Origin of the sequence: Bacillus sp. AFS023182, from assembly GCF_002560575.1 — a bacterium.
Taxonomy (GTDB): Bacteria; Bacillota; Bacilli; order Bacillales; family Bacillaceae_G; genus Bacillus_A; species Bacillus_A arachidis.
This window is the reverse complement of record NZ_NTRO01000026.1, coordinates 57,672-102,794: the sequence shown is the minus strand read 5'-3', so window position 1 is coordinate 102,794 and position 45,123 is coordinate 57,672. Positions and strand designations below refer to the sequence as shown.

Here is a 45,123-nt window from a genome sequence, read left to right as displayed (position 1 = left end):
GACTTTTATAATGGAACAATCCCTTCTATGTAAGAATACTTCTTCCTGCATCAGTTCTCTTCTATAGGAACGAACGAATCCCGATACCTCATCCTAACTCTTCCACAAGGAGAAATATTAGGATTTTACCTAACCGCCATTCATCTCCCACCTACTCATTGAACCATGTCCTACCCATTCCTTGAGGTGGGAGTTTTCTGTCGGCAAATGATAAAAACTGACGAAGATTCCCCATTAAAGTCCTTGTCCTATCTTAAAAGAGAAAGAAATATTCCCTTTCACTCATATAAGTTTTCTCAATAATCAAAATTTATAAATTATCCCTCTATCATTTGTGTGATTCCAATTGCTGAAATTGCTGTACCAATTGCTTGTATCCAAATACCAATTAGTCCAACTAATCTCTCATCTTCTTTTTCTCGATCATTTTTCTCAACCATTTGTTTTTCTTTCGATAGATTGTGTATACCTTGATATGCTTGTAATCCAGCCCCTAGCGTCTGTAATGAATTCCCCACTACAATCAACCATGGAATTTTGGGTTCTTCATTTAGTGCCACTTCCACCCCTACAAATGCACCAATAGACTGCAGACTATTTCCTGTAATAATGAGATAATCATTCTCTTTTGTTTTCTTGTGTATATTAAAAAAGGTTCCTATTACATTTGAAATATTCCCTAAAATCAGTAATTCAATCCCTGTTTTCTCCAAAGTTTTATTTTTTTCGTGCAATTGGTCCTCTTTACTGAGTTTATCCTCTTCTATGTGTAATCCTTGTTGTTCAGAGGCATCTTTTAACGCTACCAATTGTAGTATATATCCAAGAGCTTGTAATGATCCACCTACAATTACAAGTGGTTCCTCAACATTTTTCTCTCCTATAAACCCCCTCGTAGTTCCAATAGCAGCTATCGTATTTCCTCCTACTTGAAACCATGCTCCTGTAACCGTTAAATTTCTTGAACTCATATTGTTCATCCACCTATATTAGACTCATTTTATTTATCACGGATTCACAAATCATAATATCTTTCAGTAAATCGAAAATATTTCCCTCAATCGTTTGAAGCTCCCAAATCTATATTTTCTCACAAGAAAAATGTCTTCCCTACATTTCCCCATTATATTTTAATACATTTCATTTTGTGCATGAAATGACTTACCTAAACTTCTCTCTTATGTATTTCAAATTAAAAAGAGCACTCAAAAGTGCTCTTTTCGTGATAAGGAGTTTTCAATGAGTATGAAAAAAGCGATTTACGCTTGTCCCATACTTCTATATATGCTTATCCTACTCAAAAGGTGTACGATTTATAGAATTAATAATATACTCTACGTAGGAACTAGATTTTGAACCACCTAATATTAACAGACTTTTCAAATCCTCTATCTTTTCAAAAAAGTATAGTAGCAACAGATCCGTCGAGTGTATCTCAACTTTCGTTAATCCTACCACCAATCTTCCATGACTGAGAGAATCCTTACATTTTATTTACCCATAACATATACTTGTTTCCTTAAAATGGATATTACATTAATACAGTAACCCATTAAGTTACTTTCTTCATCCCCCTGAACCAAGCCGTTAGCGTTTGCTAGCTGCCCTTTTATTGGTAACAATTACCGTTGTATCTAATTAGGTTACAGTTTATCATGTAATAGCTCGATAAAAACGAGTAGTTATACCCATCGTCCTAGGAAACTAGGGCCTTGTTTTTTTCTACAAAATGGAATTGATGTTTAGGATTCTTTTTCTCCATTACCATCTAGTCATTCGCGATTCTCACGTAAATTCACCTCTCATTTGCTCCTTCCATTCAAATAACTATTTTGTTTCAATTTATACATAGTTTATATATAATTCAGACACATTTAACATGATAAGCTTTTGAAAATTAATGGTATGATTAATTCGTTGAAAACGACACGTTTCGACAAATACAAAATAACCTTCCTTACCTCTGAATCCCTGCCCCCTGTTCCGCAGGGATTCTTATAATTTACGGTTTCTTCTCAGGTTACATTTTGTTAAGTCTTTACTATTTTTATAAATTCGTTTTTTACCTCTTACTTTTACTTAGAAGCATTTGTTTAGTTTGCAGTTTTGTTTGCAAACTTGTTAGCACTTTTTTATATTTCTTCTGCTAAAAACCTCCATTGTATTTCTTCTATTACTCATCACTCCCACTGCCATTATGACGCAAATCATCAATTAAATTATGGGATTTTTAAAATTTAATATCCTTTTAAAACAAAAAACAGTTATATATTGGAATTCCCATCATATATCTGTCTTATGTTCTATATAGAAGGGACTGTTAAAAATGGGGAATAATCACTTTCATAATGTGTTTGCTGTGAAACAAGAACATTTGGGACAAGTACTTAAATTAAAGAAATTCTTTGAAGAATTAGATATGGATTTTAATGATTTCGCTGATCCTCGCACTCTAGTCAACGTGCTAGAATCAAATCGTAATATAAACTTTTTGGATTCGTCACAGGAAGCAATCATCGGCGGAGAAGCACTTCAAATTTCAGAATTGATTGAGAAAATTAGCAATCTGATTATTAAAGATATATTAGCATTTCCTACTTATCGTTGGGGAGAAAATATAAACCAAGATATTGTGAGTCAGGTGAACGATGCTATTACTAACATGTTTATTAATTTAAATAAACATGATGCTGAACCATGGATCTTCTGGTATAACAATGGGAGTGTTTTTCCAAGATATACTTATAATATTTTAATCGCTATAGATACTCAGGAAAAAGACTATCTTACAGACGTTTTAGCCTGTAGTTTTGATGTTTTGGTTGTAAAAAAAACGAAACAGGAAGTTTGTTCTTTCACAGTTAATGATAGTGCACAATGCCTTATAATGATGAAACATATGCTTGTTGGGATAAAATTTGAAGATGTTTATCCCTCATAACCCCCGCCCCTTTACCTATAAGTAAAGGGGCGGTTATTTTTTTGCTACACTCTTATATACTTTGAATCACATAAACCTTTGTGAAGATTGATGTTCGTTCCTGTAATCCAAACAACACCTGATGCTTTGTAAACTTTATCGATTTTACATACATCATCTCGTAGTCAATTGTTCTCAGCAATCTTATACCAAAAAGTAAGAGCCATCATGATGCCAAATTAGGTAAACATGGTTACTTCCCTTTAAGACTTGTCTCATAATAGCTGCAGCTAACGATGAATTTTCGCGAACATCAACAACTTCTATTGTTATACTACCTAAATTGTTATTTTCCCAATCACAGGTACATGTCCTCTCTCAGTGTACTTTCAAATATTACAAGGGTAATTCGGTTTACGTGAAGTGTGCTTTTTTCTTTATTTCAGCATAGGGGAATATTCGTTCTAAAGATAATAAAAAACATAGAATACTTTGATTTGCTTTCATAATAAAAGAAATTCTCTCCATGTTAAAATAGGAAAATATTACATTTTAAATTAATTTAATATTGTCTTTCCGATTTTTAAAATGTAAAATATTTAATATAAATACATAATTTAGGCAAAGGGAGATATACATGAAAAAGCTATTAGTTTCAGCAACAGCATTCACACTTTTAACTGTAGGGTATAACTCATCTGTATTTGCAGCTCAGAACCCAAATGACAAAGATTGCGGTCAATTCAAAAATAATCAAGAAGTAATGGAGTTTTGGCACAGTAATGGGTATAACGCGAATAACGATCCCCATGATTTAGATCGTGATAATGATGGATTACCTTGTGAAGTAAACAAAGGGGAATATGATCGATTTGTGGCTAGCAAACAAACTCCAATAAAAAAAGAAACAAACAATAACGAAGTTACAAAAAAACAAGCTGAGAAATTACCAAATACAGCTTCTAATAATATGACAATGATGCTTGTAAGTGCTGGTCTAATATTATTAGGTTCAATTTTTGTATTCCGTCGTAAAAAGACGGATGCATAGAATAATACCTAAAAAAGACAGGGATATTCCTGTCTTTTTTAATATGGAGTGATACATTTGAAAAAGCTTGAATGGTTCGGTATATTATTGATTACTATTGGCTCTTTTTCTTTCGTTTATTACTTTATTACTTGGTATGATTCAGCAAAAACTGTTGAAACTTTAACAGGTACTGAGATTAAGAAGTATCAAAGTATAAACAACCTAACTGATCATAAGCAAACATTACTAGAACCCGAGAAACACTTTCCCTCTTCTCAAGTGCAACACCAACAAGGAGAACAAATCGCATATATGGTAATCCCGAAAATCAAACGGAAATATCAAGTTTACTGGGGTGCTGATGACAAAACATTGAAAAAAGGCGTTGGAATGTTCGTTAGTGACATTACATCACCCCCTTCTGGAAATGGACATACTGTACTAAGTGGTCATCGGGATACAGTATTTACCGATTTAGGAGATTTACAAGAAAATGATTATATTTTACTTGAATACGATAACAAGATATACGCTTATCAAATTCGGAAACACTGGATTACCGACGCCAATGATATGAGTGTAATCGTTGCAAAAGATAAACCAACACTTACATTAACCACATGTTATCCATTCAACTATATTGGGGATGCTCCTAATCGATACATAATTGAATCATCTTTGGTTGCTGTTCAATAATTCGGAAAAACATAAAAATGGTAACCCCTGCAATTTCAGAAGTTTGACACAGCTCTGGAAAAAGATTATAAAGAAAAGTGAGGTTCCTTATATTCGGTTCCATGATCTAGGGCATACTCATGCAACTATCATGTTGAAACAAGGGATTCATCCGAAATTTGTAAGTGAACGATTAGGACACAAAATAGTAGGCATCACATTGGACACCTACTCGCATGTTGTACCGGGACTTCAAGAAACTGCGGTGGATCAATTTGCAAACGAATTATTCGGAAAGAAAAACGTTTGTTAAAAGTTTTCGTTTTTTTAGCAAAAACACCACCTGAATTATTCCAAATACAAAAAATGAAAAAGGAGCAACAAAACATGAAAGAAATCAAGAGTGAAAAGGAATTCAAAGACATTATCGCAAGCGAGGAGCCAGTAGTTGTTAAGTTCTTTACTACATGGTGCCCAGATTGTGTACGTATGGACAACTTTATCGGGGATGTAATGGAAGAGTTCAATAAATTTGAATGGTATTCTATAAATAAAGATGAATTCCCAAGTATTGCAGAAGAGTATCAAGTAATGGGAATTCCTAGCTTATTAGTGTATCAAAATGGTGAAAAACTTGGTCATTTACATAGTGCAAATGCAAAAACAGAAGAGCAAGTTACTGAGTTTTTAGAAGCATACTAATTCAAATAAACTATTTAGGTAACAAAATGAAACTTTAATCAGTGGGGCATCACCTCCCACTGATTATTAGTTGAACGAATCATGCTTTTACTGGCCGTTTTATTCCCTACCTTACTACTTTGCTTTCGTTGCATTTTAAGGCAGGGTCTTATAATGCGGGATAAACAACATTTCCTTAGATAGGCAGAAAACAACAACAATCTAATCGAAAAAATCGGGATTATGTCGGTTGTCTTTACCCTTATGGTAACCTTTCAAAAGATTATAATGTTTTTTTCGATCATATACAAATTGAAGAAGTTTTATTTACTGGATATGAAAATGAAGAAGAACTCATATAAATTTTTAAAGAGGACGCAAAGGTGCGTCCTCTTTAATTTATCTTTCTACCGAAAAATGTAAAAACAAAAACATCTTTTGTCCATTTTCCCTTCCCATACATATATAATACAAACCCACTAATACTGGTTAATACAACAAGGACAGAAAAATATATCCAATTTTTGTTGTTTTCACTCTTTAATCTATCTATGATTTGTTCCTTAGTATTTCCAATATAAACAGATTTCCCATATCTATTAGGTAATTCTTTTATTATTTTTCCATCTACTGACCCAAGCACAACTACATTTTCTTTATTTTCTACTGCTCTAAATGAATAAAAACGTTTTTTTCCATCTGCTAACTTTGTAGCATTCGCCTGAATATCATTTATTCTTGTTGAAATTACATTCTGACTATTTAATTCTATAAAGGGTGTTTCAAGAGACACATTTTCTTTATTTATTAATTTTAATTCTTTATTTCCAATATGTATTGGTTCATTATAAAAAGCTGTCACTTGACCGTTACTCCATAAAGAACGATTTGGTGCAGAAGTCTGTGTATAGTATGTCGTTTTTTTCTTTTGAATACGATTCACTACCGCATACCCATCAGCAAGTAATGTTTCATCTCCTGTTACATGTTCAGAATATATCTTCCCTCTTACAAAGTAAATACCATCTGCAACTTCTTTATCACTTGAAATCATCTTGAAATCACCGAGTTCGTCCCAGAGTAAAAAACTATTTAAACTCTTATACCCATAAAAAACACATACAATTAATAAAATTGTAAACAATACCCCTATTTTAACTGTTGCCTTTTTATTCACTAATTGCTATTCCCCCATATATTACTAATATTCTCATCTTAATTATAATCAGAAATATTTTTGATGTATATATATTAATCTTTTTGCCCTAAGCTAACTTTGTTATCCCCTACTTAAAAAGCTATAAAGCGTCAACAATGTTTGTATAGACCCACACGAGTTCCGTTTGATACTCTATTACTAGAAAGAAATTCCTAACAGAAAGGTGAGTGATCGTTATGAATTCACTTTCTAATAAAGAAGCTGATAAAGGAGCCATTGTCAGCATTATTGCCTACATATTTTTAGCGTCACTAAAAATCGCAATTAGCTATATTGCTCTTTCCAGTGCATTACGTGCAGACGGTTTAAATAATTTAACAGATATCGGTGCTTCTATAGCTGTATTAATCGGTTTAAAAATTTCTCGAAAACCTCGTGATCCGGATCATCCATATGGTCATTCTCGTGCAGAACAAATTGCTTCACTTGTCGCCTCCTTTATTATGGCAACGGTCGGACTTGAAGTTATCGTAAGTGCAATTCAATCGTTTTTCACTCCACAGAAAACGGCGCCTAATGTACTTGCAGCTTGGGTTGCCTTATTTTGTGCTGTCGTCATGTACAGTGTGTATAAATATAATAATAAAATTGCGCAGCGCACAAAAAGTAAAGCACTAGAAGCCGCAGCAAAAGATAATTTATCCGATGCTCTCGTTAGTATAGGTACAGTTGTCGGTATTGTAGCATCACAGTTCGACATGCCTATCCTCGATCCAATTGCAGCCTTAATTGTCGGCTTTATTATTTGTAAAACTGCGTGGGATATTTTTACAGAAGCCTCTCATATGTTAACCGATGGCATCGATCCGGATAAAATGGAAGAATATTCACATGCTGTCAAGCTCGTTTCTGGTGTTGAAAATATTGTTGATATTCGTGCACGTATGTATGGGAACCAAACGTATGTGGATATTACGATTGAAGTAGATGCTCATATGGACGTGAGTAAAAGCCATCATATTACCGATGAAATTGAAGAAATGTTAGAAGAAAGATTTGGAATTTTATACACTCATATTCATGTAGAACCTACGCAAAAAGAACCTATGATGACATAGGTTCTTTTTTGATGAATGTTTGGTGAAACATAATACATAAAATGAGCCAACTTCCCCCCGCTGCCCAACCCGCTAATATATCGGATGGATAATGAACACCAAGATATACGCGGCTAACAGAAATAGAAAATATAACGAAACATGTAATTAAAATAATCAACAACTTTCTATGCAATGTAATACGATGTTCCGTAATTGTTACATAAGCGATAAATCCTAGAAATGCTGTAGCATTCATCGAGTGGCCGCTTGGAAAGCTATATCCTGTAGCTGTAACAAGCTGCGATACATCTGGTCTTGGTCGTTCGTACCATAATTTTAAAAGGTTGTTAAGGTAACGAGATCCGTAATAATTTACGATTAAAAATAACGCACCTAACAACTTTTTTCGAATAAGAAAGTACATTACAACTATGATTAATAATGGGAAATATATTTTCTTTGAACCAATATAAGACATCCAGGTGAAATAAGCTGTCAAATACTCGTTCCGAAAACTTTGAATAAATTTGGAAATAACATCATCAAATTTTTCAATGCAAGCGGTATGATACGAAAGTGATAATCCGACAAAACAAATGAGAAACACAATTAACAAGTATACATGTCGATATCGTTTCACATACATAACCTCACTATATAAAAATAAGAAATGGAGCGGTTGTTTTAGTTTTCCTCTCCATTTCTTTTTTATGCATCTTTTATTAAGAAATATAACTGTTAATTTTTTGCTGCATAGCTGGGATATCTTCACGCGTTACAGTAAAACGAACGACTCTTTCATCTAAGTCTAATGCTTCTGAAAATAGTCCTGCTAGCCCACGGGCTTTTCTGTCTACTTCCATAACAATATCTAATCGATCATAGGCACGTGGTAGAATTAATAATTCCAATTCATCCAACTTTCCATAATACTGTCCTGAAACTGGAATGAACTCAAATTCTTGTGCAAATGGAATATTGGTACGTAATCGGTGTGGTAATTCTTCACATTCTGCTTGACGAAGCCTGAATCCTAATTGTTTTGCGCTATCTAACACACTGTTAAATAATGCATTCGGTAACACCTGAATGTAATCACGATCACTCGGATCAATACTCCGCTTAATATCAAGACCTGTATGAACCCAAACATTTTTCATTCCAAATGTAAGCGGCGCTTCAATTGGCATTGGGAATGAAAATGGAATTTCCACTTTTTCATTTGGAGATATCGTAATCGGATCGGTTAAACGTACTCGTTCTAAATCGAATGTAGCGCTTACTTTTTTATCATCTACTTCTCGTATATACGACGTCGTTAATGTTAAGTAAATGCTTTCAATTTGTTGACTAACTGCTCCACCTGTAATGTGAACTACACCTACAATTTCTTCTCCTACTAAATATTCTTCTTTTTCAAGAACTGTATCTACTTTCGCGCTTCCTACTCCAATGCTCGCTAAAAACTTTTGAAACATGTATCTCCCATCCTTTCTAATACATGGCGTACATCTTCTCTAACTTCTTGTATATTTTCATAATAAGGAGACTTCATCCGCAACATTCGCATAATAATTTCACAGTTTTCTTTCATTATCTGCAACTCTTCATACCATGGCCTTTCTTCTTCTACAGTAGATTCATAGCCAGAGTATAATAAAAATAATGTAAAGTGACCTAGTGCATAAAAATCACTACGATAATGAACCTCTCGCATATAGACTTGTTCCCCTTCATAGGTAGATGCCCGTTCATCGATTTCTTCTATAAATTTAGCTAATCCAAAATCGATAATGCTGATTTGTCCCTCTTTCATTAAAATGTTTGGAATTCGTAAGTCTCGATGAATAATACCTTTACTATGAAAATAAGAAACAATCTCAAGTACCTTATATAAAATATGAAAAGCTTCTTGCTCTTCATATACATGTCCATCTCTAAAAATGAAGTCTTCGAAATTCTTACCCGACATGTACTCCATTACAAAAAACGGCTGTTTTTTCCATATAAAACTATCATATAAGCTCGGTATTGCTGGATGATTTAACTGCTTTAAAATTGTTTGCTCTTGCGCAAACGACCTTCTACCTGACTTATACCTTTGCTTACTTTGTCTTAATTGTTTTAAAACTTTTTTCTCTTTCGTTTCTAAATCATAAACGATATATGTAAAACCATAGCTACCCATTCCAATTACTGATTCAATTTTATAGCGTTGCGAGACAATTGTATCATTGTGCAGCGGCCTATCAAACCAAGCAAGTATATCACGCCACTTCATCAACTACTTGAAAAAAAGCTACGACTTTTGTGTTTTCTTTTATAATGCTGATGTCCATAGCCATGGGGATTTCTCCTCTTATTATAATCGCTACTTGAATACGAGCGACCTCTATGACGATAATCACTACTTGAATACGAGCGACCTCTATGACGATAATCACTACTTGAGTAGGAACGATGTCTATTCTTCTTTCCTAGTAAAGAATCAATAATTTTTTTGAACATCCCTTCACCTCTTGTTTAAAATTTTCTTTTTATTATACCAATAATAATCTTTTATGTTTGTGACAAGTTTGTAAAGAAATGATTTTGAAGTGTAAAAAACGACGAGTTTTTCCCGTCGTTACTTTCACCCTTCATCCTCATCAAACACTTCATCAATCATACATTTTTCTAGTAAATACTCAAATGTAATATCAGCGAGATCTTCAATCTCTTCTCGCTTTGGTACATACCCTCTCTCTATTAGTTGCTCATAAAAAAACTCCGCAATTTCTTCCGTATCAATTACGACCTCAATTTCCTTCATGAGCATCACTCCTTTATTTCTGTTTTATGAAGGAATTTCAAAATTATGTATACGAGATTAGAAAAATAGATTTTCTTTTCCATATCATATTTGTCAGTCATATTGACTCGTCTTACAGCATACGATGTAGTACAAGCTATTTGAAGGGGGAAATAAAATGGAACAAAGAAAAGAAGAGTTCATGCATGAAGATAAATGGGCAGACTCTGTCATCAAAGGGCTTATTATTTTTTTAACAATTGTAGGTATACCTTACACAGCTTATATTTTTGTTCAGTTCCTTCTTGCTTTCTAGTTATTTTTTCTCTGTTAGTTTAACTAAATAATTATGAACGACATCCATTACAATTTTATATTCTTCATCTTGAAATGTTTCATATAATAATTGATAGTCATTATAAATATCTAATAATCCATCAATAATTTCTTGTCTGCTCGTTTTAATACTTACCTTTTTGGAATTATTGATTGACTTCAATTTTCCAAGATCTAATTTATTCATCCCTGCTTTATCTTGTTTCATTTTTTTCAAGATGGCATTAGCCGTTTGTGCATTCGCAAGCAATGTTAAATCTGATTCATCAGCCTCTAACCACTCACCATCTGTGATTCTCGATAATTCATATATTGTATCTTCCCATGCATCATTTTTATATCGCCATACTTCTGTACGAAATCCAACGATACGAAAGACATCTTTATCATAACCCGTAACTTGCACAAGATCACCGAACGTAAAATGATATCGTAATTCAATCCATTCTGTTTCACCTTTTTTCATTTCTTGTTCCGTGACATGTTGAAGTGTTTGTTCCACATAATATCCATCATGATTATTAACTTCATATACATAAACGCCATCTAACATTTTCATATTTGTGATTTTACCAACAGTTCCATATAGTGTAATCACGACTATATCTCCTACATTATATTTAGGTTGTTTTTTTCTTGCCATTTATATCTCTCCTTTTTAAAGTCGTGATTTTTGATAACAGTATATGCAAACGATTAAAAAACGCTTATCACATGAGCTTATATTCAAAAATTTTTCCAATAAAAAATACATCACTTTTTATAGAGTGATGTACTAGTGCAGATATATTTGTAGTATATGTTTGCTCGTTATCTTTCTTGTATGTATAGCTCCCATGCTTCATCAAAAATAGACATACTATCCAGTAATCCACTTAATTCTAAATACGAACTAATTTCATCGTAATCTTCTGATTGCTTCGGAAAACTTAAATCGTCATACATAGCTTCAGCAAAATCCGATATTTCATTTTTGATTAAAGACGCACGATGCTTCATCATATAGTGATAAAATGACTTTTTCAAAAATATTCCCTGCCTTTCTAACTTGGATACATTATACAAGGGGAAAAAGAAAAAAACCAGCATAATCGCTGGTTAAAAGTCAAAATAATTTCTTTTTAGTAAACGTGGGCGCTCCATTAACTCTTCATATGTTAATTGTTTTGGTAAATCTTTTGTATAAATTAAAAACAACTGATCTTCTATTTCTTTTACAACATGATCAGGCTGATAGTCCATTCCACATGATGAGCAAGAAATACATGGTGTCTTTTGAATTTCAATGGCTTTTGTACCATCTGGCAATTCCCAATATACAGTATTCAGACTTTCTTTCGCCTCTGTACTGTCACACCACATACAATTCATACTGCGTCACCCTCAGCTTCTGTATTTTCTTCTAATTTCGCCATTTGAGCTTGGTATTTTTTATCTTTTAACTGATCACGCTTATCACGTTTATCCTTTAAGGAAGAATGTGTTTCATTTGTTTCATAGTCTTTGCGGCGATTCATACGTTGCAAATCATCCGGAACAAGATTGAATTTCTTATCACTCATCAACCCTGCTACACCGATATCAGAGCGTTTTTCTTCATAAGTTGGATAAATCTCTTTAAAATAACCTTCAGCTCTTCCTGGCACATAATTTTCTGGTTCTGGATACGTTGTAATAACACCTTCAAAGTTACGAAGAACAACCTTATCCGCACTTTGTGAAATTAAATAATTTGGCTGAAGCGCAATTTTTCCGCCTCCACCTGGGGCATCGACAACGAATGTTGGCACTGCATAACCAGATGTATGTCCACGTAGTCCCTCAATAATTTCTAATCCTTTGGAAACCGGTGCACGGAAGTGACCAATACCTTCTGATAAATCACATTGATAAATATAATACGGACGAACACGAATTTTAACTAAATCATGCATCAGCTTTTTCATAATTGGTACACTGTCGTTAATTCCTGCTAAAATTACCGCTTGGTTTCCAATTGGCACACCAGCATTTGCAAGCATTTCACATGCTAGTTTTGATTCTTCCGTAATTTCAATAGAAGTATTAAAATGTGTATTTAACCATACTGGGTGATATTTTTTAATAATGTTACATAGATTTTCTGTAATACGTTGTGGGAATACAACTGGTGCTCTCGTTCCAATACGGATAATTTCCACATGCGGAATTGCTCGTAAGTTCTTTAATACGTATTCTAAAATTTTATCATTAATAAGAAGACCGTCACCACCAGAGATTAAAACATCACGCACTTGTGGTGTTTCACGAATATAAGCAATAGCATCATCTAATTGTTTTTTCGGAACACCCATTCCAATTTGTCCACTAAAACGACGACGTGTACAATAACGACAATACATAGAACATTGATTTGTAACTAGAAATAACACGCGGTCTGGATAACGATGTGTTAAGCCTGGAACTGGTGAATCTTCATCTTCATGAAGCGGATCTTCTAAATCATACTTTGTTTTATATAATTCTTCCGAAATCGGTACAGATTGCATCCGAATCGGACAGCGTGGATCATCAGGATTCATAAGAGAAGCATAGTACGGTGTAATATTTAACGGAATTGTTTTCGTTGAAATTTTAACACCTTCTTCTTCTTCTGGTGTCAAATTAATCACTTTCTTTAAATCATCTAACGTTTTGATCGTATTCGTTAATTGCCAAACCCAATCATTCCATTGCTCTTCTGTAACATCTTTCCATAATTCGATCTCTTTCCAGTGACGATTTGGTTTGTATACATCATGTAACATTGCTATTCCCCCTTTTTTTACGCTCGCCATTTATATAAGCAATAATTATGCCAACTATACATTTTCAAGAAGTGGTGACGAAAGATACCCTATTATATAAGAAAAAAATATTTTTTTATTTTAAATGGCGCTCGATTCAATACAATATTCGTTACTTTCTGTATATGTAAGCGCTCTTTTTTTGGTGCAAACACTCAAAAACCGCCGATTATTCGGCGGTTTTGTCATACTTGTTTAATTTATACTGCAATGTTTGCCTTGGAATACCTAATAGCTTAGCAGCTTGCAAAATATTCCCATCCGTTTCCACTAACGCTCGATCGATTAATTCTTTTTCTGTTTGATGCAGTGCCTCACGTAATGGCAGAATAGACTTCTTCTTTTTCCTTAACTCTACTTCTTTTCGAAATGTTCGGGGTAAACAACTAACTGTTAATGAACCTCCTTCTGCAATAATTACAGCATGTTCAATCGTGTGCTTTAACTCCCTTACATTTCCAGGCCAATGATAGGCTAGTAATCTTTCCTTCGTCTCATTGTCAATATGCAGTACCTCTTTTTTATATTCTTTATTATAGTCTCTTAAAAAGTAAGACGCTAACAATAATACATCTTCTTTTCGCTCACGAAGCGGTGGAATATATAACGAAAATACATTTAAACGATAATATAAATCGGTACGAATTTTATTTTCGCGCAAACATATCTCTGGCGGCTGATTCATCGCAGTAATGACACGTACATCCACTTTTCTCGTTTTACTATCACCGATGCGACGAATTACTCCATCCTCTAATGCGCGTAGCATTTTCGCCTGCAGATCAAGAGGCATTGAATTTAATTCATCTAAAAATAATGTCCCTCCATCTGCAAGTTCAAATAACCCCGCACGTTCAATAGCTCCAGTATAACTTCCTTTAGTTGTCCCAAATAATAGACTTTCTAGTAATGACTCTGGAAGAGCTGCACAGTTTTGGGCAATAAACGGTTTGTTTTTACGGTTTGAAGCCTCATGAATCGCTTGTACAAATAGTTCTTTTCCTGTTCCTGTTTCTCCGTATATTAAAACATTTGCATTTGTTGGAGCTACCTTTTGCGCTAAATCTTTTGTTTGTTTAAAGCGAAAATCATTCGTCACAATTGTATTAAAAGCAACATGTTTTTTTGTTACCTTCTTCCTAGAAGATCGTTTCATTTTCGATTGTAAATCAACAATTGTATCCGTTAATTTTTGAATCGTTGAGTAATCTTTTGCAATTTCAACAGCACCCGCAATTTTATCTTCTATAAAAATAGGTAATGTGGTATTTACAGTACAGACATCTTCACCATTTAAATTTTGATAACGCTGTACTTGATGTAAAATCGGCTTTTGTGTATCTAGAACTTTCATAAGTGTACTCGTTTCCCTTGATAAAGACGGGAATGCTTCTAATAAATGCTTCCCTAATACATTCTCAATCTTGGACCCATCGTGTTTTGCAGCAACAGTATTATAAAAAATTGTAATACCATTTTCATCCACCGCATGAATCGCTTCATCAATACTGCCCAAAATCGCTTCAATGACTTCTTGTGTCGAAACTGCCAGCAATGTCATCCCTCCTCCTGCTAAAAATTCAGCAAATTATATGCCGAATTTCCGGCACCCCTGTGCGCGATTATAAGCATGACGATTCCGTTCTATTTTTCTATTTATTTCATATTACTACTTTCCCGCCAACGAGGGATAAAGTACGACTTGAATCAGTGGGTTAATCATCCCCCACTGATGATTAACCCGCTCCAATTAGACACTCTGAACTTTCAAGTAAAGAACTTACTACCCATTCATGCGAGATAAATCTTTTACCCATACATTCATATCTTCTAATTTATCAAAAATATAACAATTATTTGCTAGCCTTCCTGTGTATGTATATCCTAGCTGATGAAAAGCTGCATTCATGCCAAATGAAAGTGAACGTGCAATTGTGTAAGAACAAAAGATTGCTCTCTCTTGTAATTCTTCTTCTAACTTAATGAGTAAACTTTTCATAAGTCCATGTTTTCGATATTCCGGTAAAGTTGCACAATTCGTTAATTCTGCATTACCTTCTTTCACATTCATTTCTGCTGAAGCAGTGCTAATAATACGCCCTTCTGATTCATACACATAATAAATTGTATCTTCTTTCATCGTCTGAACAATATAGTCTGCTTCATTTAACGGTGTCGGATAAATTTCAAATACTTTTCCAAACACACTTGCCAATTCTTCTGCGTCTGCCTCTGTCGCTTTTCTTAGGATAAATTTCTCTGGAACTTGCTTCTCCTTTACTTCCTTTTCTCTCACACCATTTATAATATGATCCTCTTCAGCCCACTGAATACTATTTCGTCTTTCATCATCACGATATTTCACGAAAAAGTATGCATCATGTCCTTGAAAATAATGTGGAATTGTCGCTTCTAATAAAAAGCCAAAAGAGAGCCAAGTCGAAACATGATCTCCCTTTCCTTTTATAATGCATTTAGTGAAAGAATGCTTCTCTGCTAATTCTTCTATTTTTTGCATAAGACTTTCTACATTTCCTGTATAATGCTCTACCCGAATACGTTTATTAAAATAATCTAGCGCTCCTTCTACAGTATAGTAGTTTGTCTGTTCTCTAAATGATTCATAATATTTCATTTTTTCACCTCGCACCAGTCTAGTAATGTGCATGCAATAATTTTTGCTGCGGCAATCATTTTATCCACTTCAATGTACTCATTTGGATAGTGGGCTACCTTTGTCTCTCCTGGTCCAAATATAATAGTTGGGATTTCTGCGATTTGTGTAAACAAACCACCATCTGTCCCCCATGGTGCAGCTTCTACAATTGGATTTCTTCCTTCAATTTGAGCAAAATTATCTTGAAGTGTTGTAATGAGTACATGCTCCTCATCTAATTCACCTGGAACCCATCTTGCCCCAAACCATTCTACCTCTACTGGATATTCTTCGAACCATGGATCTACATTCTTTAATTGTCCTATCCAATTTTCAAATTCTTCTTTTACAGCCTCTATCGTCTCATTCGGTGCAACTCCACATCTTCCTTCTAAAATCAACGAATCTGGTACGGAGCTTGGCCAGCTACCACCTTCAATTTTCCCAACATTGATTGGAACAGGGATTGGAATTTCTTTATATAACGGGTCTGTAATTCGTTCATTTCTTTTCTGTTCTAATTGTCTCAAATGCTCAACAACAAACATGCTTTTTTCAATCGCACTAACTCCTTCATAACGAGTCCCACCATGCGCTGCTTTCCCTTTCACATGCAGGCGAAACCACATTGACCCTTGTTGCTTCGGGAAAAACTTCATATTTGTTGGTTCTGGAATGATAACCCCATCCGCCTTATACCCTCGCAAAATTGTTGCTAAAGTACCTGCTCCACCGCTCTCTTCTTCTATTACACTTTGAAAATAAATATCTCCTTTTAATTCAATACCCAGTTCTATAATTGCCTCCATTGCCAACATAAGAGCTACATTTCCGCCCTTCATATCCGTTGTTCCACGACCGTATATGCGATTCCCTACTTTCTCACCACTATATGGATGGTGTTCCCACTGATTCACATCACCTTCTGGTACAACATCAATGTGTCCATTTAAAATCATTGATTTTCCATCGCCGCTTCCTTTTAGTGTCGCAACGATATTTGGGCTATCTGAAAAATTCGTTCTTGGAGATACAAAATACGGATGATCTTTCATTTTTGTAAAAGAAGGCTCCCAAATATCAAGATCTAAACCTAATTCACGTAGCTTTTCAATGACAATTGCTTGCGCGCCGCTTTCATCTCCAGATACACTTTTTTCTTGAATTAATCGTCTTAAGAACTTTACACTTTCTCCTTCATGACTTTCAATATAATCACACACTTGTTTTTTTAATTGCTCCATATTTGTTAGCTCCCCTCATTCAATCACAAGTAAATTAGAACTCACATGAAAAGATGCCTCCGTATTTTGTTTTACATCCTCAACTGTATAAGGACTCATTAGCTCTTGTAGTATTAATCCTTCAGATGTAACTTCTATTACAGCCATATCTGTAATAATTAAATCCACGCACTTTTTCGACGTTAATGGAAGCGTACATTCTGAAACAACTTTTGCATTTCCATACTTATCAACGTGATTCATCACAACAACAACCCGTTTTGCTTTTTGCGCTAAATCCATCGCTCCGCCAATACCAGGAACCCGTTTCCCCGGAACAATCCAATTTGCTAAATCTCCTTTTTCACTTACTTGCAGTGAACCAAGTATTGTCACATCAAGCAAGCCTTTTCTAATCATTCCAAATGCTGTGCAGCTATCAAAATAACTTGCTCCTGTAATGAGTGACGTCGGCAATCCAGCCGCATTACACAAATTTTCATCTTCATTTCCTTTACTTGGCGTTGGCCCCATTCCAACGATGCCGTTTTCCGCATGGAACATAACATGTATATCTTCTGGTAAATGGTTAGGTACAAGAGAAGGAATACCAATCCCTAAATTAACAATCATTCCATTTTGAATCTCTTTCGCAGCACGCCTTGCAATCTTATCTCTTACTTCTACTCCCATACCCATTTCCAATTCACTCCTTCCGACGGTACAATATAATCTACAAAAACACCTGGAACAACAATTTCCTCAGGATCTAAACTCCCAAGTGGTACGATTTCTTCTGCCTCAACAATTGTAATATCTCCAGCCATCGCAACATGCGGATTCATGTTACGAGCACTTTTATCAAACACAAGATTCCCAAACGGATCCGCCTTCTTCGCATATACAATCGATACCTCTGCAGTTAAAGCTGTTTCCGCTAAATATGTTTTTCCGTTCATCTCAATTGTTCGCTTTCCTTCCTCCACAATCGTATCTACGCCGACATCGACAAGAATCCCGCCAAGTCCAACACCACCAGCGCGAATCCTTTCTGCTAGCGTTCCCTGAGGTGAAAACTCAATATGTAATCGCCCCTCATTTAACTGTCTTCCTGCATTTGGATTTGAACCAATATGTGAAGTAATTAATGATTTTACTCGCTCTTTTGTTACAAGGCGGCCAATCCCTACATCTGGAAACCCTGTATCATTTCCGATTAAATGTAAATTTGAAATTTCTTTATCTACAATAGCCTGTATTAATGATGGAGGAGAGCCAATTCCGCCAAATCCCCCAAACATTAACGTCATATCATCATGAAATAGCGAGATAACGTCTTCAATTTCTTTTAATTTTCCAAATGTATTTGTAATGGTTATCATACGACACTGTGACCTCCTTTTTGCATCATCTCTTCCACACTTTTCGCAAAAATCTCAAGTAATTCATCTAACTCGGAATATGTAGTTGTCATCGGCGGTGCAACAAGCAACGCACTATCCTCTTTTCCTGCTTGCCCTGATACAGCTTGATATAAAAGAAGTCCATTTTTCGCCGCGACTGAAATGAGTTCAGACGCTTTTGTAAACGGTTGCAATTCTACTCCAATCAAGAATCCTTTTCCGCGCACATCTGCAATAATTGTCGATTGCTGCTGAACTTTTTGCAAACCTTTTATTAAATATTCTCCTTTTTCTGCTGTTTTCTCAGGCAGGTTATGTTTCTCCATGTATTCAATAACCGCTAAAGCTGTCGCGGCTGACAATGGATTGGCACTAAGCGTATGCCCGCTCATCACAGAGCGTGACCCTCTTAAAATCGGTTCCATCACACGGTCACTCACAACCGTCGCGGCCATCGGTGTATAACCAGCACCTAGTCCCTTTCCTAGCGTCATGATGTCCGGCTCCACACCCCAGTGCTCCATCGCAAACCAAGATCCAGTACGTCCAAGACCTGTCATAACTTCATCAGCAATCAATAAAATATCATAATGACTGCAAATATCTTTAATGACCTTATAATATTCTTTCGGTGGTACAATTGCACCGCCTGCTGCGCCAATAATCGGTTCCGCTATAAAAGCCGCAATATGTTCTGCACCAATTCGCTCAATTGCTCGTTCTAGCTCAGTCGCGCAAGAAAGCTGACACGTCGGATATACTTTCTGCACCGGACAACGGAAACAATATGGTGCTGGTACAGTTGGGTAATCTTCTAAAATAGATACAAATCGCTGACGACGAAGTGGATGCCCCGACATTGATAAAGCTCCCATTGTAATACCATGATAACTCATCCAGCGTGACAAAATTTTATGTTTTCCTTGAATACCGCGCTCTTGAAAATGTTGAATCGCAATTTTCATAGCCGTTTCATTTGCTTCCGTACCACTATTCACAAAGAAACTCCAGTTTAAATCTCCTACACTTAAATCGCTTAACTTCTTTGCTAACTTCTCAGCTGGTTCGCTCGTAAACTGTGAGCGATACACAAAAGCAATCTCCTCTGCCTGCTTTCTAATCACTTCCGCAATCTCTGTTACGCCATGTCCGATACCTGCCGTAATCGCTCCTGACGAACCATCAAAATATTTGTTACCATTTTGATCATACAAGTACACACCTTTTCCATGTGAAATCATTGGATACGGCTGACCAACAAGTGGCTTAATTAAGTAATCGCGCATAGCGCTCCCCCATTTCTCCAATTTGTATATATATATGAAGAAAATTGACGTTTCTTTCATAAAAAAGAATCCTCTGCAAGCGCAGTGAATTTATCAAAAAACTATTATAAAATATACAAATGATTGCTAAAAATTAAAATAAAAAAATGAAAATTCAGAAACACAACAAAAGACTAACCTTTTATCCTTCTTAAAAAATCCTCCCCCCTATAAAAAACATGCCTAAAAAATATACTACCTAATTATTTTTTCACCATACCATCAGCTTCGCTCAATTGCTGACATTGTGTAAACTTCGACGAAACTCCCGTCAATTTCCTTCCTATTTATTTAGTTTAGCCGTCATATTTTTCAACAAAATTAGACAAATTTTTCAAAAAGAAACCTCCTATGATTACTCAATCATAGGAGGTTTCTTTCATATATTTATTTTTTAAATTTTCGTCATCTATTTATTTCTATTAAAAAACATGCTTTTATTGCATTTTACAAAATATTTTTTACTGAGAAAAAACAAATTTGCTAATCCTCTGTATGAGGTTTCTCCTCTTACAGAGCACCTCCATCTATAGCACTCTCCCAACATGATTGTGTAACGCTGCTAGAACAATATTTATCTTTTTTGATAGATGTTCATCACCGCGTGTTACAACCTTTCTTCAAGTTGTTTCAAAAATAATTCACCTTGTTCAGTGATCACGACCTCAATAATAATGAATTTGGGAGTGAACTACACACCACTTAACACCCTTTCTCACCGCAACTACATTCTTCTCCATGATATATTGTTATATAAATAACACATTAAAACATGATATCATGTTGTCATTACCATTTGTTATGGAGTATTCCATTACAATTTTTTCTTCTGCGATCAATTTTCTGATTCTTTTCAAAATTTACAGGCGTTTTTATTCATAGCTGAATAATATAATTCTATTTATCTCATAAAAAGAAAAGGAGTGTTCCTATGATTCAACAATTAAAAACATATTACGGTAAAGATATAAAGATTAATGAAGCCGTATTGTCTGAAGAGTATAGGTGGTTTTTATTTGAAGGAAACAAAGTAGGGATTCGTAAATCCCGCTTACACCAAAAGGAATGTCAATTACTTTCATCAATCTTAACACCCATTCATACTGATACAATGTATAAAACAGAAAAAGAAAAGTCTTGGTATGAAGCGTTATATCAAAATAAGGATATTCCTATCGTGTCTGTTCGTTTCTTACATTTTTTCACAAATCAATCTATAGTAGAAAGAGAAGAATTTCAAGATGCTTTAGAATCCATGTTTTCTTTCTCCACTACAACGATATGGGAAACTTCTCAAGCAGGCGTTCTCGTCTTAGAAGAAGATATATCGGAATCTATATTACAAATAGCCCTTGATACATTAGAAGCAGATTTTTTTATATCTCTATCCTTCTTTATTGGAAGACACTATACGCAAACAAATGAAATTGCTCGTCTGTATCAATGGGAGCGAAATTTATTTTCTTTTCTTTCTCCCTATTTATCCAATAAAATTACACACATTGAACAACTACTCCCCTATCAATTACTAATCTCATTACCAAAAGAAGAAAGAGAAAAGTACACGTATCAATTATTAGCACACATTTTAAATGACAAAGAGCTAATCGATAGTGTTAAAGTATTCTTCCAATGTAATTTAAATGTATCACTTGCAGCGAAACAATTATATTTGCATCGCAATACCTTGCAGTATCGAATTGATAAATTCATTGAGAAAACGGGAATTAATATCAAAACATTTGAAGGCGCTGTAGCAGTTTATATGGCATTTCTTTCTTTAGGCATCTCATAAACTTGCATAAAAACCTATCATTTTTTTGTGCAACCTGCCAATTTACCTACACTCTTAAAAAAACTTATAATTCAATTAATTCAAAAAAGGAGTGAGTAATCTTGGCAGAACTTGTATTGGATCATATTTTTAAAGTTTATGATAATAAAACAACTGCTGTTTCTGACTTTAATTTACATATTGAAGATAAAGAGTTTATCGTATTTGTCGGTCCTTCTGGATGCGGAAAATCAACAACTCTACGTATGATTGCGGGTCTAGAAGACATTTCTGATGGTTCATTTTATATTGATGGAGAACGTATGAATGATGTTGCGCCAAAAGATCGCGACATTGCGATGGTATTTCAAAATTACGCACTATACCCACATATGTCTGTTTATGATAATATGGCGTTTGGCTTGAAACTACGCAAACTTCCAAAAGATGAAATTAATCGCCGCGTAACAGAGGCTGCGAAAGTCTTAGGACTTGAAGATTACTTAAAACGAAAACCAAAGGCATTATCAGGTGGACAACGCCAACGTGTTGCATTGGGAAGAGCTATCGTTCGTGACGCAAAAGTGTTTTTAATGGATGAACCTCTATCCAATTTAGACGCAAAATTGCGCGTAAGTATGCGTTCTGAAATCTCTAAACTTCATCGCCGGTTAAACACGACTACTATCTATGTAACACATGATCAAACAGAAGCAATGACAATGGCATCACGCCTTGTTGTTATGAAAGATGGTGTCATCCAGCAAGTTGGTACGCCAAAAGAAGTATATGATGCTCCTGAAAACATTTTTGTTGGTGGATTCATTGGTTCTCCAGCTATGAATTTCTTTACTGGAACATTAAAAGATAACTATTTTCATATCGAAAACATTCGTTTTAGAATACCAGATGGCCAACTAAAATCATTAAAGAAAAAAGGATATAATGGAAAAGAAATCATACTCGGTATTCGTCCCGAAGACATTCATGATGAACCAATTGTTCTTCAATCTTCTCCTGAATCAACTGTCGAAATTACAGTTGAAGTCGCTGAATTATTAGGTGCTGAGACGATGATTCATGGAAAACTTGCAAGTCAAAACTTTGTTGCACGAATCAACGCTCGTTCAGAAATTAAAGCTACCGATAAGCTTCCATTAGCTTTTAGTTTAACGAAAGCACACTTTTTCGATGTTGATACAGAACAACGTATACAAAATCAATAGATATATTTGATTATAGTATAAACCATTTTTCTTCCTGTCCTTTCTGTACGATTTACCTAAGAAAGGGCAGGAAGATTCTTTTTGATATTTTATTTTTTTACAAGTATTATATTTAATCCTTTTCATTTTTTATTGCAAACACCTAACGCTCCTCTTATGTTTCATTTCCATTAACTTTTTTAGCTATCCCTTCTTTATCTCGTTATTCGCGAGCAGTAAGGCTCTACCCTAATGTGCAACATAGATACAACCTTATGTAATCTTACACATACTTCCATTCAATGTAATTTCAAATTTTTAAGTACATATTTAACAATTAATTTCACAGCTTCTGGTAACCTTTACCATCGTTAGTTTATCCCACTGCAACTTCTACATTTATTCTTTTGTGTTAAAATGTTGCAAGACCTCGTGTTCCAACTGATATTTGAACTACGAGTTTATATGAAAATAAAAAAGAAGGAACCGATTAACGATCATTAACCAGTTCAGCATGACGCCCTTTATCGGTGATTATCGAACCCAACATGCCCCAATAATGATTAGTAAAATAAATAATACAACAACCAACGCAAATCCAGAACCTGTACCGCAACCTCCGCCGCCATAACCGTATCCACAGTAACTACCAGGATATCCATATCCCCACATAATTTGTTTCACTCCCTCCGCCACTTAAAAATTAATTTTCCTTAATAAATTATGTAGGCCAACTATCACTTTGTATGTGCGTTTGCCTATAAATCAAAAAATCCCTAGCTCAGCTAGAGATTTTTATATGCGTAAAATGTATGACATCACATACAACATCCGGTCCCGTTTTCATTTTCCGAATCATTTTTGTTGCATAAGCTCGTTTCCGAAATGCATATAGTGATAGTGATAAAAAAGGAGGAATTTACATGGCTCAACCTGAAATTGAAAAATATGGACAAGAAGCAGTCCTGTATGAACAACTTGCTCGTTACTATCAATATACCAATCCCAAAAAATACATGGAATTATATATGAAATATCATAGTGCGATTACCAAACTCGTATATGCGTATGAAAAACGTGATTCTCAAGAGGCAACATTGCCATCCTATATGAGAATATTTCACGCTTCTCCTCATACACCAGCTATTGATTTTTTAGTAAACGGACAGAAGGTAATTAAAAACATTTCTTTCAAACAATACAGCCCTTATTTGTCTTTAGCTCAAGGGCAGTACCGAGTTGATCTTGTTCCTGTTGGTAGCGAAACACCTATTTTCTCAGCACTTGTTCCTATGATGGGCAACCACTCCTATACGCTTGCAGCAATTAGTACTGATACACATATACAATTGCAACCAATGCTTGATAATACACCTTTACAATCTGGTCAAGCAAAAATAAGGTTTTCACATTTTTCACCTGATACTCCTGCTGTTCACATATCTATAAAAGGTGGGGATCATTTATTTGAAAATGTCTTATTTAAACAAATAACAGATTATTTACAGGTGAGCCCTGGAACAGCTGATATTGAGATCTCTCTTGCTGATACTAAAGAGGTTCTTATAACCATTCCAGATGTCAAAGTAGAGCCAAACACAATTTATACATTCTCATTAGTAGGCTATTCGAATCAATCTCCAAAGTTAGAAGCAGTGATTCTTACAAATTAGAAATTCTACACCATCCCCGTTGGTGTAGAATTTTTTCTCTTTACTTTTGAAATGAAATTTGAAATTCTGTCCATTCTGTATTAGAGTGACATGTAATTAATCCATTATGCTTCTCAACAATTTGTTTACATACAAATAAACCGATACCCGTTCCTAATTTCTTTGTCGTGACAAATGGTTCAAAAATCGTTTCAATACTTTCTGCTGGGATCATTGGGCCATTATTTTTAATAACGATATGAATCCTTTCTTCCTCTTCACATACATCGATAATAATTTTACGATTTTCTTTAATCACTTCGAGAGCATCGATTGAGTTCATTAAAATATTTAGAAAAACTTGTCTCACTTCACTACGGTATCCCATAAATGAAATAGGATACGGTAAGTTTTTTTCAATTGAAACATTCGTATTAACTAAACTTGGATATAAGAAATGAATAATTTCATGAAACAAATCATTTAGCCAAAATCGCTCAGACTCATTCCACATTTCTTTTTTTGAAACGAGTAAAAATTGCGAAATACGAAAATTTAATTGATCCAATTCATGTGAAATAATATCCAAATATGATAAATTCGGATGATCTAATTTCAATAATTTCACAAACCCCATAATTGAGGTTAATGGATTTCGAAACTCATGAACAAAACTAGCTGACATTTGTCCTAAAATCGTCAACCTTTCTTTATGTGTTTCATTTATATATTGCTGTTTTTCTTCTAAATTTCTCGATATAATTTCCGAATATTTTAAAACCGTATAATAAATCAATCTGTCAAAACAAGTATGTATTTTTGTTATAATTGGTTTTAGCTCACGAGCCTTTACATCTAATTCGCACATTGCTTCAAATAGTTCATTTCTTCCTACATTCGCGTTATAAACAAAATCTCCAATATTTGCGTCTGCCCCCGCCCGCTCAATTGCCATTTTTTCACATAACGGTTGTAGAAGAGTTATATCCCTTTCTTCCATAATAAGTTCGACAATTAACTCTAATACATTCTCACCGTTTCGTGTTACTTCTTGTTTAAATGGATCTTCTTCGGAGATTATCATTTTGTTTTTCCAGTTCTCTACGAATTGATGCCTATTGTTTTTCAAGTGCGAACAAAATACTTCTTTAATATCCTTATCGATTGGAAAAACCCCCATTTCCTCCATTTCCATGCGACGAATACCCTATATATTTTGAATATTAACACAAAAAACAGATTTCGTTAAGAGATTGTTGTCACATTTTGTTAATTTCTGTTGATAAAGTTAATTTGAATATGGTATTTGAAATGACTTTTTTTGCATACTTTTCATTTCTTGCGTACAATAAGATATGAAAGGTGTGAAAAATATGGTAAATAAAAATGTGGATGATTATCTCCAAGAAGGCATTCATGGCCAAAAGCAAAACAAACCAGAAGAACGCAATATGTACTTAAACACATTGCGTGAGCGTGTAGAAATCGCTTTAACGATCGGTCAAGTGATGCAAAGCAACGTTTATACTGAAGTAGCTAACAGTATGCGCACTTCTCAATCATTACAGCTATTTGTAAACGGCAGCATCTCTTACCCACATTTATCAAAATACATTAAATTAGCAAACGAAAAAAATGTACCTTTTACAATCATTCAAAATAAAGGTACACATACACCAATTGGTTTAGTTCTTGCACACAGTACAGCGGTAGATAAAGAACAAATTTATGTTGAAGATACTATTTTTAAACAAGAGATGGAATAATACACTATAACCAAAAGGTACACTTGCTTAAACAGCAAGTGTACCTTTTGGTATTTTTTAAGAACTTACCTGTTCCTGTAATGATATTGGCTGCTCGGTTTCTGAAATTAGAATGGGAACTACTCGCTTTGTCACTTCTATTTGCTTAATGTAGTGACCATCCAATTCCTTAACACAAAAATTATAATCTTCAATTTCAACAATGTCATCTTCTGAGATTTCTAAGTGCTTTGTTAAAATCCATCCACCTATTGTATCAACGTCATCATCATCAATTGATAAACCTAATAATGTATTTACTTCGCTAACAAGTACTTTTCCTTCAAGAATTGTTTTCGTTTCACTAATATGTTGAATTTCTGGTTTTTCATCTATATCAAATTCATCTTGAATATCACCAACAATTTCCTCTAATATATCTTCAACCGTTACAAGACCTGATGTCCCACCATATTCATCAATTAATATAGCAATATGTGTACGCTCTCGTTGCATTTTTAGAAATAAATCATGAACTGCTATCGATTCAATGACAAGTATAATGGGGCGAATATACTGCTGCACTGTTTCTTTACTAAAAGCACCATGTTTCACAAAATCTGTGAAAATATCTTTAAAGTTTACAAAACCAATAACATGATCCTTATCCCCATCAACAACTGGGTATCTTGTATATTTTTCATTGGACATTTTTTGCAATGCTTCTTTAACAGACATATCTTTATCTAAAATGTGCATTTCTGTCCGCGGGACCATAATTTCTTTTGCAATACGATCATCAAATTCAAAAATTTTATTTACATATTTAAATTCAGATTGATTAATTTCTCCATTCTTATAGCTTTCTGACACTAATAACCGTAATTCTTCTTCTGAATGGACTCCCTCGTGCTCTTTTGCAGTCTGTAAACCGAATATTTTTGTTACATATCGAGCTGAACCATTTAAAAGCCATATGAACGGAAAAGCAATTCGATAAAAGAAAATAAGCGGTTTCACAACAAGTAAGCTCACTTGTTCTGCTTTTTGAATTGCCAATGTTTTGGGTGCTAATTCTCCCACAACAACATGGAAAAAAGTAATGAACATAAACACTAGAGTCACAGCTAAAACATCAGCAACCTGGGGAGGCACTTCCCATCTTGCAAAAAGCGAGTCAAACATGTGCTTTATCGCCGGTTTTCCTAACCATCCAAGTCCAAGAGCTGTAACTGTAATCCCTAATTGACAAGCTGATAAATACTCGTCTAAGTTTGTAATGACTGTTTTCACAGAAGCTGCACGTTTATTCCCTTCTGCAATTAAAAAATCGATGCGTGAACTTCTTACTTTCACAATTGCAAATTCAGCCGCAACGAAAAATGCAGTTAAGGCAATCAAAACAATCACCATACTTATACTATATATGTCCAAATACGTTTCCTTACTTACCCTGTAAGCAAGGAAGCCACCTCCTACTAAATTTATTCAAACAAAAAAGCTCTTCTTATCATCTTACAAGTTTCTACATTCGCTATCACCTTTTTATACATTATATGCATACATAAAGAGGATATTTATATTTATGATAATCTAATTATCTTCTTTCCGTCAAACAGGAGTAATTTCTAAAAAGAGACATTTTTTTCTCTTTTTAGAAATATTTATATGTTAAAAAACTAATTTTCGTGAAAAAACACTTTCTTTGCCGATTCCTCACTTCTTTTGTCATCCATGCAGGGAAGAGGCTTAGTACCTCGAAATCATTCAACAGGATATATATAGGAGGGATTTACCTTGGAATATAAAACACCCATTATTGCGAAAAAGTTAGGTGTTAGCCCAAAGGCAGTGGTTCGGATTGCACAACAATTGAATCTCAACATAGAAAAAAACAAATACGGTCATTTTATTTTTACTCAAGACGACTTAGATACAATGTTAGAGTTTCATCGTTCTCAAATAGAACAACCTTCATCCCCAGCTACCATTTCACAAGTAGAACCATCAATTGATTTTGATCAACTTGTTACACAATTAAATACAATTACACACCGTTTAAATCGTATAGAAGAACAACTGCATGATAAAGCAGATGATGTCGTCAATTACCAATTGCTACAACATCGCAGAGAAATGGAAGAAATGATGGATAGAATTCAAAAATTAGAAGCTGCCCTTGAGAAAAAAGAACAAATATACATTACACCTGATATCACGCCAACATATGAACGAGAAGAAAAGCCGAAACGTCGTAAAATGATTTTAAGTATATTCGGATTTTAGTTCTTTCCCAATCGTGTGTTCGCGCATGAAAATTGACTCCCCCCGGTCAATTTTCATGCGCTTTTTTACTTATTCTTATCGGTGCGAAGAATAAAGCGCTCCACTGATGGAAAGTTCACTTTATACAAAAAGGATGTCTCATTACAAGACATCCTTTTTGTTACGATAACATCATATTCATATCTTCTGCTGCAGTTGTAATAAGTTTTAAACCAAACGTTTCTTGTAATACATCAAGCACACCAGGTGAAATAAATTCAGGTGCCTTTGGTCCAATACGAATATCTTGAATCCCGAGACTAAATAACCCAAGTAAAATCGCAACCGCTTTTTGTTCAAACCACGATAAAACAATACTAACTGGCAATTCATTCACTTCACATTGAAAAGCATCAGCTAAAGCAGCTGCTATTTTTATTGTAGATATAGAATTATTACATTGCCCTAAGTCAATGTAACGTGGAATTTCCGTACCTGGCACAACACCATAATTCACATCATTAAAGCGGAATTTCCCGCACGATGTCGTTAATATAACTGTTTCTTGCGGAAGTGACATTGCTAATTCACGATAGTACTCTCCACCTTTACCTGGTGCATCACAACCTGCGATAACAAAGAAACGCTTAATTTTCCCTTCTCTTACCGCCTGAATGATTTCTGGTGCTAATGATAATACTGTATTATGATGAAAACCTGTTACCAGCTGTTCATCCGACTCCATATGTACTTCTGGAAGTTCTAGCGCTTTATGAATCAATGGTGCAAAATCATCATTTTCAATTTTCTGTACACCCTCAAGGCCTGCAATATCATATGAAAAGAAGCGATCAGAATACGATCCTTTAATTGGCATAACACAGTTCGTTGTAGCCAATATTGCACCAGTAAACTTTTCAAAGAGGCGTCGCTGATCATACCATGCCTTACCAATATTTCCTTTTAAATGTTTATATTTTTTTAGCTGTGGATACCCATGCGCTGGTAGCATTTCCGAATGAGTATAAATATTAATTCCTTTTCCTTCTGTTTGCCTTAATAATTCCTCTAATGCAAATAGATTATGGCCAGTAACAACAATTGCCTTACCTTCTACACGGTTTTGTGTAATTTGAACAGGCTCTGGAACACCAAAATAATTCGTATGTGCCTCATCTAACAGTTCCATTATCCGTAAAGCTGATTTCCCAACTTTCATAGCCATATCAATATGTTCTTGTTCATTAAAGTTAGAATTTGTTAATGTCATATATAACGCTTCATGAGTCGTAGCGTCCACAAACTGATCTGTATACCCAAGCTGTGCAGCATGGGTACGATAAGCCGCAATTCCTTTTAATCCAAACACAATTGTATCTTGTAAACTCGCAATTGTTTCATTCTTCCCGCAAACACCCATTACTTTACATCCGCCTGTTGGCGTTTGTTCACATTGATAGCAAAACATATCATCCCACCCTCTCCTAATCAATCATTACAACTAAAGCGTAATATACATGAAGAAAAAAGGATGTGATATCAATCACAATAATTTGTAAAAATTTGTGACACTTCACCTTGTTAACATAATGTTTTTACTGTTTTCTTTGATTAATGCCTGTGCATGAGCATTCCCTTGAATAATATCCCGAAATTCTTTTAAAGAATACAAATGCGTTACTCCTTTTCGAGCATGAATTCGAACAGGCACCCCCTGTAATGCATCATGAAAAGGAAATGGGTCATCAATTGGTTCAATTGGAAACCCTAGTGTAAGTAAATACATATACATTCTTTTTGTAACAACAGCAATATACCACTCAGCTTTCATTTCCAAAGCATGTATAAATAAAATAGCTGTTAACCTTTTGAAATGCCCTCTTCCACGCGACGTTTTCGCAATGCTTAACTTTCCAATTTCATAAACATTTTTTAATCCTTTCACCAACTCATTTTTAGAAAATGGATAAAAAAACTCAGAATTAGATTGTTCAGGTGTCGTATATCGAATACATTCTACTGTACCGATATATTGCCCGCCTTCTATTAATAAAAATCGTGATGGATTTAAATTACGCTCTACAAACATTAAATCTCTCTCTTCACAAAAATCTCCCCACAGTTGCTCGAACCAAAAATGTTCTTCCTTTGTTTGAACACGCTGGAACATATTTCCCCGCCTTTCCCATCGCCGTTCTAGTTTTTGATAACGCTTTCACTATCTATCATATAAGAACAAACCTTCGTATGCAACCTAAAACTATTCACTACTTCATTACATATTCTATAAAATAAAATCTTCTCCTATTCAAGTTTTAGACTTATAAAAAATTTTTACAAGAATAAAAGATGCTTTATATTTATGCTAGACTCTCTTTACTTATAAAGTGTATGTTTAACATTTCATATAAAATACACAAATTCACTTCACCTACATAAAAAGCCCACTTTATAAGAAATAGGGGCCCATTACCCACTATTACAGGCGACGAACCCCTTTATTTTTTCAACATACCGAGACAATGCACGTTATTTTTTCAAAATAATCCCTTTTTCAGTGCCGTCTTTTTATGTTACTACCGTTTTTAGCCATTTCTCAAAAATTTGCACAAGACCATGCTTTCCAGCTAATTTTTCTTCTCCTTGCTTTGTTTTATATGGATATAATTGCAGAAAGATTCCGCAACCTGCTTCTATTTTCTTCCCATGCATATGACTGCCTGGGTATACACAAATCACTTCATGGATCGCCCTTCGGTGAAAAATATGTTTTCCATCCTGTTCTTCTACATATTTAATAGACCAATATTTATACATCTGTTCTGTTGCTTTTGTATTGCCTACGGGCTGAAAAATATTAAACATGGGGCTATATTTCACTTCAATAATAATAGAAGACTGGTACTCATAGCGCTCTCCTTGTTTCACATAACAATCTAAACGAATGTCTGGTTTTTTCGTGTCCTCTCCATTATAAAAATGGCTACCTTTACTAAGTGCAATGAGTGGATGTGTTTCAATAAGGTCATTAAACGCTACATGTATTTGGATATTTTCACGATTTAAAACAATTGTCGTACCGTCTTGTAAACCATCTAAGTAAAAATAAGTTTGAATTTGTTCGAGAAGTGGAATATCATCTTTAAATTTTAATTGTTGCAATATAGAAATGATGATGAAAAATGCATAATACTCATACACTAAAAATGTTGGTTTATAAACAAATAATAATGCTGGAGATTGTTGATTATAACGTGGTAGAAATTCTAAATGATATAATAATTGCCGATGTGTAACAGGTAAAGCATGCATAGTTATATTTGTTTTTTCAGAAATCCCTCTCCAAAATGAAGAATTCAACAAATTTTGAAAGTACAGTATAGCTTGGTGTACAATATGATTTAAAATTTTATACTCTTGTATTTTCACAGATGCTTTCCGCAAGTCTGCCTCTTTTAACAAATGAATATTTCGATATTTTTGCTTCTCCCTGTCCGTTACAGATCCATTTCTTTCAATAGTATGCATAATTATTTTCACAGATTGGAATTCCTCTTTTTTGGTCTGTATTGTTCCTTCTAGTATTTCAATTGTTTTGTGTAAGAAAGCCTGAGCTTCAAGCAAATATTGATAAAATTGTTTCGTTGTAAATTTTAGAAAGGCATTCTCTAAACTATTTGTTTGTTCGATAAATCTACGATTATAATACTTAGCAGTAAGCTTTTTCTCCCTCATTATTACACTTTTCATCGTTGCTTTTCGTTCTCGTACCTCCCAATCATATCTATCTATATACTTCGTGTTCTCTTCAACTTTTTTATATAGCTGTTTTATTTTTTTCATTTTTTGTGGTAGCATGCGAAGTAACATTAAATAAGAAGAATCTTCAATATCAATTAGTGTTGAAAATGTCTTTTTATAATAACCACGGTCTAACATAATTTCACTTAAAATTGATTTTACATAATTTTGAATCATTTCAAATTGATCATCCAAAAAATTTTTGGGGACAATTTGAAACGCTCCATAATATACATCTTCTTCCACTTGCACCTCGAAATGATACAAGCCGCAGCGCCATGGATAAAAAAAGTCTGTTTTTCCATGTTCATATAATAATACTTTTTGTTTTTTTTCATGCAATTCATATTGCCATTCTTTCTTACCCTTTTGCCCTTCATACACTTTATTCCATACAAAAGTGACACGGACTGGTTTTTGATAATGTAACATCAAACGTAATGCTTTTAATTCTTGTACTTTATAAACACAATGTGTCATTGTTGTCGTGTATTTACAAAGGCGATTCAGAAATACAAAGTCTCCCTTTCCCTCTGTTCCAATAATTAATTTTAATACAAACGGGAGCTTATCATTTGTGTCTACAATTTCCGTCTCGTGCTGCTCCTCATTTTGCATACCCATACAACTCCAATTCACGCCGTTTTTGCCTTATATAAGCTAGAGAATGTTCGAATGCGGAGACACAATTTGCAAGTGGAGATTGTAATAACGCTACTAACGATCGTCCTTTTTTCTCATCATCACGAAGAAGTGAACCAATTGTCACCTCCGTACCTCGTAATTTTGTTAAAATACGTTGTTTCACTTGTAAATCAAAACCTTCTTCTCGGCTAATCATATATGATTGAGTATCTTTTTGGGGAATGTTTTGCAAATAAGTTGCAATCGCAGCAGCACATCGAAAAGAAACGCCTTTCGATGCGTCATGTGATGATATTAAATCATGTAATTTATCTAATAACTCTAATTCTTCTTCCGAAAACACATCCATCATCTCTTTATTTCGTAACCAATTTAGACGAAATTCTCCGGTTGTCACTTGTAAGGGCGGAATTTGTGTCCCTTTATTTTGCTGCAGATTTATTTCACAAAATGGAATTTTTTGAAGCGTAATGAGATTTGCCCGATCTAATAAGCGATCCGATAACTCTTTCGTTGTTTCATCAAAATTCACAGTCCCGATAAAAATAATATTTTCACCAATTTCAATTTTGGATGGAACTTCATTCTCTATCCCAGTCCGTTCCTCATATAAAGAAAGAATACGATTTTTCTTTTCTAATTGAAGAATAGATAAAAATGGTGTAAACCAATGCTCAATATGTGACATATTCATTTCATCAAATACAATCATATAAAGTTGATTCGGATTCTCATTCGCTTTTAATAATGTTCGAATTAATTTCGTTTCACTCTCGATATATGTTCCATTTGGATGAAGATAGCCTAGTATATCGTGTGGTTCTTGATAAGATGGAGAAATCGGAATCCATAACAATTCTTCCCCATATGTTAATCCTAATGCTTCTGCATATGCCTGCACCAAACGTGATTTTCCGATTCCTGGGATTCCAGCAAGAATTGTTAATAGATTTGTTTTTACACTAATATGAAAATTAAAAATATCCGTTGCATCTAAATACAAGTCTTTATTATTGATGACATCCTGTACATATTGTATAAATGTAGATTCACGCTCATTCCATTCTGTTTCTTCTTTTTGCACTTTTATGTCCACTACTTCCACCTTTTTTCCCTCTTCTAGAATTTTCTTTAGAAGCTGATCATACATATTTTCTCGAACAAAATACAAATGATCATCCGCTTTCACTTCTATATATTTGGTCCAATCATCCATTTCGATATATTTACATTCTTTTTTTTGTTCGCAATACGCGATTGAACTAATGGATGATTTTAAAGATAAATTCCCATATAATCTTCCTTCACACCATAACAACTGTGGTACTTCAAAGTCGTGTGGAAATTTAGGAATAAGAAAAGATAAAAATCCATTCCCTAGTTTTCGCTCTAACGACTCTCTCTTTTTATACCCGGCTAATCTTGGCGATGGGATGATTTTATATGCATTCGCAATTTCCCGCTGCTCTGTACATATTAATTCAACGTACAAATGCCCTCTTTCATAATAAAGTCGAAACAATACTATTTGTCTTTCTAACCCTTTTTTCTTTAAATCCGCAAATATTCTCTCATTTTTTTTGTTGGCATATAGCCCTTCAAACAAATACGTTTCATTTTCAAATTGTGATTTCAAAACAGATGGGATTTGTGAAAGACATTGTACAGAAAAAGTATCTTTATTCTCCTCCTGACTTTCAACAAATTTCCCAAGAAACCTCATATGATACATCCGTTTTATAAAACTTGGGTGGAGAGCTTTATGTAGCTTCACTATACTCACCTTCTTTTTTTCATACTATTTTTATTGTATGAACTGCAAAAGAAAACTAGAAACAAAAAAACCCGACGTACTCCGTCAGGTTATAAAAAATAAAATTTATATTTGAGAAGGAAAAGCTTTTTTCTCCTGCATAATCGCATTGTAAGAAATTTTCATTTTAGCAAGTACGTATCGTAATTTATCCTCCGCATTTTCATCTTTATTCTGCTGCAGGCTTGCTAAGGTCTCAACAGAACTAGCTAAATTCTCAATTACTCCACGTAGTTCGGGATGATGATTAAAAAATGATTCTTGCACTAATACTTTTCGTAAATCACTTGCTAATTCCACAATTCTTAACAGCTGCTCTTTTTCTTCCATTCTCATCCCTCCTAAATATCTTATATATTAGATATTCTGTAAATAAACTAAAATTCCTTGTATACAAAGAAAAAAGTCCTTCAGAAGGACTTTTTTACATTTCTATATTACCTGTTACAAGCATATAAAGCGATACTGCCGCTGCAATCACGATTACAACCATGACATATCTCTCCATGCCAGAAAAACAGCGATTTCCTTTTTCCTTTCGAGCAAACACATAAACAACAAGTCCAATACCATATACGATTGAGACAAGTAATAAGTTTTTTAAACCTGCTGCATAAATCAGCCATACAGAGTATAATGCGGCAATTAAAGCCAGTACTCCATTTTTCAGTCTTGCCCTTTTCAATTCCTTCGTTACAACTAATTTCAACTGATAAAGTGCTGATAATAAGTACGGAAGTAAAATAGATGTAGATGCGATAAAATACATCATTTGATACGTTGATTCCGAAAACAATACAATAATAAACAAAGTCTGTGCCACACCATTTGAAATCCATAATGCAACATGTGGTGTCTGCTTTTTATTTGTCTTCGTAAATACTTTTGGAAATACGCCATCTTTCCCTGCTACGTGTGAAATTTCAGAAACGAGTAAGAACCAACCAATTAATGTCCCAATAAGTGAAGCAACCAATCCGATATTAATTGCAATTGCACCCCATGGTCCAACAACATGCTCTAATACATGGCCCATTGACGGCGTTTCTAGCACGGAAAGCTCTTGTCTTGTCATAGCTCCCATGGAAAGAACTGAAATTAAAATATAGATGGACATAACTAAAATCAATCCAACAACCGTTGCTTTTCCAACATCCCTGCTGTTTTTTGCCCTTCCAGATAATACGACTGCCCCTTCTACACCAATAAATACCCAAAGTGTAACAAGCATCGTATTTTTCACTTGACCAAGGACAGAAGAAATAGAAATACTTCCCTCTCCCCAAAAATCATGTGTAAATGTATCCCAGCGAAACGCTGTAATCATAACGACAATAAATAATAAAATCGGAACAAGTTTTCCAATTGTTGCAATAAAGTTCATAATAGACGCTTCACGAATTCCAATTAAAATAAGGAAGTGAAGTGTCCATAATAATAGAGATGCACCAACGATGGATGCAACGTTGTTTCCTCCTTTAAAAATAGGGAAAAAATATCCAAGTGTACTAAACAATAACATAATCGTAGCTACGTTTCCTAAAATCCCTGCAAGCCAGTAGCCCCATGCACTATTAAAACCGATATATTCACCAAACCCTGCACGTGCATAACTATAAATCCCACCTTCAAGTTCTGGTTTTTGTCTTGCTAACGTTTGGTATACAAGTGCAAGCGGAATCATTCCCATTGCCGTAATACACCATCCAATTATCGTTGCGCCACTATTTGCGCCTACTGCTAAATCATGCGGTAAACTAAAAACACCCCCGCCAACCATTGTTCCTACTACTAATGCAATTAATGGAAAAAATCCTAATTTCTTTTCTATTGGTACCACCCCATCTGTCATTCTAGGTGTTATGTTTATCCATTCAACTATTAAAGTCACCTTTTTCTCTAATAGACGTTTCTATTATATTTTTTCAGGAAAACATTACTTATTCTAAAAGAAAATCAGCAAAAAGGGAATACTTTTTTGAAAAAATGTATAAGTATGCACAAAAAAACCGTTCATTTTATTACGAACGGTCGATTTTCAATCATTAAATTGTATATTTCTTGTAAATATTAATGAATTAACTCCTCTTTTTCTAAAAATTGCCTCGCTACTTTTTCTGCACTTTTACCATTTACATTTACTTCATAATTCATTTTTCTCATATCTTCATCTGAGATTTTCCCAGCAAGTTTATTTAATGTCTTCTCAAGTTCAGGATACTTTTCAAGTGTCTCTTTTCTTAACAATGGAGCTCCTTGATACGGTGGAAACAATCCTTTATCATCTTCTAGTACTTGCAGTTCATATTGCTCAAGTTCACTATCCGTAGAATAAGCATCAATGACAGTAACATCACCAGATTCTATTGCGCTATAACGTAACTTCGGTTCCATCGTTTTAACATTTGGAAACTGGAAGTTATATACCTTTTGCATCCCTTTATATCCATCTTCCCGATCTGCAAATTCTAATGTAAATCCAGCCTTAACATTTGCTGCAACATTTCGTAAATCTGAAATTGTTTTTACATTATATTGCTCTGCAATATCTCTTGGCATTGCAAGCGCATATGTATTGTTATATTCCATCGGCTTTAGCATCACCATTTGATATTTCTTTTCCATCCCCTGGCGGGCTTGTTCATATACCTCTTTGCGATTTGTACTCTTTGGTTCTTCTTTTACAAAAGTAGATAATGCAGTCCCTGAGAATTCAGGGTACATATCAATTTCTCCCGATTTTAAAGCTTCAAAAACAAATGCTGTTTTCCCAAGCCCAGGTTTAAGCTCTACAGATAAATCAGTATCTTGTTCGATCAGTTGTTTATACATTTGCATTAAAATTTCCGGTTCAGACCCAAGCTTCCCAGCAATTACGATATCCTTCTTTTGCGTATTCACTAAAAATGGTGCAGCTATAACAACCACAATGATACATATTGCCATTATAAATCGCTTAGGAGATCGTCTAGTGCTTTCAAACATCCGAAGTACACCGTCAAAGAATAAAGCTAACAATGCGGCTGGTACAGCCCCTAATACGATAAGAGCATGATCATTTCGATCTATACCGAGTAAAATAAGTTTTCCAAGCCCCCCAGCCCCTATTAAAGCAGCTAACGTAGCTGTTCCGACAATTAGTACCATCGCTGTACGAATTCCAGCCATTATAATCGGTAATGCGAGTGGAAGTTCTATTCTCCATAATCTTCGAAAACTGTTCATTCCCATCGCTCTTGCTGCTTCAATAAGCGATGGATCTAACTTACGGATTCCCGTATATGTATTTCGTAAAATTGGCAATAACGCGTATACAACTAACGCGATAATTGCTGGCACCTTTCCAATACCAACTAGGGGAATTAAAAGCCCTAGTAAAGCCAATGAAGGAATTGTTTGCATAACTGCAGATGTTCCTATAATGAATTCAGCAATTCTCTCTCGACGCGTTAACAAAATGCCTAGCGGAACGGCAATCATTACTGCAAAAAATAAAGAAATAAGTGAAATTTGAAGGTGTTCAATAAGAGCGCGAAGTAATTCTAACTTTCGTTCTTGAAACGTTTGTAATAATGCAGACACGATTTACCCCATCTCCTTCATTTGTCCAGTCAAATATGCCACAATATGACGGCTTGTTAATGTCCCAATGCATTGTCCATCTCTTTCAATTGGAACAGCTTCTTCTGCTTCCAAACGAATCAAAGCTTCTTGCAGTGAAGCATTTGTCGATAGAGGTATAACATCATTTTCTACTTGTTTATCACTCACAAATGGCAACACATCTTCAATGCTCTTTCCTTCATACCAAGGGCGCACACGATTTCCAATAAATTCTTCTACAAAATCATTTACGGGACTATGTATGATTCCTTCTGGTGTATCTAATTGAACGATCTTCCCTTTTTTCATCACACAAATTCGGTCACCAAGTGTTAACGCTTCTTGCATATCATGTGTCACGAACACAATGGTTTTTTGGATTTTTTTCTGCAATTTTACAATATCCTTTTGCAACTGTTCTCGGCTTAATGGATCTAGCGCACTAAATGGTTCATCCATCAGAACAATTTTCGGGTTGGCAGCTAGTGCTCTTACAACTCCTACACGCTGCTTTTGTCCACCAGATAATTCATCAGGCATACGATTTCTGTACACATCTGGATCTAATCCAACCATATCAAGTAACTCATCCACACGCTCCCGAACTTTTTCTTTACTCCATTTTCTCATTTCAGGTACAATCGCAATATTTTCGGCAATTGTCATATGAGGAAACAAGGCAATCTGTTGCAGAACGTACCCAATGTTCCAACGTAATTCATGAATATTGTATTCTTGAATATCTTTTCCGTCGATAGAAATTGAGCCTTCTGTCGTTTCAATTAAACGATTAATCATTTTCATCGTGGTCGTCTTTCCGCAACCACTCGGACCTATGAGGACAAAAAACTCCCCTTTTTTAATTTCTAAATGCAACGAGTCTACCACTTTCGTTCCATTGTACACCTTTGAAACGTGTTCAAATCGAATCACAAATACAACTCCCTTATTATCATTTCTTTCATTCTGATAGAATCTTATCTTCTTTTCAAATGATACGCTTTTTATTCATGAAAAAAGAGCCCTTACTTGAGCTCTAATGATCGAATAATGTTGTTTTAATAATTGCTGCATACTCACGTATATAAGCTTTCTTCTTTGAGCGCTTTGGCGTTGGTGCTGCAAGTGATTCCATTTGCATACCTAAACGTTTAGCAATAATTTTTGTTCGATATAGATGATATGTATTACTTACAACCACCGCGTGCGTTACATGATATAATTCCATGCTAAACTTTAGATTTTCATAAGTACTTGTCGAGCGATCTTCAATGAAAATACGTCCATCTTCAATTCCATGTTGTATTAAATAATTTCGCATGCTGTGAGCCTCAGGAATATCCTCATCTTCACCTTGTCCTCCAGATACAATTACTTTTGTTTCCGGATGAGAATTTAAATACATTAAAGCTACATCTAACCGATTTTGAAGAGATAAAGAAGGTTTATCCCCAAATAATTTTGCACCTAAAATTAATACATATGGAGCGTTATCACTTACTTTTTCATAAGCAACTTTTTTCATTCGATATGTCATATACACAATGCATAAGGGTGGAAATAATAAGATAATAAATAGTATCCATTTGTTCATATATAAGCTTACACTCCCTTTCTTTATATTATATAGAAAAAGAAAGGGAGACAGAAGTATTTTTTAGTGACTGCGTTGTCCTGCGTTTTGAGCATTACGCCCTTTTTTAGAAGATGTATGGCACTGAGTTTGATTCCCTTTATGTTTCGCTGATCCTAACGCTTTTGTTTTTCCCATTTTGTTTCACATCCTCTTTTTATATGGTTCCTTTATAGATTTTGTATTTTCTCTCTCGTCATACAATGGTTTTATTGGAAGTTTCTCCTTATTTCAAGAATATTTTTGGGGTATCAAAATAAAGTGAAACTTCCAACAGTAGGGAGGTCTTCATCCCCAACTGTTGGTTAGTTGAACCAATCGGGCTTTTACGTGTAGTCGATCTTCCACCCAACTTCCTTGTTTCTCTCTGCATCTTGAGGTGAGGATATTCCTTCTCGTTTATTCGGGATAAAAGGTTACATTTAATGCATTCATTACCTGTTTATAATTTGATATATATTAAATACAACAAGAATATTGTAATATAGTGAAAAGGAGATGGTTTTATGTTGAAAATAGGACAAAACAAAATACGTTTCATTTCAGGAATTAGCTTATTAATATTGGTTATGACTAATTCTTTTATAAAAAGTGATTCTTGGGTCATTTGTATAGATGTCATTTTAGTCTTGGTTAACTCATTTTTATTTATTATTTCTAGAGATATAACAAAAACCGATTTACTTAGAAAAAAAGAGAAGTTAGATGAAATGAAATAATTTTGTGTTATTTTTTGATGAAAATAGAAATTAAATTTTTATTCAAAAGTTTTTATTTCTTTTAAGAATACAAGAGATTCTGTAACTTTGATTCAAACTATGTATTATAATGAAATATGCGATAAAACCTATATCTAAAAAGGGGGGATTCTTTTATGTACAAACTCAAAACAACAGAAACCAACAATAGTGTAATCGAGTTTATTGAAAATGTTGACAGCCTAAAAAAACGAGAAGACGCATATCAGTTATTAGATATATTTACTGAAACAACTGGTTATCCAGCAAAAATGTGGGGTCCAAGTATAATTGGATTTGGTACATATCATTATAAATATGCATCTGGTCATGAAGGGGATGCGCCATTAGTAGGCTTTTCACCCCGAAAAGCCAAGATTAGTTTATACTTCGCAACTGGTGATCCTGAGCGAGAAAACCTATTAAAGGACTTTGGAAAACATACATCTGGGAAATCGTGTGTATACATTAATAAAGTAGCAGACATTGATATTAATGTGCTAAAAGTGCTAATGAAACAATCTATAAATTTTTTGAAAAAGACGTATCCGAATCATTAATGTAATAATTAAGCATTAGGTATTTTGAACTCACATCAAAATACCTGTTTTTAGGTTAGTCCCTTATAAAATCTCATCAATAATAACAACTCAAAAAATACCACTTAAATAGAAAGTGGTAAATTCAACTTTTTAGGAATATCAGCTTTAAGATGAGGCGTATATTGTATAGAAAAAGAATATCCTTCTTGAACAAACGATATTTCATTATTATGAAAATGAAATGGTACATCGCTTCCTCTTAGATGTTTCTGGACCATTTGAATGAACTCAAGACTCGGCGTCCCAAATGAAATATGCATTTTCGGCGGCAAAGCTTTCATTGCAATTGGAATCCAAGGTCTTCCTTTCCAGCTTGCAACAACATGAGCCGTACCACCAACTACAAAGTTAAATATTTCACCATCTTCAAATGTTTTCATAAATAAATTGGATTTTAGCCACTCTCTATATACTGGCACACTTTTTACTGGGCATCCTACTTCTCTTAAGTACAAAATGTTCAAAGGTGTGTATGGAATTAAAACATCTTCTTCAATATATTTATGTGCAATAATTTCAAGAAGATTTCCATCTCCATCACGAAAATATAAATTTAATCGACCATCCTCTTCGTCAATTTCATGACCGTCTTCCCACCTTACAATAAGCAAACCTGATTCTTGAATCCACTTTACTGTTTCATAGAACTTTGAAAATGGTACTTGAAAAGCAAAATGAGCAGGAGAAAGTGGTTCATATGATTCTTCAAAAACTAATGAAACATATGGAGTTAATTTAAAACTTATTTGTTTATTTGTTTTTGATAAAATTGGAATTCCAAGACATTTTGCATATACTTGTTCTACCCCCTGAATAGATACTGTCTGTAATTTCAACTCTGAAAAATGTGTAATCATCCTCATTCCCCCACCGTGTTTTCAATCAATACGATAAATTTAGCAAACTACTCATTCGTTTATATTATGAATCTGCAACCAGTTTTAATGGTATCGTTTTCATATTTACCTAAGAGCCAATGGACAATTGACCATTAACTCCTAAAAACTCATCTTAAGATTCGTAACAAAGCAAACGCTTATCATTCCACCCCTAATTGCTTTTTCACTTCTTTATACACGCTCATATATGCTTTTAACTCTTTGAAAAGATCATGAATTAATGGTTTTGCGTCCTCACTGAGCTCACCATCTTGCACGTATAAACCGTCTAATACAACTTGCTTTGGAATTGCATTCGCATATACGCCTCGCGCGACAATACGCATACTATTAAGTGCGTTTATACCGCCTTTTCCACCGCCTGCAACTGCCAATAGAGCAACTGGTTTATGGACAAATTCACTGCTGCTTAAGAAATCTAATGCGTTTTTTAGCGCACCGCTCATTGCATTATGATACTCAGGTGTGCAAAGGATTACACCATCAGCTTCTTTTACTAATTTTTTCAATTTCGTTACTGCTTCTAATTCTCGTTGTGATTCTTCCCCATTATATAAAGGCAACTGTTCTGTTGCTAAATCATATAATTCCCCTGCAAATTGCTCTGCAATATATTTTGCAATGACACGAGTTCTCCCAAACTTACGTGGTGTTCCGTTAATTACGACTAATTTCATGTGTGTTTCTCTCCTTTGTTTTAAGTTCTACCTCTATAATATCAGAATATTCTATGCGAAAATCAGCAAATAGAGGGAAAGGCTTTGAGAAAATAGTATGAAAATTAAAAAACGAACTCATACTTTTGTATGAGTTCTTGATATATCAATTAATCATTCTTTACAACAGCATGTCCGCCAAACTGATTTCGGAGTGCTGAAACAACTTTTCCGTGGAATGTATCATCTTTTTGAGAACGATAACGCATGAACATTGACATTGCAATAACTGGAGAAGACGCTTGTAATATAACTTCTTCTCCCATAATAGGTCCTTCCTATACAACCCCATGCTTCACAGCATACAACGCAGCTTGCGTCCGATCATCTACCTGCAATTTCGCAAGTACATTTGAAACATGTGTTTTTACAGTCTGTTCTGTAATATAAAGCTCTGCTGCTATTTCTTTATTACTTCTTCCTTTCGCAATCTCACAAAGTACTTCTCTTTCTCTTTTTGTCAGCATAAATAAACTATCCTGCTTTTCCTCTTTCACTACTGGTCTTCCTAACAAAGCAGGAGTTACTTTCGGATGAAGATTCGCATTTCCTTGATATACAGCGATAATAGAAGCAACCAGTTGATCTGGCTGTACTTCTTTTAGTTGATAGCCATCCGCGCCCGCTTCTAGTGCCGGAAGAACATAATCTTGCTCTGAGAAGCTACTTAACATAAGTATTTTAATTGTGGCGTCATATTGTTTCAAACGTTTTGTCGCTTCAATCCCATCCATCTTTGGCATTGATAAATCCATTAATACTACATCTGGCCTTTCTTTTCGAATCAACTCTAACGCCTCTTCCCCATTCTCTGCTTCTCCTATTATTTCAAATTCCTCTTTCGTTTTTAAGAAGAATACAAGCCCTCTCCTAACGATATGATGATCCTCTACAAGTAATAGTTTAATTTTCAATGAACTTCTCCCTTTCAAACCGGTAATTGAATCTCAATCTTTGTTCCCTGTCCTAGCTTCGTTCTTATTCGAAATGTTCCTTTCAATAGTTCAATTCGTTCTTTCATACTTTTTAAACCAAGCGCTGAATCTCTAACTTTTTCTTTAACAAACCCAATGCCGTCATCTTCAATTTGAAAGTTCAACTTACTATTTTCTGTTTTTAAGTAAACTGATACTCTCTCACACGAAGCGTGTTTTTTACAATTATGCAATGCTTCCTGACTTATACGCCACAGCACTTCTTCTATTTCATCACCAATTGAAATAACTCCATCAATTCGAATTGTTACTTGAATACCTAATAACTTTCCGTAATTCTGCACTGCTTCTGCCAGCCCTTTTTCTAATCCCTCTGGTCGTAATTGCCAAATTAATAACGTCATCTCTTCTAGCGCTTCTTGTGATAATTCCCCCATATAACTAAGCATACCTTGCAATTCTTTATCCTTTGTCATATCAAGAGTACCTCTAGCCGTTAACATTATGGAAAATAGCAATTGTTTCACCGAATCGTGTAAATCGCGTGCAAGTCGATTTCTCTCCGCTACAACTACATATTTACGCTCTTTCTCGACTAACTTAATTCGTTGTATTGTTGTTCCGATTTGGAATGCAATCGCTTCTAATAAGGCTAGTTCTTCCTCTGAAAAATACGTTTTATGTGGGGAAGCAACATTAAGTAAACCGAACTTCTCGCTACCAGCACGAAGAGGAATCGTCGCATGATGTGTAATCTCTTCTGTCTCTCCCCAATTATATTCAATGGCATCTTCAATTCGCTTACACTCAATGATATTTGTTGCCTTTTCTAAACGTCCATTTACGAATCGATTCACGCACCAACAATCCCCTTCACACATCGGTTTTTTTTCATTCCATGTGAGTGCTGGAGGCAAATTCCTATCAACAAGCATACGGTGCGTTCCTTTTTCATCAATAAAAAATACCCA

Annotated in this window: 47 protein-coding genes and 2 pseudogenes (1 of these 49 cut by a window edge); 15 read left to right on the top strand and 34 right to left on the bottom strand. The window is 34.6% G+C overall.

Annotated features, from left to right (window positions below):
- Positions 1-317: 317 nt before the first annotated feature.
- Entirely contained in the window at positions 318-971 is a 654-nt protein-coding gene (locus CN288_RS14435; protein WP_098302520.1) for a DUF6944 family repetitive protein, read from the bottom strand.
- A gap of 1,355 nt (positions 972-2,326) precedes the next feature.
- Between CN288_RS14435 and CN288_RS14430 the strand changes: the two genes are divergently transcribed.
- The 6 genes and pseudogenes from CN288_RS14430 to CN288_RS14405 all read left to right on the top strand — a co-directional run bounded on the left by CN288_RS14430 (position 2,327) and on the right by CN288_RS14405 (position 5,671).
- Complete coding sequence (locus CN288_RS14430) at positions 2,327-2,941, top strand: pesticidal protein (RefSeq protein WP_026594351.1); 615 nt, start codon at positions 2,327-2,329, stop codon at positions 2,939-2,941.
- A 616-nt stretch (positions 2,942-3,557) separates the two neighbouring features.
- Positions 3,558-3,971 carry an excalibur calcium-binding domain-containing protein gene (locus CN288_RS14425; protein WP_098302519.1) on the top strand — a complete coding sequence of 138 codons (414 nt, stop codon included), beginning with the start codon at positions 3,558-3,560 and terminating at the stop codon, positions 3,969-3,971.
- A gap of 57 nt (positions 3,972-4,028) precedes the next feature.
- Positions 4,029-4,649: a class D sortase gene (locus tag CN288_RS14420; RefSeq protein WP_098302518.1), complete on the top strand. Its 621-nt coding sequence runs from the start codon at positions 4,029-4,031 to the stop codon at positions 4,647-4,649.
- Positions 4,650-4,665: 16 nt separating this feature from the next.
- Positions 4,666-4,941, top strand: a pseudogene (locus CN288_RS14415) (tyrosine-type recombinase/integrase); the annotation flags it as partial.
- Positions 4,942-5,015: 74 nt separating this feature from the next.
- Positions 5,016-5,330: a thioredoxin family protein gene (locus CN288_RS14410; RefSeq protein WP_026594348.1), complete on the top strand. Its 315-nt coding sequence runs from the start codon at positions 5,016-5,018 to the stop codon at positions 5,328-5,330.
- A 179-nt stretch (positions 5,331-5,509) separates the two neighbouring features.
- The gene (locus tag CN288_RS14405; protein ID WP_098302524.1) at positions 5,510-5,671 is read left to right on the top strand and encodes a DUF4176 domain-containing protein; all 162 of its coding nucleotides are present in this window, start codon (positions 5,510-5,512) and stop codon (positions 5,669-5,671) included.
- A gap of 32 nt (positions 5,672-5,703) precedes the next feature.
- Here CN288_RS14405 and CN288_RS14400 read toward each other — a convergent pair whose 3' ends face one another.
- Positions 5,704-6,486 (bottom strand): hypothetical protein, encoded by a 783-nt coding sequence (locus tag CN288_RS14400; protein WP_098302517.1) that lies wholly within the window; start codon positions 6,484-6,486, stop codon positions 5,704-5,706.
- Between the two features lie 218 nt (positions 6,487-6,704).
- Between CN288_RS14400 and CN288_RS14395 the strand changes: the two genes are divergently transcribed.
- A complete protein-coding gene (locus CN288_RS14395) occupies positions 6,705-7,586 on the top strand; it encodes a cation diffusion facilitator family transporter (RefSeq protein WP_026594346.1) in 882 nt (293 codons plus the stop codon).
- Here CN288_RS14395 and CN288_RS14390 read toward each other — a convergent pair.
- The 5 genes from CN288_RS14390 to CN288_RS14370 form a co-directional block, all read right to left on the bottom strand.
- A complete protein-coding gene (locus CN288_RS14390; protein WP_026594345.1) occupies positions 7,573-8,208 on the bottom strand; it encodes a phosphatase PAP2 family protein in 636 nt (211 codons plus the stop codon). The genes CN288_RS14395 and CN288_RS14390 overlap by 14 nt on opposite strands.
- Positions 8,209-8,290: 82 nt before the next feature.
- On the bottom strand, positions 8,291-9,046 hold the full coding sequence (locus CN288_RS14385) for a sporulation protein (RefSeq protein ID WP_026594344.1): 756 nt from the start codon (positions 9,044-9,046) through the stop codon (positions 8,291-8,293).
- The gene (locus CN288_RS14380) at positions 9,028-9,849 is read right to left on the bottom strand and encodes a serine/threonine protein kinase (RefSeq protein ID WP_098302515.1); all 822 of its coding nucleotides are present in this window, start codon (positions 9,847-9,849) and stop codon (positions 9,028-9,030) included. Before CN288_RS14380 ends, CN288_RS14385 begins: the two co-directional genes overlap by 19 nt.
- Positions 9,849-10,076 (bottom strand): hypothetical protein, encoded by a 228-nt coding sequence (locus CN288_RS14375; protein WP_098302514.1) that lies wholly within the window; start codon positions 10,074-10,076, stop codon positions 9,849-9,851. The genes CN288_RS14380 and CN288_RS14375 overlap by 1 nt, the downstream gene beginning before the upstream one ends.
- Before the next feature lie 124 nt (positions 10,077-10,200).
- A complete protein-coding gene (locus CN288_RS14370) occupies positions 10,201-10,380 on the bottom strand; it encodes a YozD family protein (protein ID WP_003197525.1) in 180 nt (59 codons plus the stop codon).
- 157 nt (positions 10,381-10,537) lie between these two features.
- On the opposite strand from CN288_RS14370, the gene CN288_RS14365 reads away from it, so the two are divergent.
- Positions 10,538-10,675, top strand: coding sequence for a DUF3930 family protein (locus CN288_RS14365; RefSeq protein WP_081811136.1), 138 nt, complete (start codon positions 10,538-10,540; stop codon positions 10,673-10,675).
- Here the strand turns inward: CN288_RS14365 and CN288_RS14360 are convergent, their stop codons facing one another.
- The 10 genes from CN288_RS14360 to CN288_RS14315 form a co-directional block, all read right to left on the bottom strand.
- Positions 10,676-11,338 carry a hypothetical protein gene (locus tag CN288_RS14360; RefSeq protein ID WP_026594342.1) on the bottom strand — a complete coding sequence of 221 codons (663 nt, stop codon included), beginning with the start codon at positions 11,336-11,338 and terminating at the stop codon, positions 10,676-10,678.
- A gap of 167 nt (positions 11,339-11,505) precedes the next feature.
- Positions 11,506-11,721: a YozE family protein gene (locus tag CN288_RS14355; RefSeq protein ID WP_026594341.1), complete on the bottom strand. Its 216-nt coding sequence runs from the start codon at positions 11,719-11,721 to the stop codon at positions 11,506-11,508.
- Between the two features lie 72 nt (positions 11,722-11,793).
- A complete protein-coding gene (locus CN288_RS14350) occupies positions 11,794-12,066 on the bottom strand; it encodes a YokU family protein (RefSeq protein WP_017149664.1) in 273 nt (90 codons plus the stop codon).
- Positions 12,063-13,481 carry a lysine 2,3-aminomutase gene (gene ablA / locus CN288_RS14345; RefSeq protein WP_090689191.1) on the bottom strand — a complete coding sequence of 473 codons (1,419 nt, stop codon included), beginning with the start codon at positions 13,479-13,481 and terminating at the stop codon, positions 12,063-12,065. Before ablA ends, CN288_RS14350 begins: the two co-directional genes overlap by 4 nt.
- A gap of 208 nt (positions 13,482-13,689) precedes the next feature.
- Positions 13,690-15,081, bottom strand: a complete 1,392-nt coding sequence (locus tag CN288_RS14340; protein WP_090689187.1) for a sigma-54 interaction domain-containing protein — start codon at positions 15,079-15,081, stop codon at positions 13,690-13,692.
- Positions 15,082-15,303: 222 nt separating this feature from the next.
- Entirely contained in the window at positions 15,304-16,155 is an 852-nt protein-coding gene (gene ablB, locus CN288_RS14335) for a putative beta-lysine N-acetyltransferase (protein ID WP_098302513.1), read from the bottom strand.
- The gene (locus tag CN288_RS14330) at positions 16,152-17,420 is read right to left on the bottom strand and encodes a peptidase (protein WP_098302512.1); all 1,269 of its coding nucleotides are present in this window, start codon (positions 17,418-17,420) and stop codon (positions 16,152-16,154) included. The genes ablB and CN288_RS14330 overlap by 4 nt, the downstream gene beginning before the upstream one ends.
- A gap of 15 nt (positions 17,421-17,435) precedes the next feature.
- Complete coding sequence (locus CN288_RS14325; protein ID WP_026594336.1) at positions 17,436-18,098, bottom strand: CoA transferase subunit B; 663 nt, start codon at positions 18,096-18,098, stop codon at positions 17,436-17,438.
- Positions 18,083-18,781 (bottom strand): CoA transferase subunit A, encoded by a 699-nt coding sequence (locus CN288_RS14320; RefSeq protein ID WP_098302511.1) that lies wholly within the window; start codon positions 18,779-18,781, stop codon positions 18,083-18,085. Before CN288_RS14320 ends, CN288_RS14325 begins: the two co-directional genes overlap by 16 nt.
- Positions 18,778-20,088, bottom strand: coding sequence for an aspartate aminotransferase family protein (locus tag CN288_RS14315; RefSeq protein ID WP_098302510.1), 1,311 nt, complete (start codon positions 20,086-20,088; stop codon positions 18,778-18,780). Before CN288_RS14315 ends, CN288_RS14320 begins: the two co-directional genes overlap by 4 nt.
- Positions 20,089-21,058: 970 nt before the next feature.
- Here CN288_RS14315 and CN288_RS14310 point away from each other — a divergent pair.
- Entirely contained in the window at positions 21,059-21,922 is an 864-nt protein-coding gene (locus CN288_RS14310) for a PucR family transcriptional regulator (RefSeq protein ID WP_026594333.1), read from the top strand.
- 101 nt (positions 21,923-22,023) lie between these two features.
- A complete protein-coding gene (locus tag CN288_RS14305; RefSeq protein ID WP_026594332.1) occupies positions 22,024-23,127 on the top strand; it encodes an ABC transporter ATP-binding protein in 1,104 nt (367 codons plus the stop codon).
- 513 nt (positions 23,128-23,640) lie between these two features.
- Here CN288_RS14305 and CN288_RS14300 read toward each other — a convergent pair.
- Positions 23,641-23,778 (bottom strand): YjcZ family sporulation protein, encoded by a 138-nt coding sequence (locus tag CN288_RS14300; RefSeq protein ID WP_035415787.1) that lies wholly within the window; start codon positions 23,776-23,778, stop codon positions 23,641-23,643.
- A 251-nt stretch (positions 23,779-24,029) separates the two neighbouring features.
- Here CN288_RS14300 and CN288_RS14295 point away from each other — a divergent pair, with 251 nt between their 5' ends.
- A complete protein-coding gene (locus tag CN288_RS14295; RefSeq protein WP_026594331.1) occupies positions 24,030-24,779 on the top strand; it encodes a DUF4397 domain-containing protein in 750 nt (249 codons plus the stop codon).
- Positions 24,780-24,819: 40 nt separating this feature from the next.
- On the opposite strand, the gene CN288_RS14290 is transcribed toward CN288_RS14295, so the two are convergent.
- A complete protein-coding gene (locus CN288_RS14290; RefSeq protein WP_090689179.1) occupies positions 24,820-25,953 on the bottom strand; it encodes a BA2291 family sporulation histidine kinase in 1,134 nt (377 codons plus the stop codon).
- Positions 25,954-26,131: 178 nt separating this feature from the next.
- Here CN288_RS14290 and CN288_RS14285 point away from each other — a divergent pair, with 178 nt between their 5' ends.
- Entirely contained in the window at positions 26,132-26,524 is a 393-nt protein-coding gene (locus CN288_RS14285) for a YueI family protein (RefSeq protein WP_098302509.1), read from the top strand.
- 57 nt (positions 26,525-26,581) lie between these two features.
- Here CN288_RS14285 and CN288_RS14280 read toward each other — a convergent pair whose 3' ends face one another.
- Positions 26,582-27,916, bottom strand: a complete 1,335-nt coding sequence (locus CN288_RS14280) for a hemolysin family protein (RefSeq protein WP_141527974.1) — start codon at positions 27,914-27,916, stop codon at positions 26,582-26,584.
- Positions 27,917-28,300: 384 nt separating this feature from the next.
- Between CN288_RS14280 and CN288_RS14275 the strand changes: the two genes are divergently transcribed.
- A complete protein-coding gene (locus CN288_RS14275; protein ID WP_026594327.1) occupies positions 28,301-28,789 on the top strand; it encodes a chromosome segregation protein in 489 nt (162 codons plus the stop codon).
- A 160-nt stretch (positions 28,790-28,949) separates the two neighbouring features.
- Here the strand turns inward: CN288_RS14275 and hcp are convergent, their stop codons facing one another.
- From hcp to CN288_RS14230, 9 genes are all read right to left on the bottom strand, one after another.
- Positions 28,950-30,236, bottom strand: coding sequence for a hydroxylamine reductase (gene hcp / locus CN288_RS14270; protein ID WP_026594326.1), 1,287 nt, complete (start codon positions 30,234-30,236; stop codon positions 28,950-28,952).
- A 105-nt stretch (positions 30,237-30,341) separates the two neighbouring features.
- Positions 30,342-30,938, bottom strand: coding sequence for a hypothetical protein (locus CN288_RS14265; RefSeq protein ID WP_026594325.1), 597 nt, complete (start codon positions 30,936-30,938; stop codon positions 30,342-30,344).
- A gap of 398 nt (positions 30,939-31,336) precedes the next feature.
- Positions 31,337-33,187 (bottom strand): hypothetical protein, encoded by a 1,851-nt coding sequence (locus tag CN288_RS14260; RefSeq protein ID WP_098302507.1) that lies wholly within the window; start codon positions 33,185-33,187, stop codon positions 31,337-31,339.
- On the bottom strand, positions 33,177-34,988 hold the full coding sequence (locus tag CN288_RS14255) for an McrB family protein (protein WP_026594323.1): 1,812 nt from the start codon (positions 34,986-34,988) through the stop codon (positions 33,177-33,179). Before CN288_RS14255 ends, CN288_RS14260 begins: the two co-directional genes overlap by 11 nt.
- A 105-nt stretch (positions 34,989-35,093) precedes the next feature.
- Positions 35,094-35,357, bottom strand: coding sequence for a hypothetical protein (locus CN288_RS14250; protein ID WP_026594322.1), 264 nt, complete (start codon positions 35,355-35,357; stop codon positions 35,094-35,096).
- Between the two features lie 94 nt (positions 35,358-35,451).
- Positions 35,452-36,879 (bottom strand): arginine-ornithine antiporter, encoded by a 1,428-nt coding sequence (gene arcD / locus CN288_RS14245; protein ID WP_098302523.1) that lies wholly within the window; start codon positions 36,877-36,879, stop codon positions 35,452-35,454.
- Positions 36,880-37,097: 218 nt separating this feature from the next.
- A complete protein-coding gene (locus CN288_RS14240) occupies positions 37,098-38,609 on the bottom strand; it encodes an ABC transporter permease/substrate-binding protein (protein ID WP_026594320.1) in 1,512 nt (503 codons plus the stop codon).
- Positions 38,610-38,612: 3 nt separating this feature from the next.
- The gene (locus CN288_RS14235) at positions 38,613-39,563 is read right to left on the bottom strand and encodes an ABC transporter ATP-binding protein (RefSeq protein WP_098302506.1); all 951 of its coding nucleotides are present in this window, start codon (positions 39,561-39,563) and stop codon (positions 38,613-38,615) included.
- A 103-nt stretch (positions 39,564-39,666) separates the two neighbouring features.
- A complete protein-coding gene (locus CN288_RS14230; RefSeq protein ID WP_098302505.1) occupies positions 39,667-40,224 on the bottom strand; it encodes a YdcF family protein in 558 nt (185 codons plus the stop codon).
- A gap of 545 nt (positions 40,225-40,769) precedes the next feature.
- Here CN288_RS14230 and CN288_RS14225 point away from each other — a divergent pair.
- Positions 40,770-40,982: a hypothetical protein gene (locus CN288_RS14225; protein WP_026594317.1), complete on the top strand. Its 213-nt coding sequence runs from the start codon at positions 40,770-40,772 to the stop codon at positions 40,980-40,982.
- 155 nt (positions 40,983-41,137) lie between these two features.
- Positions 41,138-41,560: a DUF1801 domain-containing protein gene (locus tag CN288_RS14220; protein WP_026594316.1), complete on the top strand. Its 423-nt coding sequence runs from the start codon at positions 41,138-41,140 to the stop codon at positions 41,558-41,560.
- A gap of 104 nt (positions 41,561-41,664) precedes the next feature.
- Here CN288_RS14220 and CN288_RS14215 read toward each other — a convergent pair whose 3' ends face one another.
- The 5 genes and pseudogenes from CN288_RS14215 to CN288_RS14195 form a co-directional block, all read right to left on the bottom strand.
- Positions 41,665-42,459 (bottom strand): VOC family protein, encoded by a 795-nt coding sequence (locus CN288_RS14215; RefSeq protein WP_026594315.1) that lies wholly within the window; start codon positions 42,457-42,459, stop codon positions 41,665-41,667.
- Between the two features lie 182 nt (positions 42,460-42,641).
- Positions 42,642-43,178, bottom strand: a complete 537-nt coding sequence (locus CN288_RS14210; RefSeq protein ID WP_026594314.1) for an NADPH-dependent FMN reductase — start codon at positions 43,176-43,178, stop codon at positions 42,642-42,644.
- 149 nt (positions 43,179-43,327) lie between these two features.
- Positions 43,328-43,465: pseudogene (locus CN288_RS14205) on the bottom strand (phosphogluconate dehydrogenase (NAD(+)-dependent, decarboxylating)); the annotation flags it as partial.
- Positions 43,466-43,495: 30 nt separating this feature from the next.
- The gene (locus CN288_RS14200) at positions 43,496-44,131 is read right to left on the bottom strand and encodes a response regulator (RefSeq protein WP_026594313.1); all 636 of its coding nucleotides are present in this window, start codon (positions 44,129-44,131) and stop codon (positions 43,496-43,498) included.
- Positions 44,132-44,145: 14 nt separating this feature from the next.
- Positions 44,146-45,123 carry the 3' portion of a GAF domain-containing sensor histidine kinase gene (locus CN288_RS14195; RefSeq protein WP_026594312.1) on the bottom strand. Its footprint extends 141 nt past the window's final position, so only the last 978 of its 1,119 coding nucleotides appear in the window; its start codon lies off the right edge, out of view; it ends in the stop codon at positions 44,146-44,148.

Excerpts from the sequence above, each read along its gene's own strand:
- CN288_RS14435 (WP_098302520.1), bottom strand. The coding sequence starts at position 971 with ATGAGTTCAAGAAATTTAACGGTTACAGGAGCATGGTTTCAAGTAGGA.
- CN288_RS14430 (WP_026594351.1), top strand. The coding sequence starts at position 2,327 with ATGGGGAATAATCACTTTCATAATGTGTTTGCTGTGAAACAAGAACAT.
- CN288_RS14425 (WP_098302519.1), top strand. The coding sequence starts at position 3,558 with ATGAAAAAGCTATTAGTTTCAGCAACAGCATTCACACTTTTAACTGTA.
- CN288_RS14410 (WP_026594348.1), top strand. The coding sequence starts at position 5,016 with ATGAAAGAAATCAAGAGTGAAAAGGAATTCAAAGACATTATCGCAAGC.
- CN288_RS14395 (WP_026594346.1), top strand. The coding sequence starts at position 6,705 with ATGAATTCACTTTCTAATAAAGAAGCTGATAAAGGAGCCATTGTCAGC.
- CN288_RS14385 (WP_026594344.1), bottom strand. The coding sequence starts at position 9,046 with ATGTTTCAAAAGTTTTTAGCGAGCATTGGAGTAGGAAGCGCGAAAGTA.
- CN288_RS14380 (WP_098302515.1), bottom strand. The coding sequence starts at position 9,849 with ATGAAGTGGCGTGATATACTTGCTTGGTTTGATAGGCCGCTGCACAAT.
- CN288_RS14375 (WP_098302514.1), bottom strand. The coding sequence starts at position 10,076 with ATGTTCAAAAAAATTATTGATTCTTTACTAGGAAAGAAGAATAGACAT.
- CN288_RS14370 (WP_003197525.1), bottom strand. The coding sequence starts at position 10,380 with ATGAAGGAAATTGAGGTCGTAATTGATACGGAAGAAATTGCGGAGTTT.
- CN288_RS14365 (WP_081811136.1), top strand. The coding sequence starts at position 10,538 with ATGGAACAAAGAAAAGAAGAGTTCATGCATGAAGATAAATGGGCAGAC.
- CN288_RS14360 (WP_026594342.1), bottom strand. The coding sequence starts at position 11,338 with ATGGCAAGAAAAAAACAACCTAAATATAATGTAGGAGATATAGTCGTG.
- CN288_RS14350 (WP_017149664.1), bottom strand. The coding sequence starts at position 12,066 with ATGAATTGTATGTGGTGTGACAGTACAGAGGCGAAAGAAAGTCTGAAT.
- ablA (WP_090689191.1), bottom strand. The coding sequence starts at position 13,481 with ATGTTACATGATGTATACAAACCAAATCGTCACTGGAAAGAGATCGAA.
- CN288_RS14340 (WP_090689187.1), bottom strand. The coding sequence starts at position 15,081 with ATGACATTGCTGGCAGTTTCGACACAAGAAGTCATTGAAGCGATTTTG.
- ablB (WP_098302513.1), bottom strand. The coding sequence starts at position 16,155 with ATGAAATATTATGAATCATTTAGAGAACAGACAAACTACTATACTGTA.
- CN288_RS14330 (WP_098302512.1), bottom strand. The coding sequence starts at position 17,420 with ATGGAGCAATTAAAAAAACAAGTGTGTGATTATATTGAAAGTCATGAA.
- CN288_RS14325 (WP_026594336.1), bottom strand. The coding sequence starts at position 18,098 with ATGGGTATGGGAGTAGAAGTAAGAGATAAGATTGCAAGGCGTGCTGCG.
- CN288_RS14320 (WP_098302511.1), bottom strand. The coding sequence starts at position 18,781 with ATGATAACCATTACAAATACATTTGGAAAATTAAAAGAAATTGAAGAC.
- CN288_RS14315 (WP_098302510.1), bottom strand. The coding sequence starts at position 20,088 with ATGCGCGATTACTTAATTAAGCCACTTGTTGGTCAGCCGTATCCAATG.
- CN288_RS14310 (WP_026594333.1), top strand. The coding sequence starts at position 21,059 with ATGATTCAACAATTAAAAACATATTACGGTAAAGATATAAAGATTAAT.
- CN288_RS14300 (WP_035415787.1), bottom strand. The coding sequence starts at position 23,778 with ATGTGGGGATATGGATATCCTGGTAGTTACTGTGGATACGGTTATGGC.
- CN288_RS14295 (WP_026594331.1), top strand. The coding sequence starts at position 24,030 with ATGGCTCAACCTGAAATTGAAAAATATGGACAAGAAGCAGTCCTGTAT.
- CN288_RS14290 (WP_090689179.1), bottom strand. The coding sequence starts at position 25,953 with ATGGAAATGGAGGAAATGGGGGTTTTTCCAATCGATAAGGATATTAAA.
- CN288_RS14285 (WP_098302509.1), top strand. The coding sequence starts at position 26,132 with ATGGTAAATAAAAATGTGGATGATTATCTCCAAGAAGGCATTCATGGC.
- CN288_RS14280 (WP_141527974.1), bottom strand. The coding sequence starts at position 27,916 with ATGGTGATTGTTTTGATTGCCTTAACTGCATTTTTCGTTGCGGCTGAA.
- hcp (WP_026594326.1), bottom strand. The coding sequence starts at position 30,236 with ATGTTTTGCTATCAATGTGAACAAACGCCAACAGGCGGATGTAAAGTA.
- CN288_RS14265 (WP_026594325.1), bottom strand. The coding sequence starts at position 30,938 with ATGTTCCAGCGTGTTCAAACAAAGGAAGAACATTTTTGGTTCGAGCAA.
- CN288_RS14260 (WP_098302507.1), bottom strand. The coding sequence starts at position 33,187 with ATGCAAAATGAGGAGCAGCACGAGACGGAAATTGTAGACACAAATGAT.
- CN288_RS14250 (WP_026594322.1), bottom strand. The coding sequence starts at position 35,357 with ATGGAAGAAAAAGAGCAGCTGTTAAGAATTGTGGAATTAGCAAGTGAT.
- arcD (WP_098302523.1), bottom strand. The coding sequence starts at position 36,879 with ATGACAGATGGGGTGGTACCAATAGAAAAGAAATTAGGATTTTTTCCA.
- CN288_RS14230 (WP_098302505.1), bottom strand. The coding sequence starts at position 40,224 with ATGAACAAATGGATACTATTTATTATCTTATTATTTCCACCCTTATGC.
- CN288_RS14225 (WP_026594317.1), top strand. The coding sequence starts at position 40,770 with ATGTTGAAAATAGGACAAAACAAAATACGTTTCATTTCAGGAATTAGC.
- CN288_RS14220 (WP_026594316.1), top strand. The coding sequence starts at position 41,138 with ATGTACAAACTCAAAACAACAGAAACCAACAATAGTGTAATCGAGTTT.
- CN288_RS14215 (WP_026594315.1), bottom strand. The coding sequence starts at position 42,459 with ATGATTACACATTTTTCAGAGTTGAAATTACAGACAGTATCTATTCAG.
- CN288_RS14210 (WP_026594314.1), bottom strand. The coding sequence starts at position 43,178 with ATGAAATTAGTCGTAATTAACGGAACACCACGTAAGTTTGGGAGAACT.